The 57,426-nt window shown below is 71.9% G+C and carries 50 protein-coding genes, 1 tRNA gene and 1 other RNA gene (1 of these 52 only partly in view); 21 read left to right on the top strand and 31 right to left on the bottom strand.

What is annotated here, in order from left to right; genetic code table 11:
• Together FREUN1FDRAFT_RS12410 and FREUN1FDRAFT_RS12405 are read left to right on the top strand one after the other, a co-directional pair.
• A protein-coding gene (locus FREUN1FDRAFT_RS12410; protein WP_006540391.1) for an MFS transporter crosses the window boundary here: on the top strand, nt 1-874 show its 3' portion. The gene continues 410 nt to the left of window position 1, outside the view; the window shows 874 of its 1,284 coding nt (coding positions 411-1,284); the start codon falls outside the window, past its left edge; it ends in the stop codon at nt 872-874.
• 409 nt (nt 875-1,283) lie between these two features.
• Nucleotides 1,284-1,979 (top strand): response regulator transcription factor, encoded by a 696-nt coding sequence (locus tag FREUN1FDRAFT_RS12405; protein ID WP_006540390.1) that lies wholly within the window; start codon nt 1,284-1,286, stop codon nt 1,977-1,979.
• 142 nt (nt 1,980-2,121) lie between these two features.
• Here the strand turns inward: FREUN1FDRAFT_RS12405 and FREUN1FDRAFT_RS12400 are convergent, their stop codons facing one another.
• Nucleotides 2,122-4,155 (bottom strand): GAF domain-containing sensor histidine kinase, encoded by a 2,034-nt coding sequence (locus FREUN1FDRAFT_RS12400; protein WP_006540389.1) that lies wholly within the window; start codon nt 4,153-4,155, stop codon nt 2,122-2,124.
• 770 nt (nt 4,156-4,925) lie between these two features.
• Between FREUN1FDRAFT_RS12400 and FREUN1FDRAFT_RS12395 the strand changes: the two genes are divergently transcribed.
• From FREUN1FDRAFT_RS12395 to FREUN1FDRAFT_RS12380, 4 genes are all read left to right on the top strand, one after another.
• Nucleotides 4,926-5,636 carry a cysteine dioxygenase gene (locus FREUN1FDRAFT_RS12395; RefSeq protein WP_006540388.1) on the top strand — a complete coding sequence of 237 codons (711 nt, stop codon included), beginning with the start codon at nt 4,926-4,928 and terminating at the stop codon, nt 5,634-5,636.
• Between the two features lie 50 nt (nt 5,637-5,686).
• Nucleotides 5,687-6,049 carry a rhodanese-like domain-containing protein gene (locus tag FREUN1FDRAFT_RS12390; protein WP_035951390.1) on the top strand — a complete coding sequence of 121 codons (363 nt, stop codon included), beginning with the start codon at nt 5,687-5,689 and terminating at the stop codon, nt 6,047-6,049.
• Nucleotides 6,050-6,744: 695 nt separating this feature from the next.
• Entirely contained in the window at nt 6,745-7,113 is a 369-nt protein-coding gene (locus FREUN1FDRAFT_RS12385) for a WhiB family transcriptional regulator (protein ID WP_006540385.1), read from the top strand.
• A 414-nt stretch (nt 7,114-7,527) separates the two neighbouring features.
• Nucleotides 7,528-8,079, top strand: a complete 552-nt coding sequence (locus tag FREUN1FDRAFT_RS12380; protein WP_006540384.1) for a histidine phosphatase family protein — start codon at nt 7,528-7,530, stop codon at nt 8,077-8,079.
• A 109-nt stretch (nt 8,080-8,188) separates the two neighbouring features.
• Here FREUN1FDRAFT_RS12380 and FREUN1FDRAFT_RS12375 read toward each other — a convergent pair whose 3' ends face one another.
• The 5 genes from FREUN1FDRAFT_RS12375 to FREUN1FDRAFT_RS12355 form a co-directional block, all read right to left on the bottom strand.
• Nucleotides 8,189-8,380 (bottom strand): hypothetical protein, encoded by a 192-nt coding sequence (locus FREUN1FDRAFT_RS12375; RefSeq protein WP_369809790.1) that lies wholly within the window; start codon nt 8,378-8,380, stop codon nt 8,189-8,191.
• Between the two features lie 69 nt (nt 8,381-8,449).
• Nucleotides 8,450-9,970 carry a trehalose-6-phosphate synthase gene (locus FREUN1FDRAFT_RS12370; protein WP_006540382.1) on the bottom strand — a complete coding sequence of 507 codons (1,521 nt, stop codon included), beginning with the start codon at nt 9,968-9,970 and terminating at the stop codon, nt 8,450-8,452.
• A 457-nt stretch (nt 9,971-10,427) separates the two neighbouring features.
• Entirely contained in the window at nt 10,428-10,691 is a 264-nt protein-coding gene (locus FREUN1FDRAFT_RS12365; protein ID WP_006540381.1) for a hypothetical protein, read from the bottom strand.
• Between the two features lie 63 nt (nt 10,692-10,754).
• Entirely contained in the window at nt 10,755-12,035 is a 1,281-nt protein-coding gene (locus FREUN1FDRAFT_RS12360; RefSeq protein ID WP_232295158.1) for a hypothetical protein, read from the bottom strand.
• Nucleotides 12,019-15,057 (bottom strand): FtsK/SpoIIIE domain-containing protein, encoded by a 3,039-nt coding sequence (locus FREUN1FDRAFT_RS12355; protein ID WP_006540379.1) that lies wholly within the window; start codon nt 15,055-15,057, stop codon nt 12,019-12,021. Before FREUN1FDRAFT_RS12355 ends, FREUN1FDRAFT_RS12360 begins: the two co-directional genes overlap by 17 nt.
• 382 nt (nt 15,058-15,439) lie before the next feature.
• Here FREUN1FDRAFT_RS12355 and FREUN1FDRAFT_RS12350 point away from each other — a divergent pair, with 382 nt between their 5' ends.
• Complete coding sequence (locus FREUN1FDRAFT_RS12350) at nt 15,440-15,952, top strand: nucleotidase (protein ID WP_050795840.1); 513 nt, start codon at nt 15,440-15,442, stop codon at nt 15,950-15,952.
• A gap of 60 nt (nt 15,953-16,012) precedes the next feature.
• Here FREUN1FDRAFT_RS12350 and FREUN1FDRAFT_RS12345 read toward each other — a convergent pair whose 3' ends face one another.
• The 13 genes from FREUN1FDRAFT_RS12345 to FREUN1FDRAFT_RS12285 all read right to left on the bottom strand — a co-directional run bounded on the left by FREUN1FDRAFT_RS12345 (nt 16,013) and on the right by FREUN1FDRAFT_RS12285 (nt 28,496).
• Nucleotides 16,013-16,825: an ABC transporter permease gene (locus FREUN1FDRAFT_RS12345; RefSeq protein ID WP_006540377.1), complete on the bottom strand. Its 813-nt coding sequence runs from the start codon at nt 16,823-16,825 to the stop codon at nt 16,013-16,015.
• Nucleotides 16,822-17,874 carry a daunorubicin resistance protein DrrA family ABC transporter ATP-binding protein gene (locus tag FREUN1FDRAFT_RS12340; protein WP_006540376.1) on the bottom strand — a complete coding sequence of 351 codons (1,053 nt, stop codon included), beginning with the start codon at nt 17,872-17,874 and terminating at the stop codon, nt 16,822-16,824. Before FREUN1FDRAFT_RS12340 ends, FREUN1FDRAFT_RS12345 begins: the two co-directional genes overlap by 4 nt.
• Nucleotides 17,875-17,968: 94 nt before the next feature.
• On the bottom strand, nt 17,969-18,595 hold the full coding sequence (locus tag FREUN1FDRAFT_RS12335; RefSeq protein WP_006540375.1) for a MerR family transcriptional regulator: 627 nt from the start codon (nt 18,593-18,595) through the stop codon (nt 17,969-17,971).
• Nucleotides 18,596-18,969: 374 nt separating this feature from the next.
• Nucleotides 18,970-19,455: a bifunctional nuclease family protein gene (locus FREUN1FDRAFT_RS12330; protein ID WP_006540374.1), complete on the bottom strand. Its 486-nt coding sequence runs from the start codon at nt 19,453-19,455 to the stop codon at nt 18,970-18,972.
• A 158-nt stretch (nt 19,456-19,613) separates the two neighbouring features.
• Nucleotides 19,614-20,423 (bottom strand): MerR family transcriptional regulator, encoded by an 810-nt coding sequence (locus tag FREUN1FDRAFT_RS12325; RefSeq protein ID WP_006540373.1) that lies wholly within the window; start codon nt 20,421-20,423, stop codon nt 19,614-19,616.
• 16 nt (nt 20,424-20,439) lie between these two features.
• A complete protein-coding gene (locus FREUN1FDRAFT_RS12320; protein ID WP_006540372.1) occupies nt 20,440-20,985 on the bottom strand; it encodes an FHA domain-containing protein in 546 nt (181 codons plus the stop codon).
• A 503-nt stretch (nt 20,986-21,488) separates the two neighbouring features.
• The gene (gcvH, locus tag FREUN1FDRAFT_RS12315; RefSeq protein WP_035951388.1) at nt 21,489-21,869 is read right to left on the bottom strand and encodes a glycine cleavage system protein GcvH; all 381 of its coding nucleotides are present in this window, start codon (nt 21,867-21,869) and stop codon (nt 21,489-21,491) included.
• A 40-nt stretch (nt 21,870-21,909) separates the two neighbouring features.
• Nucleotides 21,910-22,554 (bottom strand): DUF881 domain-containing protein, encoded by a 645-nt coding sequence (locus tag FREUN1FDRAFT_RS12310; protein WP_006540370.1) that lies wholly within the window; start codon nt 22,552-22,554, stop codon nt 21,910-21,912.
• Between the two features lie 260 nt (nt 22,555-22,814).
• Nucleotides 22,815-23,165, bottom strand: coding sequence for a small basic family protein (locus FREUN1FDRAFT_RS12305; RefSeq protein ID WP_006540369.1), 351 nt, complete (start codon nt 23,163-23,165; stop codon nt 22,815-22,817).
• Nucleotides 23,162-24,028: a DUF881 domain-containing protein gene (locus FREUN1FDRAFT_RS12300; protein WP_006540368.1), complete on the bottom strand. Its 867-nt coding sequence runs from the start codon at nt 24,026-24,028 to the stop codon at nt 23,162-23,164. Before FREUN1FDRAFT_RS12300 ends, FREUN1FDRAFT_RS12305 begins: the two co-directional genes overlap by 4 nt.
• Nucleotides 24,029-24,123: 95 nt before the next feature.
• On the bottom strand, nt 24,124-26,640 hold the full coding sequence (locus FREUN1FDRAFT_RS12295; protein WP_035951381.1) for a mannose-1-phosphate guanyltransferase: 2,517 nt from the start codon (nt 26,638-26,640) through the stop codon (nt 24,124-24,126).
• A gap of 19 nt (nt 26,641-26,659) precedes the next feature.
• On the bottom strand, nt 26,660-27,280 hold the full coding sequence (locus FREUN1FDRAFT_RS12290) for a CDP-alcohol phosphatidyltransferase family protein (protein ID WP_006540366.1): 621 nt from the start codon (nt 27,278-27,280) through the stop codon (nt 26,660-26,662).
• 151 nt (nt 27,281-27,431) lie between these two features.
• Complete coding sequence (locus FREUN1FDRAFT_RS12285; protein WP_006540365.1) at nt 27,432-28,496, bottom strand: C40 family peptidase; 1,065 nt, start codon at nt 28,494-28,496, stop codon at nt 27,432-27,434.
• An 819-nt stretch (nt 28,497-29,315) separates the two neighbouring features.
• Here FREUN1FDRAFT_RS12285 and FREUN1FDRAFT_RS12280 point away from each other — a divergent pair.
• Nucleotides 29,316-29,558 (top strand): hypothetical protein, encoded by a 243-nt coding sequence (locus FREUN1FDRAFT_RS12280; protein WP_006540364.1) that lies wholly within the window; start codon nt 29,316-29,318, stop codon nt 29,556-29,558.
• Between the two features lie 23 nt (nt 29,559-29,581).
• Here the strand turns inward: FREUN1FDRAFT_RS12280 and FREUN1FDRAFT_RS12275 are convergent, their stop codons facing one another.
• A complete protein-coding gene (locus FREUN1FDRAFT_RS12275; RefSeq protein ID WP_006540363.1) occupies nt 29,582-30,376 on the bottom strand; it encodes a hypothetical protein in 795 nt (264 codons plus the stop codon).
• Nucleotides 30,377-30,520: 144 nt separating this feature from the next.
• Between FREUN1FDRAFT_RS12275 and FREUN1FDRAFT_RS12270 the strand changes: the two genes are divergently transcribed.
• A complete protein-coding gene (locus FREUN1FDRAFT_RS12270) occupies nt 30,521-31,180 on the top strand; it encodes a response regulator transcription factor (protein WP_006540362.1) in 660 nt (219 codons plus the stop codon).
• Nucleotides 31,181-31,200: 20 nt separating this feature from the next.
• Nucleotides 31,201-32,550, top strand: coding sequence for a HAMP domain-containing sensor histidine kinase (locus tag FREUN1FDRAFT_RS12265; RefSeq protein WP_006540361.1), 1,350 nt, complete (start codon nt 31,201-31,203; stop codon nt 32,548-32,550).
• 63 nt (nt 32,551-32,613) lie between these two features.
• On the opposite strand, the gene FREUN1FDRAFT_RS12260 is transcribed toward FREUN1FDRAFT_RS12265, so the two are convergent.
• Entirely contained in the window at nt 32,614-33,528 is a 915-nt protein-coding gene (locus tag FREUN1FDRAFT_RS12260; protein ID WP_083828669.1) for a class F sortase, read from the bottom strand.
• 384 nt (nt 33,529-33,912) lie between these two features.
• On the opposite strand from FREUN1FDRAFT_RS12260, the gene FREUN1FDRAFT_RS12255 reads away from it, so the two are divergent.
• The 5 genes from FREUN1FDRAFT_RS12255 (at nt 33,913) to FREUN1FDRAFT_RS46190 (ending at nt 41,016) form a co-directional block, all read left to right on the top strand.
• Nucleotides 33,913-34,449 carry a hypothetical protein gene (locus FREUN1FDRAFT_RS12255; protein ID WP_006540359.1) on the top strand — a complete coding sequence of 179 codons (537 nt, stop codon included), beginning with the start codon at nt 33,913-33,915 and terminating at the stop codon, nt 34,447-34,449.
• A gap of 266 nt (nt 34,450-34,715) precedes the next feature.
• Nucleotides 34,716-34,789, top strand: a tRNA-Pro gene (locus FREUN1FDRAFT_RS12250).
• 311 nt (nt 34,790-35,100) lie between these two features.
• A complete protein-coding gene (locus FREUN1FDRAFT_RS40640; RefSeq protein ID WP_232295155.1) occupies nt 35,101-37,026 on the top strand; it encodes a TIR domain-containing protein in 1,926 nt (641 codons plus the stop codon).
• Nucleotides 37,027-37,105: 79 nt separating this feature from the next.
• Nucleotides 37,106-37,966, top strand: a complete 861-nt coding sequence (locus FREUN1FDRAFT_RS12240) for a MoxR family ATPase (protein ID WP_006540357.1) — start codon at nt 37,106-37,108, stop codon at nt 37,964-37,966.
• Complete coding sequence (locus FREUN1FDRAFT_RS46190; RefSeq protein WP_006540356.1) at nt 37,963-41,016, top strand: SAV_2336 N-terminal domain-related protein; 3,054 nt, start codon at nt 37,963-37,965, stop codon at nt 41,014-41,016. Before FREUN1FDRAFT_RS12240 ends, FREUN1FDRAFT_RS46190 begins: the two co-directional genes overlap by 4 nt.
• 10 nt (nt 41,017-41,026) lie before the next feature.
• On the opposite strand, the gene der is transcribed toward FREUN1FDRAFT_RS46190, so the two are convergent.
• From der to FREUN1FDRAFT_RS12190, 9 genes are all read right to left on the bottom strand, one after another.
• Nucleotides 41,027-42,427, bottom strand: a complete 1,401-nt coding sequence (der, locus tag FREUN1FDRAFT_RS12230; protein ID WP_006540355.1) for a ribosome biogenesis GTPase Der — start codon at nt 42,425-42,427, stop codon at nt 41,027-41,029.
• A gap of 131 nt (nt 42,428-42,558) precedes the next feature.
• Nucleotides 42,559-43,593 carry a 1-acyl-sn-glycerol-3-phosphate acyltransferase gene (locus FREUN1FDRAFT_RS12225; protein ID WP_006540354.1) on the bottom strand — a complete coding sequence of 345 codons (1,035 nt, stop codon included), beginning with the start codon at nt 43,591-43,593 and terminating at the stop codon, nt 42,559-42,561.
• Entirely contained in the window at nt 43,590-44,429 is an 840-nt protein-coding gene (gene cmk / locus FREUN1FDRAFT_RS12220) for a (d)CMP kinase (protein WP_006540353.1), read from the bottom strand. Before cmk ends, FREUN1FDRAFT_RS12225 begins: the two co-directional genes overlap by 4 nt.
• A gap of 159 nt (nt 44,430-44,588) precedes the next feature.
• Nucleotides 44,589-45,758: a prephenate dehydrogenase gene (locus FREUN1FDRAFT_RS12215; protein ID WP_006540352.1), complete on the bottom strand. Its 1,170-nt coding sequence runs from the start codon at nt 45,756-45,758 to the stop codon at nt 44,589-44,591.
• Nucleotides 45,755-46,681, bottom strand: coding sequence for a pseudouridine synthase (locus FREUN1FDRAFT_RS12210; protein ID WP_006540351.1), 927 nt, complete (start codon nt 46,679-46,681; stop codon nt 45,755-45,757). Before FREUN1FDRAFT_RS12210 ends, FREUN1FDRAFT_RS12215 begins: the two co-directional genes overlap by 4 nt.
• The gene (scpB, locus tag FREUN1FDRAFT_RS12205) at nt 46,678-47,289 is read right to left on the bottom strand and encodes an SMC-Scp complex subunit ScpB (RefSeq protein ID WP_006540350.1); all 612 of its coding nucleotides are present in this window, start codon (nt 47,287-47,289) and stop codon (nt 46,678-46,680) included. The genes FREUN1FDRAFT_RS12210 and scpB overlap by 4 nt, the downstream gene beginning before the upstream one ends.
• Complete coding sequence (locus FREUN1FDRAFT_RS12200) at nt 47,286-48,434, bottom strand: ScpA family protein (protein ID WP_063745299.1); 1,149 nt, start codon at nt 48,432-48,434, stop codon at nt 47,286-47,288. The genes scpB and FREUN1FDRAFT_RS12200 overlap by 4 nt, the downstream gene beginning before the upstream one ends.
• A complete protein-coding gene (locus tag FREUN1FDRAFT_RS12195; protein ID WP_006540348.1) occupies nt 48,431-49,120 on the bottom strand; it encodes a hypothetical protein in 690 nt (229 codons plus the stop codon). Before FREUN1FDRAFT_RS12195 ends, FREUN1FDRAFT_RS12200 begins: the two co-directional genes overlap by 4 nt.
• A gap of 234 nt (nt 49,121-49,354) precedes the next feature.
• Complete coding sequence (locus FREUN1FDRAFT_RS12190; protein WP_006540347.1) at nt 49,355-50,341, bottom strand: ParA family protein; 987 nt, start codon at nt 50,339-50,341, stop codon at nt 49,355-49,357.
• Nucleotides 50,342-50,858: 517 nt separating this feature from the next.
• Between FREUN1FDRAFT_RS12190 and FREUN1FDRAFT_RS12185 the strand changes: the two genes are divergently transcribed.
• Nucleotides 50,859-51,959 carry an S-(hydroxymethyl)mycothiol dehydrogenase gene (locus FREUN1FDRAFT_RS12185; RefSeq protein ID WP_006540346.1) on the top strand — a complete coding sequence of 367 codons (1,101 nt, stop codon included), beginning with the start codon at nt 50,859-50,861 and terminating at the stop codon, nt 51,957-51,959.
• Between the two features lie 192 nt (nt 51,960-52,151).
• Nucleotides 52,152-52,799, top strand: coding sequence for an MBL fold metallo-hydrolase (locus tag FREUN1FDRAFT_RS12180; RefSeq protein ID WP_006540345.1), 648 nt, complete (start codon nt 52,152-52,154; stop codon nt 52,797-52,799).
• A 398-nt stretch (nt 52,800-53,197) separates the two neighbouring features.
• Here FREUN1FDRAFT_RS12180 and FREUN1FDRAFT_RS42980 read toward each other — a convergent pair whose 3' ends face one another.
• A complete protein-coding gene (locus FREUN1FDRAFT_RS42980) occupies nt 53,198-53,686 on the bottom strand; it encodes a lipopolysaccharide assembly protein LapA domain-containing protein (RefSeq protein ID WP_006540344.1) in 489 nt (162 codons plus the stop codon).
• A 118-nt stretch (nt 53,687-53,804) separates the two neighbouring features.
• On the opposite strand from FREUN1FDRAFT_RS42980, the gene rnpB reads away from it, so the two are divergent.
• The 4 genes from rnpB to FREUN1FDRAFT_RS12160 all read left to right on the top strand — a co-directional run bounded on the left by rnpB (nt 53,805) and on the right by FREUN1FDRAFT_RS12160 (nt 57,298).
• Nucleotides 53,805-54,217: RNase P RNA component class A (rnpB, locus tag FREUN1FDRAFT_RS39715), an RNA gene on the top strand.
• Between the two features lie 94 nt (nt 54,218-54,311).
• Nucleotides 54,312-55,409 carry a toll/interleukin-1 receptor domain-containing protein gene (locus FREUN1FDRAFT_RS40635; RefSeq protein WP_063745297.1) on the top strand — a complete coding sequence of 366 codons (1,098 nt, stop codon included), beginning with the start codon at nt 54,312-54,314 and terminating at the stop codon, nt 55,407-55,409.
• A 102-nt stretch (nt 55,410-55,511) separates the two neighbouring features.
• On the top strand, nt 55,512-56,171 hold the full coding sequence (locus tag FREUN1FDRAFT_RS12165; RefSeq protein ID WP_006540342.1) for a SigE family RNA polymerase sigma factor: 660 nt from the start codon (nt 55,512-55,514) through the stop codon (nt 56,169-56,171).
• Nucleotides 56,168-57,298, top strand: a complete 1,131-nt coding sequence (locus FREUN1FDRAFT_RS12160) for a hypothetical protein (protein ID WP_006540341.1) — start codon at nt 56,168-56,170, stop codon at nt 57,296-57,298. Before FREUN1FDRAFT_RS12165 ends, FREUN1FDRAFT_RS12160 begins: the two co-directional genes overlap by 4 nt.
• The last annotated feature ends 128 nt before the right edge of the window (nt 57,299-57,426 follow it).

The raw sequence follows: 57,426 nt of genomic DNA, 5'->3' as shown, positions 1-57,426 counted from the left end.
GCTGCTTGGCACCGCCCTCGCGCTGGAGTCCGCGCTCGACGAGCTGGTCTTCGTGCTCGGGCCGGTCCTGGTCACCATGCTCGCCGTGCTCGTCACGCCGGCGGCCGGGCTGATCGCGGCGATGGTCTTTCTCACCGCCGGGACCACGGCGTTGGTGTTCCTGCGGGACACCGACCCGGGACCACGCGATGCAGAGATCACTACAAGGCCACGAATGCTGCACGATCCCGGAACTCGTACTGTGCTCGTGGTCTTCTTCTGTATCGGCATCGCGTTCGGCGGGGTGGACGTGTCGATGGTCGCCTTCGCCCGCGAGGAGGGCCTGGCCGCGGTCGGCGGCCTGCTGGTCGGCCTGTTCGCCGGCGGCTCCGCCCTCTCCGGGCTCGTCTACGGCGCGCGGGCACAGTCCCGACCGCTGCCCGACCGCTTCCTGCGGGCCGCCACCTTCATGGCGTTCGGCATGACGTTGCCACTCGCAGGCGTGACCCTGCCGCTGATGATCCCGCTCGCACTACTGGCCGGGGCCACCTCGTCGCCCACGCTGATCACCGGAAACGCACTGGTCGAGCGGCTGGTGGGCGCCCAGGCCCGGACCGAGGGCTTCACCTGGCTGACCATGGCCGTCGTCAGCGGGCTCGCGGCCGGCACACCCGTCGCGGGCATGCTCGTCGACAGCGGCGGCGCGCATCACGGGCTGCTCGTCACCGCGGTGGCCGGCCTGACCATCGGCATCGCCGCGCTGCTGGGGCGCCGGGCCATCGCCTCGCGACACGGTCCCGCGGCGTCACGGCCGGGCGTCGGAGCCGCCCAGCCCGCCGCCACCGCCCTCGACCGTGGCGGGGCAGCCCCCGCCAGGGCGACCACCGCACTGTGACCACGCCGCGATCGCACGGTGATGGAAGGGCGACCAGCGGCGGTCGGGCAGCCATCAGACATCTCGGAAAAAGCGACGGATAGGCAACCAAAGAGCGACACCGGCCGGCCGCCACCCGTCGAGCCCGCCCTCCATCCGGAGTGGATCGCGGTCGGCGCCGGTCCGGAGCACCGCCCCACAACGACCGAACCCACCGGAGTCCCCGATCGGGAGAGTTATAATCTGCGTGCTGCACGTGACATAAGGCGACGGCCTTCAATGAGCCTTTTCCATCGTCGACTCTGTCCTGTGGCTACGGCCCTGCGGCTACGGCACTCGACAAACGTGAGACGGAAAAGGCTCAACGATGGCGCGTGCCCTCAACGATGATGACGGTCTTCAACGACGGCGGGGTCGGGCGGAGTCAACGGTGGCAGAGCTAACGACGGGCAGTCCCGAAACCGGCGCAGCGCCTGTCAGGTCGTCGCGCCCGGGGTCGATCCGCGTCTTCCTCCTCGACGATCACGAGGTCGTGCGCCGCGGGCTGCGCGACCTGTTGTCCGACGAGGCCGACATCGTCGTGGTCGGCGAGGCGGGGCGCGCGGACGACGCGATCGCAGAGATCATCATGCTCCGGCCGGACGTGGCCGTTCTCGACGCGCGCCTTCAGGAGGGCAGCGGCATCGAGGTGTGCCGGCACGTCCGCTCCCACGCCCCGGAGATCGCGTGCCTGATCCTCACCTCGTTCGACGACGAGGACGCGTTGTTCACCGCCATCATGGCCGGGGCAGCGGGCTACGTACTCAAGCAGATCCGCGGCAACGCCCTCGTCGACGCGGTGCGCCAGGTGGCGGCAGGGCAGTCCCTGCTCGACCCGGCGGTGACCTCACGGGTGCTCTACCGGCTGCGGGAAGGTCCGGTCGAGGACGAGCGGCTCTCCGGCCTCACCGACCAGGAGCGGCGGATCCTGTCCCTCATCGCGGAGGGGCTCACGAACCGCCAGATCGCCGCGCGCATGTTCCTGGCCGAGAAGACCGTCAAGAACTACGTGTCGAGCATGCTCGCCAAGCTCGGTATGGAGAGCCGGACACAGGCGGCGGTGTTCGCCACCAAGCTGTCGACCTGACCCACGCCGTGACCCGACCCGTACGGTCGACCTGACCCACACTGTCGACCTGACCCACGCTGTCGGCCTGGCACACCCACCGGCTCCCGCTGGCACACCCACCGGCTCCCGAGCGCTCGGCCACAGGGCGCCGTCCGGGCGCTCAGAGCGCCCCTGGGGCTCTGTCGCCGTGGCTTCCGGGGTCCACCACGCCGCCCGGGGTCGTGATATTCGGAGGCTGGGCCGTACGGCCCGGCCGGCTCAGCGCCCGCGGCACCGGAACCGGCTGAACCAGTGGGACATGCCACCGCACGGTGGTCCCGATGCCGCCCTCCCCCGGGCCGAACTCCATCCGGCCGCCCAGGTCGAGCGCGCGGCGGCGAAGGTTCGCCAGGCCGCTGCTGCGGGAGGCACCACCAGGGCCACAGCCGTCGTCGCGCACCTGGACCGAGACGTCCGTGTTGGTGACCCGTACGAGCACCTGGATCCGGGTGGCCCGAGCGTGGCGAGCGATGTTCGACAGCGCCTCACGGATGGCTGCCAGCAGATGCGGGTGAATCACCGTGGGTATGCCGCGGTCGACCGGGCCGTCGATGCGCACGGTCGGCCGGATGGCGAGCGCCTGTTCGGCCTGGGCGACGATCGCCGCGATCTCGGCCCGCAGGTCGACCGCCCCGGAGGCCGCCGTCAGCGAGAAGATCGTCTGCCGGATGTCGGCGATCGTCTGATCCAGCTCGCGGACGGCGGAGGTCAGCCGGGCCGCCGCGGGGCCGTCGATCACCCGCGACAGACCCTGGATCTGCAGACCGGTGGCGAACAGCCGCTGGATGACCACGTCGTGCAGATCCCGGGCGATGCGGTCGCGTTCCTCGAACACGGCGAGCCGCTCCCGCTCGCGCTGCACCCGGGCCATCTCCAGTGCGAGGGCCGCATGCCCGGCGAACGCCGCCGCCATCTCCAGGTCGAGGTGCTCGAAGACGGCCACTCCCGGGGGTGCCGCAAGCACCAGAAGCCCCAGCGGCCGCCCCGCCGCCAACAGCGGAACGATCATCACGGCGCCGATCTCGAGCCCGTCGACGACCTCGCCCAGCAGATCGCGGGCCGCGGGGTCCACCCGCTCCGGCGGGATGATCCTGGCCCGGCCGGCCTGCATGACGCCGAGCAGGCCCGTCGACTCGGGCAGGGTCCGCCCCTGCAGGCTCTCCGCGCCCGCCCCGTCGGCCACCGCGATCTCCAGCGGCACCGCGAACCCGTCGCCGGACGCACCCGGCACACCGGACGCACCGGACGCACCGGACGCACCCAGGACACCGGACGGATCGGAGTCGTCCGAGGAACCCGAGGAGCCGTACGCACCGGGCACACCGGGCGCCGCCGCCGGCCGCCACGGGCTGGTCAGGGCCGGCCCGGCGGCGCCCGCGCGGGCCGTGCGCGCCGGCGAGACGATCGCGGCCAGGCGTGCCGAGGTGACCTGCCTGGCCCGCCGCGCGACGAGCCCGAGTGCCTCGACCGGCTCCGCCACCGACAGCAGCGCCGTGGTGATCTCGGCGCTCGCCGTGAGCCACGCCTGACGCCGCCTGGCCGCCTCGTAGAGACGTGCGTTCTCGATGGCGAAGCCCACCGCGGCGGCCAGTGCGCCGACGAGGTCCTCGTCCTCCTGAGTGAACTCCGGGCCGCGTTTGCCGGCGAGGTACAGATTCCCGAACGCCTCGCCGCGCACGGCGATCGGCACCCGCAGGAAGGTCCGGAAGCTGCAGCCGCCGGGCGGGAAGCCGAGGGCCTGGGGCGACACGACAACCGCGCCTGTCACCGCCGCGGCCGGCGCCGGATTCTCCCCGGCGGGCTCGCCGATCAGGCCCCGCCCGCGCGGCATCCGGACGATGCCGGCCGGGACCTCGTCACCGGTCCCACCGCCGCTGATCAGGTCCGTGATCTCACCGTCCGGGCCCAGCACCCCCAGCACGCCCAGCTCGCAGTCCACCAGCGAGCGCGCCGCCTGTGCGATGCGGTGCAGGGTGACGGGGAGGCTCAGCTCACGGGCGACGTCGACGACGGCGTCCAGCAGGCCGCGCATGCGGCTCTGAACCGTGAAGATCTCCCCCGTCGGCGTCGTCGGCGGGCCGTGTGCACTTCCGCTGGAACCAGCGCTGCCCACCGAGGCCACGAGTGCGTCCGGCCCCGAGCCGGTCTGGACCATCTCGCATCTCCCGTCCACAGGCCTCACGTGACGATAACCAGACAGGCGCCGGTCTGGGACACTGCCGGGTGTATCGAACGAACTGCGCCCTGCCACGAGACCGCACCGCGTTGGCGTACAGTTCATGCATGGCCGCCTCTGGCTTTCTTCTGCACAGCGACCGCGTGACCGACCTGAGCAGGGTCGTTGCCGCGGCCTGTATGACCCGGGCCTGACGTTCGCAGGCCGCGGCGTCACGCCGCGCAGCCTGCCCTCAGGTCCGACACGGCGCTGCGCCGCCTCGTCGCCCCCTGGCAGCTCCACGCCGCTGCGGGTTCTTCGTGGCGCCGGGTGCGCCGCCGCGGCCCGCTCGGCGGCGTCCGCGTACCGGGAGCCCTCCTACTTCTCGCCACGGTGACCTGCTGCGGGCAGGGCCCGCCCCACCTGCGGCCAACCCCCGTCGGTGGCTCCGCCAACGGTGGCCCGCAGGCCGTGGACCTGGCGGGGCGAGAGCGACGAGACCGCCCGAGCGCGGCGCAGGCGCTCCAGGGCATGGCTGCGGTGTAGCTGCCGGTTCGCACGTGGCTGCCGAAGCGCCTACACGCGGCACACACTCGCGCCTCATCCCGCTCCGGACAGGCCTGCCCGGGCCGCGGGCCTGCCGTTCGGCGCAACCAGGCCCCGCACCCATGAACGTTCCGGTCGACGCCGTGCCCCCGGCCGATCCGCAGACGCCTCGCGGTGTCCTCCAGTGGTCCGTCGCAGAGGCGACGGTGTTCGAAGGAGCTTCGATGCCCCTGATCCATCCCGCCCTGCTCCAGTCGGTCCAGCCCGCGCCGACAGCGCCTGCCGCCACGCGGGCCGGTGTCCCGTTCGTGCCCGAGCGCTTCCTGGTCGACGAGCCGCGCGAGCTGGAACTGCCCGATCTGCGTGACCTGGTCGCCGGCCTCGCCGCGGCCGAGCACCTCTGGCGGCCACTGGTGCGCCACGATCCGCGCCGGCGCTGGTACACACGCCTGGTCCTGTCCGGCGCCGTCGAGGTGTGGCTCATCGGCTGGTGCCCCGGCCAGCAGACGGACATCCACGACCACGGCGGCGCGCTCGGCGCGTTGGCGGTCGCGGCGGGCGTCCTGGACGAGGACGAGTGCGGTCGGGACTGGAGCATCACCCGGACCCGCCAGCACGGCACCGGTGCGGTGGCCGGCTTCGGGACCGACCATGTGCACCGGATCGTGAACCGCGGCCAGCTGCGGGCGACCACCATCCACGCCTATTCGCCCCCCGAGCTTCCCCTGCGCTACGCGCCTCGCCAGCTCGCCCCTCTCGACCAGCCCGTACCGCTCGACCGGGCGGACGTCTCACAGCGTGCTGCCCAGTCGGCGGTCGTCGCCGCCGGCGCCGGGGCGGCACGGGTCACGACCGCGACCCCGCCGGCGGCGGCCCCGTTCGCGCCGCGGCCCCGTGCGGGCCAGCCCCGCCTGACGTCCGGGATGTCGGTGTGAGCGGCGGCGGCGGTGTGAGCGGCGGCGCGAGTGGCAGCCGCATCGACGCGATGCTGGCGGCCGCGCGGGCCCGCCTGGATCGGCTCACGCCCGACGAGGCCGCGGCGGCCGTCGCCGCCGGCGCCATCCTGATCGACATCCGGCCGGCCGCGCAGCGGGCTGCCGAGGGCGCGATTCCGGCCGCCGTGATCATCGAACGCAACGTGCTGGAATGGCGTCTCGATCCGACCTGCGAGGCTCGGGCGGCCTTCGCCACCGGCGACGACATCAGGCCGATCATCATCTGTTCGGAGGGCTACACCTCCAGCCTCGCCGCGGCGGCGCTGCTGGATCTTCAGCTGACCGCGGCGACCGACGTGATCGGCGGGTTCCACGCCTGGGCCGCGGCGGGCCTGCCGATCAGCCGAGGCTGATCGGCGGACGCCGGACGGCGCCCGTACCCCTGTGTGGTCCTCAGCACATTTCGGCCCCCGCAGGCCGCCGACCTGAACGACGGGACGGCGGCCAGCCCCCCTTTACCTGCCGGCAACCGGAGCCCGACCCGGCGGCGAATCGGGTAGATCAGGCACCCCCATGTGCCACGGCCGTCCCACCCGGCACCCAACAAATGATCTTGCTGGTTACCCAAAAAGCCTGCATGACAGGAACATTCGCAGGCACGAGACCTGCAGCACACGTCGGACCAAAGCAGTTACATGGTTACGAGGGGCTTGAGAGGGTGGGACCCGCGGCCACATCAGCCGGCGGATCATCGACCTCCACAGAGGACCGGACGTGGGCGTTTCGGAACCCTTGCTATCCGCTCGAGAGAAGTCTACGTTCCTCGGTTAACGAGACGAGACGGGCCCGTTTCCGTGCGGGAGACCGGAACCTTCCGGTCGCACCACATGGACGGGCCCGGGGGCTCTCGGCTTGTAGCAGGTAGGCCCCACCACCAGTCCGGCGTGCGGCGCAACGCCGGGTATTGCCTGTCCGCAGCGCACCTGTCCGCCTTTGCAACGTCAGCAGGAGACGGTATGCCCACTCTGCCCGGCATGCTACCGGTCGGTAGCCCCGCCGAACCCATGTCCCCGACGCCGTCCGACTCGGTCCGGACGGAGGTCGCGCGATGAGCGCCGGTGTACCCGTTCTGCCTGGTCGGGATCTGCCGCCGCAGCCGTTCGGCGAGGGCTGGCCGGTCTACTGGCGCCAGGATGCCGCCTGCCGCGACGGCGACCCCGATGCCTTCTTCCCGCCGGACGGGCGTAACACCAAGGCCCGTGCCGCCGCCGAGACCCGCGCCCGCAAGATCTGCTCCGGCTGTCCGGTCCAGCGCGCCTGTCTGGCGACCGCGATCTTCCGCCAGGAGGAGCACGGTGTCTGGGGCGGGCTGACCTCGGACCAGCGCTCGACCCTGATCCCCCGCGGCCGGCTGAACGCCGACGACGCGCTCGCCGCCGCCGACCGCCTGCTGCTGACGATCTCCGTCGCGAGCTGACCCCCCGGCTGGCCGCCCTTCGGCAGGCCAGCCCTCGGCGGGCCGCAGCACCGGCCGGCCGGCCTCCCGCAACATCACACGCCCCGCGACATCACACGGCCCGATCACTTTGGATGGTGATCGGGCCGTGGTCGTCGTCCCGGCAGCTCCACCGCTGTGGGCACCGCAACGGGCACCGCAATTGACGAGGACGTCCGGATGTCGGCAGTCTGCGAGTCGTCGCGGCGAACCTGGCTCGCGCGGGGAGCGTTCGAGCTGTTGACGGACGGGAGGAGCTGACGTGTCCGGTGCCAACGGGGATCACGCAGGGATCACGGGTGGATGGCGTGACCCGGCCGCTGGCGGAAGCACGCCGGCGTCACCGGGGCGGTCAACCCCCCGCACCGGAGCCGCCACGCACGCCGGAGTCGCACGGTGAGACGTTCCCCCCGCCTGTTGCTGCTGCGGCACGCGAAGTCCGATGTGGCGAGCGACCCGACGATGCGCGACCAGGACCGGCCGCTCTCACCGAAGGGACGTACCAGCATCGCGCTGATCGCCGACCACCTGGTCGCCGCGGGGCTGGAACCCGACCTGGTGCTGTGCTCGTCCGCGGTGCGCACCCGGGAGACGGTCGCGCATCTCGCACATGCCCTGCCGAGCAGCGTCCCCGTCCTGGTCGAGGACCAGCTCTACCTCGCCGAGGCAAACGACCTGCTCATGCGCCTTCGCCAGGTCGACGACGGCGTGCCCTCGGTACTCGTCGTCGGCCACAACCCGGGCCTGCACAGCCTCGCGATGGGCCTGCTCAGCCCGCCGGAGCGACACCGGGTGCCGACCTTCCCGACGGCCGCGCTGGCCGTCCATGACCTCACCGTGCCGCGGTGGAGCGAGATCGGACCTGCCTCCACACGGCTGGTCGACTTCGTCACCCCACGCTCGCTGCGGGAGGCCGCCGGCACGCCCGAGCAGGCCACCGACGTCTGATCAGGAGCCCTGGCCGGGAGCAGGCAAGGCACGGCCGGCGCCAGGGTGGAGGCTCACCTCCGGTCTGGCGCCGGCCGGTCTGGCACGACGACGCTTGTGGGCCGGCGTTCTAGTAGCACTGCTCCATGATGTTGGAGACCAGAGCCAGGCCGGCACCGGCGACCAGCGCCACCGCCGTCCCGATCCACAGCGGCACCGAGCCGAGGATCAGCGCGAGGGTGCCCAGGACAAAGCCCGCGATGAGGATGTACACCGCGGCCCAGGACCCCATGTTGGCCTTCACATGACCGGTATCCGACACGTCCACTCCTGTCTCGACCATGGCACACATGCCCGACCTCCCGCCGAGCGTACCCGCGCGCGGCACGACTCAGCCGAATCCGGCCAGGTGACGCAGATCCACCAACTGGTCGTTGAGCCAGCGGCGGACATCGTGGGTGCGCACCTGCTCGGCCGCGGCCGCCAGCCTGCGGTGGCGTTCGTCCATGGGCATGACCAGGGCCTCGTAGAGGGCGTCGGCCATCTGCTGGACGTCGAACGGGTGCAGCGTCACGGCGAACTCGCCCAGCTCCTCGTGCGCGCCTGCCATCTCCGACAGGGCCAGCACGCCGCCGCGCCGGTTGACGATCGCCACCTCCTTGGCCACCAGGTTCATCCCGTCCGCGATCGCGTTCACCATCAGCACGTCGCAGATCGAGTAGGCGCCGACCGCAAGGGTGAAGTCCTCCACCATGCGCAGATCGATCGGCTGGCGCCCCTCCTTGGTGTGCCTCGCGTTGATCTCCGCGACGACGGCGCCGATCAGTGCGATGTAGTCGGCGTACTCCGGGACGTCCGTGCGGCTCGGCTGGAGCAGTGCCAGGAAGCTCACCCGCCCGACCAGCTCCGGATGCTGGTCCAGGAGCGTTCCGAAGGCCAGGAAGCCGCGGACCACGTTCTTGCTGGGGTCGGTGCGGTCGACGCGCAGCACCAGCTGGCGGTCGTCGTCGAGGAAGACATAGCGCAGCATCGCGACGTGCGCGGCGACCTCCTCGCTGGCGAGGGTGGCGTCGAGCGCGGCCGGATCGACCGAGATCGGATAGTAGCGCGCCCGCACCGTCCGGTCGTTGACCTGGACGGTCAGCTCGTCGAGGTTGATGGGCAGCCCGAGCAGCTCGCCGGCGCACAGGACGAAGTTCCGGGCATAGCGGCGGGTGTGAAAGCCGACGACGTCGCTGCCGAGGAGACCACGCAGGAGACGTTCACGGATGTCGCCCGGCAGCACCCGCCACTCGTCCGGGCCCGGCCAGGGGATGTGGACGAAGTGGGTGAGCACGACGTCCGGGCACTGCTCGCGAACGTGCTCGGCGACCAGGTAGAAGTGGTAGTCCTGCAGCAGCACCAGCGCCTTGCCGCCACGTGACTGGACCTCGTCGGCGACCGCGTCGGCGTAGGCGCGGTTGACCGCCGCGTACCCCCGCTCGAACGCGTCGTGCTCGGCGCGGGTGAGCACCGGCGCCAGCGACCGCCCGTACAGACCATGCTGGATGAACCACAGGATCGGGTTCGACCACACGCTGTAGAAGTCGGCGTAGGCAGCCGGGTCGGTCACCACCAGACGCACCCTGATCGACGGGCCGTCCGGGTCTCCCTCCACCGCGTGGGGGAAGGGCTGGGTCTGCACCAGGATCGCGCCGCCATCGTTCTCCGCGGCGACGGCGGCGTCCTCGGCGGTCGCCGCGCCACAGACCCAGACGGCGTCATCCAGATGCTCCGCCAGGCCGGACAGGGCGGATACCAGCCCGCCGGCGCCCCGGTTGACGGTTCGGCCGGACGTATCGCGATCGAAGCTGACAGGACCTCGGTTGGACAACAGAACCAGCGGGAGATCGAGCAGGTCGATATCCGACACGGCAGAAGGAGCCCTCCTGGTCGTCATGGTGCCCGGCTGTCGAACGGCAGGCACTCGGCCGGCAATGCGGACACTGTCGGCCGGAGCCCACCGAAGGGTCGGGCGCACGGGACAACCCGGACTGTAGTGAGCCTGGAAACCGGATGCACCGCGTCGCCGCGTGGCTGGAGAGGTGTTACCCGGAAATTCGTCCGGTCACCATATCCACACTGCCCGTGCAAGGATCGGCATCGGCCGCGCCGCGGCGAGCCCGTTCGGCACAGTACTGCACAACACCTGGTCAGACGTCCGCGGGCGACCCCGCCGAGCCGCCTGCGGGCCGGCGGGACCCGGTGACTGCCCGCAGCCGCGATGTGCCCTACGCCACGATGTGTTCCGCGCCACGTTTTCCGCGTGTTCCGCGTGTTCCGCGGAACGTGTTCCGCGCCGGACGGGATCGCGGCCTACTTTCTCCTGCCTACAGGGTGTCCCGGTAGACCTTGACCTCCTGGACGGCGGACCCGAGCGCCGCGAGCGCGTTCTCCAGGCTGTCCCGGGTCTCGACCAGGGCGCTGGTGAGCTGTTCGACGGCGAGGTGCTCACTGCCGTCGGTCGCCGCGACGACCATCGCCTGCGCCTCCTCGATCATGTTCAGCGCGCCCTCGAGCTGGCCCGTGACCTCCTCGGTTCGCCGGAACGCCTCGTCGAGCTGCGCCTTGACGTCGGCGATCGTCCCTGCCACCGTGCACTCCGTTCCGTCAGCCGATCAACGCCCCGCCAGCCCGGCGACGTCGCCGCCGGCCGCTCAGCTCCGCCTGCTCCGGCCGTCACCCGCCGGACCCGCGCCCGCGCCTGTGCTCGCGCCGGCGCCCACGCCGAGCCCGAAGCGCATCGCGAGCGCCAGGCAGGCCAGGGCACCGATTGTCCCCGCCGGCTCGATCGGCACAAAACGGAAGGTCGCGAGGACCGCCACTCCCGCCGAGCCCGCCGCGAGCACGGCCGAACGCGCGGCGGACACGGCGGACGCGTCCGCGCTGGCGACCACCGCCACGGCACCGAGCCCCCCGGCCGCGACCAGGCAGGGCAGCGCCGGCGCCTCCCCGAACACCCGGGCCACCACCGTGAGCGCACCCGCAAGCACGCAGACCAGCGCCACGATCAGCCCGCTCGACCCGGTGGGGACTCCCTTGGTGACGGCCCGAAGCTCGGCCGAGCGGGACATCACCTCCAGGCACAGGCGGTAGGCCAGTTTCCTGGCCCGCTCCGGGTCGACGAGGTCGTCGGCACCGACGAGCCCGTCGGCGGGTGCCTGCGGGCGGCCGCGGCCACCCTTCCCGCGGCCATCGATCCCACCGCCATCGATCGAGGCCGCCGCGCCGAGCCGCTTCTCACCGGGTAGCGCGACGGCGGCGCGGGCACCACGACCGCCACGACCACCACGACCGCCGCCGAGCCCGTCCAGGTCGCCCGCGTACTGCTGGTAGACGGCCTCAACGTCGGGCTCGGTGCCCTCCCGCGGTCGCAGCTGGTCGAGGCCATCCAGCCCATGCGACTCCAGCGCGCCGCCGACCTGGGACCAGACCACGGCGACCCGGGAACGGATGTCCTCGGCCGCGGCCCGGTGGCGCCGAGCGAGGACGTCGTGGCCCTCCTGCCGTTCGGCCAGCCGTTGCGCGAGCAGGGCCCGCACCGTGTCGGAGGCGCCCATGAGCTCCCGGTAGCGGTTCGCGGCAACCAGGGGATGCTCGACCGACGCCGGTTGCCCGACCGCCGGGGGAACCAGTGCGACCGGGTGGCTGCCCGTCGCCGCGGCGGCGGGCAGCGGCCTGGCGTAGCCGCCGGGCGGCTGGGCGAACTCCATCGCCATCGCGGCCGACGCCGACGCCGAGAACACCGGGGAGGGCACCGGCGAGGGCATGAGGTGCCGGCCCGGCAGCTCGGCGAGGCTGTAGGCGGACGCGTCGTCGGTCACCGCGCCGGGCTCCCCGTCGGTCACCGCGCCGGGGCCCTCGTCGTGTTCACCTCGCACGCCGTCCCTCCACCACTCGTCGTCGACCTCCGCCACTCCGTCAGACCACCGTCCCATTGTCAGCACCGGACCGGGTCTCAAGGGGTGCGAAGGGGACAACCGTGCGTGGTTCGGCCTGGACGTGCCGGTCGAACAGCACGGCCCGGTTCGGGGTCGTACCAGCCGTGACCGGACGGTGCCCGGCCAGTCCGAACAGGTCCCCCCCGGGCAGCCCGGTGGCGACCCAGGCCGCGATGTCGTCCCGGTGCCCGGGCCCCAGGTCGTCGGCGAGCCGGGACGGGGCACGCCACCAGCCCAGCAGATGCACCCCGGCCGCCGGGCCGCGACGCGTCAGGGTCCGCAGATCGTCCAGCCCGGACCGCCGCGAGGCGTCGTCACGCGCCTCCAGGCCGGCCCGGCCCGCGTCCAGGGCGAAGACGACCAGCAGCCGGGTGGTCGACGCGGCACCGCTCTGCCCGGCGAGCGCCGCCTCCTCGCGGGCGCGGATCTCCGCCCCCGCGGACGCGAGGACCCCCCGCAGACCGGTCACGTCCGTCACATAGGTCGGATGGCCCGCGCGGCGCAACGCCGACGCCAGGGTCTCGGCGGCCGACACCGTGGCCGGATCCACCGCGACGATGTCGACGACGAGGCTGCCCGGCGCGCTCTGGGCACCGACGGACACCGCCGCCGCCTGCAGCATCCCGACCGCCTCCCGCCGCAGCGGACCGAGCACCGCCAGATGACGGCCGGGCAGCCGGGCCAGGCGCACGCCCACCGCCGGCGGCGCGAGATCCAAGGGCACCCCGACGAACGCCAACGGATCCCCGGCCGAGCCGTCGACCGAGCCATCCGCCGGGACCAGCGCGGCGCCGGTGCCGGAGCCGTACGCGGCACCGCCCCCGGCGGGATCACCCGAGGCGGGGACCGGCCGGCCGGCCAGTGCCTGGAAGGCCGGGTTGTCCGTGAGGACGGCGGGAGCGTGGCCGACGAACACGCGCGGTGGGCGCATCGCCGGAACCGCCCGGACCACCATCGCGCTCAGCTGCTCTCGCAGCTCGGCCAGCACCGCCGGGTCGGGGTAGGCGACGCGGACGTGCTCGTTGCCGACGGGGTGACCGTTGCGCCGGTTCACGATCGCCTCACCGACCCCGGACAGCGCACCCGCCGCCTCGTTCGCGGTCGACAGCAGCACCCGAGACTCGGAGATGGACGTCCGCAGCGCGACGCGCAGCGCGAACTGGCCGAAGATCGACCCCCGCTTGCCGGCCGTCGCGTCCAGCGCGTCGATACCGGACAGCGTCTGGCTGGCCAGCAGCAGGTGGATGCCGTAGGCCCGGCCCTGCCGCGCGAGCACCTCCAGCAGCGAGACCGCCTCCCGGGCGACCGTGTCGAGCGGAGTGAGCATCACCTGGAACTCGTCGACGACGACCACGACCCGCGGCCAGGGGGAGCTGCGGTCCGCCGCGCGCAGCCCGCGCAGGTCACGGGCGCCCAGCGCGCGCATCGTGACGGACCGCCGCTGCATCTCGTTACGGGCCGCGCGCAGCACCGCGACGCCGAACTCGCGGTCACTCTCGATGCCGACGGTGTCCGCGTGCGGAAGGAAGAACGGGTCGCCCGGCCGCTGCGCGAACTGGGCGAACTCCAGGCCCTCCTTGAAGTCGAGCAGGTGGAATCGCAGCTGGTCGGGACCGTAGCGGGCGGCCAACCCGTAGACCACGTCGAGCAGCAGCGTCGACTTGCCCGCCCCGGCCTGGCCACCGACGAGGCAGTGGACCGTGTCGTCGTCGAAGGTCAGCCCGACCGCTCCGTCGGGGCCGTGCGCGACCGGCACCGACACCCCGGCGGAGCTCTCGTACTCCCACAGCCCCGGCGGAAGCAGGCCGCCCAGGTCCGGCCCGCGGACCACGGCCTGCTCCACCCCGGCGACCACCCGGGTGGTGACCTGGGCGACCACCGACATCGGAGGCGCGTCGTCCAGCGCGCAGCCGAGCAGGCCCGACATCGACGTCCGCCACCCGCCGGGCATGACCGCGCCGACGTCGCCCGGGTCCCCCTGCAGCTCCGCCGCGGTCACCGTCTCGGCCCGGGGCAGGCTCGGCACACCCCGGCCGCCCGGGGCGTCCGCGCCCTCCTCCGCCTCGACGACCGCGATGATGTGCACCCCGCAGGACGGCCCCTGGGCCGCCACCGCCTCCAGCGTGCGAGCGGCCTCGTCGGCCAGCGGCGGCAGGCCCAGCAGGATCAGCAGCCGCCAGGGCTCGCCGCGGGGCACGCCGGCGTCCTCCCGCTCGCGCAGCGAGTCGAACCGGCCGCCGAGGCGGTCGACCGTGATGCGGCCGACCTCGGCGGACAGCTCCGCGAGGGCGGCCTCCAGCCGCGCCCGGGAGGTCAGGGTGGGCCCGACCACTCCGTGGGCGCGCAGCGGCGCGAAGCCCGCGAGCCCCGCGCCGAGCTCGTGCGGGTCGTAGACCGTGACCCGGACCGCGCCCGGCGACGCACTCGCGAGAACGCGGGTGAGCAGACCCCGGACGAGGCCCACGGCCTCACCGCGGCGCTCGCGGGTCGTGGTGATCTGGAGGTTCCCGGCGTCCAGCAGCGGCACCGCCAGCGGCACCTCGACGGGGCGCCCCCCGCGCGCCAGCGGCGGGACGAGAATGCGCCCGAGCCGCCACAGGCCGGGCTGCCCCCCGGGCCCGATCACGGGGCCACCGAGGCCGGCCGGACTGGCCGCTCCCGCGGGGCCGGCCATGCCGCCCGCGGAGCCGGCGGCAGCCGGGCCGGCGACGGGTGCGGCGACGGATGCGCTGTGCCACTCCGGTGCGTCCCAGCCGGCGCCGGCGAACGCGGGCGCGTGGCGCCGCGCGAGCGACGCCGCCTCGCTCAGGGCGAGCCGGACGCCCTCCAGGTTGCCCGCGAGGTCGGCGGCCGCCTCGTTGATCGTCTCCGCGTCCAGCGTCACGGTGGCGGCGGACGGCCCCTCGCCGGCCTCGAGCCGCGCGGCCTGCACGTCGAGCCGGTCCGCGAGCGAAAGGACCACCCCGAGGTTCTCGGAGATCCCGGAGACGAGCAGGCGCGCTCGCCGTGTGCCCGACACGCGACCTCCTCGCGACAGCTGTGTTCCGCGGCCGACAGCCGACGGCCGTCGCCCGGCCGCCGCGCCCGAGACACCACGCTAGCGACCGCTCCGTCACATCGTGCCGTTTCACCACACGCCGGACCACGGTGTCTCTGGCCCGTTCGGCGGGTTCCGCAGCGTGATCGCCGGCGACGAACTGGAACGTACCGGATGCTGGCGGGGAGACCGGCGCATTATCCACCGTGGCGCGGTGTTCAATGGCCCAGCGGAGATGCTGCGACGTGATTGGGCCTTTTCCGTCGTCGACTCGGACTCGCGGCATCCCTGACCGTGTGGACCGGGTGAGATGGAAGAGGCTTGTTGCTGTACAGGAGGCGCAGAAGTGGCGGATCCGGGGCGCATGTCCGACCTGGGCGTGGGCGCTCAGCATGCGGGCGAGCCGCCGCTCGCGGTCATCGACGTGGACGGTGTCGTGGCGGACGTCCGGCATCGCCTGCGGTTCCTGCGGGCACTCCCGGGTGACTGGGAGGCCTTCTTCGCCGCCGCCGACGTCGACCCGCCGCTCGTCGAGGGCGTGGAGCTCGTTCGCACCCTCGCCCGCGACCACGAGGTGATCTGGCTGACGGGCCGCCCCGAGCGCTCCCGCGCCGCCACCGAGCGCTGGTTGCGTGCGCAGGGCCTGCCGGTGGGCGAGCTGCGGATGCGCCCGGACGCGGACCGGCGGCCCGGGCGGATCTTCAAGCGGTCGGAGCTGCGCCGCCTCGGCTCACGCCGCCGGGTCGCCGTCGTGGTCGACGACGACCCGGCGGTGGTGGAGCTGCTGCGCGCCGACGGCTGGCCCGTCCTGCGTGCGGACTGGCTCGCCTACGAGCCCACCCTGGGCAACGCCCAGAACGAGGAGGGGCGCACCTGAGGTGACCGGGCGGTGAGATGACCGGGCCGCGGGGCGGGTGGGTCGTGGGGTGGGCAGGCGTCAGTGGGCGGTGCCCCTGCGGTAGGCGCGGACGGCGAGCGGCCCGGCCACCACGAGGATTCCCGCGCACCAGGCGAGAGCCGCCAGCAGGTCCCCGGCCACCGGGCCCCCGAGGAACAGGGCTCGCACCGCGTCGACGGTGCAGGTGACCGGCTGGTGCTTCGCGAACGCCTGGAGCCAGCCGGGCATGGATTCGACCGGGGCGAACGACGAGCTCGCGAACACGAACGGGAAGATCCAGATCATCCCGCCCGACTGCGCGGCCTCCGCGCTGCCGACCGACATGCCGATGACCGCCGAGAGCCACGAGAACGCGTAGGCGAAGAGCAGCATGAGGCCGAACCCCGCCAGTGCGGCGAGAACCGTCGTGTTCCCGAACCGGAAGCCGACCGCCAGACCCACCAGCAGCATGATCAGGATGATGAACGCGTTGCGGACGAGATCCGCGAGGGTCCGGCCCGTCAGCAGCGCCGAGCGGCTCATCGGCAGCGCGCGGAAGCGGTCGATCAGACCCGCCTCCTTGTCGGTGGCCAGCCCGATGCCGGTCATCATCGACCCGAAGATCACCGTCTGCACGAAGACGCCGGGCATCAGGTAGTCGACGTACTCCACCCCCGGGCCGACGTTGATCGCGCCACCGAAGACATAGGTGAACAGCAGGACGAACAGCACCGGCTGGATCGTCGCGAAGACCAGCAGCTCCGGCACCCGCCAGGTCTGGACGAGGTTGCGCCGGCACATCACCCAGGCGTCCGCGGCCTCCCAGGCGAGCCTGCCACGCCCGGGAACCGGGCTCAGGTCCAGAGTGCTCATGTCGCCACCAGATCCGACTCGTCGTCACCCGACCGCGGGCCGGGCGGCCGCACGGCATCCTTCCCGCCATCGGCGCCATCGGCGCCATCAGAGCCATCAGAGCCACGGGCGGCACCGTGACCCGTCAGGGCCATGAAGACGTCGTCGAGGGATGGCCGGTGCAGGCCGACGTCGACGATCGTGGCGCCGATCTCGTCCAGCGACCGCACCGCCTCGGCGAGCACGGCCGCGCCGGCGACCGGCACGGTCACCCGGCGCTCCTCGGCGGCCACGCCGGCCGGCCCGGTACCCAGCCGGCTGAGCACGGCCGTGGCGGCGTCGAGGTCGTCGCCAGGCGCGATCGTGATCTCCAGCCGGTCGCCGCCGATCTGCCGCTTGAGATCGTCGGAGGTTCCCTCCGCGATCACCCGACCGCCGTCGATGACGGACACCCGGTCCGCCAGCTGGTCGGCCTCCTCCAGGTACTGGGTGGTCAGCAGCACGGTGGTGCCCTCGCGGACCAGATCCGCGATCACGCGCCACATCGCCTGGCGGCTGCGCGGGTCCAGGCCGGTGGTGGGCTCGTCCAGGAACAGCACGGCCGGAGCCATGATGAGGCTCGCCGCGAGGTCGAGACGGCGGCGCATGCCGCCCGAATAGGTCTTGATCTGCCGCCGCGAGGCCTCGGTCAGCTCGAACCGCTCCAGCAGCTCGATCGCGCGGGCCCGCGCCGTGCGGGCCCGCAGGCGGTACAGCCGGCCGAACATCTCCAGGTTCTCCAGGCCGGTCAGCCGCTCGTCCACGGCCGCGTACTGGCCCGTCAGGCCGATGCGTGGCCTGACCCGCTCCGGATGGCGCAGCACGTCGACACCGAGCACCTCGGCCCGGCCGCCGTCGGCCGCCAGCAGCGTCGACAGAATCCGGACGGCGGTCGTCTTGCCGGCCCCGTTCGGGCCCAGGACACCGTGCACACTGCCGACGCTGACGCTCAGGTCAAGCCCGGCCAGGGCCGTATGTCGACCGTAGTTCTTGCGAAGGCCCTCGACGAGGACCGCTGTCTGATCGGTCACAGGGCGAAGGTACGCCAGGGCACCGACAGTTCTCGAGCGAGTTTTCGCTGTGGCGGGCCGCGGACCGCGGCCGGCCGCCGAGGGTCTCGGGCTCTCAGGCCGAGCTGCGCCGCCGTCGCCGGTGGGCCAGCTCATCGCCCGGATGGGCCGCCGCCGGCTGACCAGGGCGCTCACAGGGCAGTTCCGCGAGCTGGCCGCGCATGTCCTCCAGGGCCCGGCCCACCGCGATGGCGAAAACGCCCTGGCCGCCCCGGACGAGATCGATGACCTCGTCGTCCGAGGTGCACTCGTAGACGGTCGAGCCGTCGCTGATCAGCGTCAGATGGGCGAGGTCCGCCACTCCCCTGGTCCGCAGGTGCTCCACCGCCGCCCGGATGTTCTGCAACGACACCCCGGCTTCCAGCAGCTTGCGGACGACCCGCAGCACCAGCACATCCCGGAACGAGTAGAGCCGCTGGCTGCCGGACCCGCTGGCACCCCGCACGCTCGGCGCCACCAGCCCGGTCCGGGCCCAGTAGTCGAGCTGGCGGTAGGTGATACCCGCCGCCGCACAGGCGGTGGGTCCCCGGTAGCCGACATCATCCCCCGGCGGCTGCGGTATCTCGTCGCCGAAGAGCTGCCCCTGCTCGATCATGGTCGCCTGCTCGTCGTCCCCCCAGTGGGGATCCGCATCGTCCGGCGCCACCCGCGCGGCCGCCCCGATCGAGGTGCCACTCTTCACCAGTCCCATCCTCCGGACAGTCCGGGAGCCTCACGGCCCGCCCGCCGACGATGCCGCACACCGTCACCGCCGTCGCGCCGAGGCGCGTCGCGCAGCCCGACGCGCCGCGACATGAGCGCGCGCTCCCCTGCGCGGCGGTGAACCCCGGTGCCCCGCCAACCACTGGCTCGGCAACCGGTTCGCCCGACCGTAGGGGCGGGGCATCGTCCCTTCAATGATCCAAGCCGGCGTGTCCGTCGTCCAGTGGACATGCGGGCGTCAAACAGCGGAGTTCGGGTTTATTTTGGCGAAACATCCGCGATTGGGACACATCGGGCGCCGTGCTCGGCCGTCGCCGTAGCCGCGACCAGCGGGCCGGCCGAACCGACCAGTGATCACGAGCCCGGCGTGTTGAAGTCCTCCGGCGAGATGGTGTCCAGGAACTCCCGGAACTTCTCCAGCTCGCTCTCCTGCTCCTGTTCCTGCTCCTCGGGGACCGTGATGCCGGCCTCCGCCAGCACCGCCTCCACGCCGTACACGGGCGCGCCCATCCGCATGGCCAGGGCGATCGCGTCCGAGGGCCGGGCGGAGACCTCGACCCCGTTACCGAAGACCAGGGTGGCGAAGAACACGCCGTCCTGCAGGTCGGTGATGGTGACCTGGGTCAGCTCCGTCTGCAGGGCGCGCAGGACGTCCCGCATCAGGTCGTGGGTCATCGGGCGGGCCGTCGTGATGCCCTCCTGGGCGAAGGCGATGGCTGTGGCCTCGACCGCTCCGATCCAGATCGGCAGGTACCTCTCGCCCCCCACCTCCTTGAGCAGAACGATCGGCTGCTTCGACGGAAGCTCGACACGCACGCCGACGATGTCCAGCCGATGCACCGATCTACCTCCTAGCGCAGGTGGGGCAGGGTGGGACGCTGTGACCGGAGCCGGAAAACCCCACGAGGAGACAGTATCCCCGCTACCGCCCCGCGTCAGCGCGCCCGCCGGTTCTCACTTTCCGTACGGACTCGCACCATGTGCGTAGTGGGTATGTGCTACCCCGACCGGCTCGAGGCAAGCCGGGTACGCAGCAGCGCGGCATGCATGCGCACCAGCAGCGTCGCAAGCTCGTCGACGGTCTGCGCGGCCCGCCCGTCGGGCTCGCCCAGCCGCCCTGAGCGCAGCGGTGCCACGGCGGCCTCGATGAGACCTGCCTCACGGTCCGCCGCGGCACGGGCGGCACGTAGGTGGCGCACCTGGACTCCGTGCGAGGCGAGCAGGGCCACGGTACGGGCCACCAGCAGTGCGTCGGAGTCGTAGTACCCGCCACCGGCGATGGGCCCGACAAGCCCGTTGCCCTCCAGGTCGGCGAGGACGTCGTCGTCCAGGCCGCTGGCGGCCAGCAGCTCCCGGCGCGACAGGCGGACCCGCTCGGCGCCGATCAGGGCGTCCAGGCCATGCCCGACAGGGCGGTCCGGGACGGCCCGAGGCCCCGGGCGGGGCAGCGCGGTGTCGCCGCGGTCCAGCGCGGCCAGCTCTTCCTTGATCACCCGGAGCGGGAGGTAACGCTCGCGCTGGGCATGCAGAACATGCCGAAGCCGCAGAACGTCGTCCGGCGAGTACTTCCGGTAGTTGGAGCTGGTGCGTGCCGGCTCGACCAGCCCCTCGGACTCCAGGTAGCGGATCTTCGAGAGGGTGATGTCGGGGTACTCGGCTCGCAGCCGGTCCAGGACCTCGCCGATGTTCAGCGTCTTCGCGGCGTCCTCGGCCCGGGCGGACGGACTGCGCCGGGCCACGCCCGGCCTGAACTCCTCCGCACGGCCCGACGGGCGCATCGACTCCGCCGCGGCGCCGCCGCCGCTCACCGCGCCGTACCCCCGCTCACCGGACGCCGACCCCGCCGTAGGTCGCACCGGTCAGGAAGACCAGGCGGAACTTGCCGATCTGGACCTCGTCACCACCGGTCAGCTCGGCGGAGTCGATCCGCTCGCGGTTCAGGTACGTGCCGTTGAGACTGCCGACGTCACGGACGGAGAAACCCTTCGTGTAGGGCGAGCGGTGGAACTCGGCATGCCGGCGGGAAACGGTCACGTCATCCAGAAAGATGTCGCTCTCCGGATGGCGCCCGACGGTGGTGAGGTCCGCATCCAGCAGGAACCGGCTACCCGCGTTCGGCCCCCGCTTGACGACAAGCAGGGCGGAGCCCGGCGGAAGCGCATCGACCGCGGCGACGGCGTCGCGCTCGGTCGAGTCGTCGACATGGTCGCCTTCGATACCGGAGAGGGCCGCGGCAAGGTTCAGGGTCGACGTCTGCTCCGCGGGTCGCTCCGGCGCCACGGGCTCGCCCGGACGTACCAGAGGCGACCCGCACCGCGCGCAGTACAGCGCGTCGGACGGGTTCTGCTGGCCGCACCTCGTGCAGAACACAGTCTCGTCCGCTTCCTGCCGGTCGCCCGCACGCGGGTGGCCGGCCGCTCGGTCCGCCGCCCTCACGGCGGCTGGAGTGGTGCCCGACAGGGGTGGACCCGAAGTACCCGGCGAAACCCGAGGTACCCGAGCCATCACCGCACGCGGACGGTCGAACACGGCAGTGGCCGCACCGATCCCGTCACGGCGCACTCCGAGGCTAGTGCATCAGGAGCACCGTCGTGAAAAGGATGCGCCGGGCGATTGTTCGGCGTGGCGTCACCGGACGCATGCGGCGAGCGCAGGCCGCTTGACAATCCGTCCGAGCCGACATAACGGACAGATAGCCACAGCACCGACGATGGGCGCCACTCCGAGCAGCTATGCACGGCCGGCTCATGACCGGCCTGCCACGATGCGTGTACGGATCGCCTGACTTTTCCGGAAGCCGGTCTACTGAGCCCTCTCCATCTCACGCCTGTCGGGCGCTGTCGCGGCAGGCCGGAGCCGACGGTGGAAAGGACTCACTGCTCCTTGACGTGGTCCCGGTACTGCGCCGCGTCGAGGAGCTCGTCGAGCACCGACGGATCCGCCACCGTGACCTCGACCAGCCAACCGTCGCCGTACGGGTCCGAGTTCACCAGCTCCGGTGCGGAGGACAGCACCTCGTTGCGTGCGGTGACCGTGCCCGAGACGGGCGCGTAGATGTCCGACACGCTCTTGGTCGACTCGACCTCGCCGCACGGCTCACCCTCCGAGACCTCCTCCCCGACCTCGGGTAGCGAGACGAAGACGATGTCACCGAGCGCCTCCTGGGCGTACGCGGTGATACCGACACGCACCCGGTTCCCGTCGGCCCGGGCCCACTCGTGCTCACGGGTGTATTTCAGGTCGTCGGGATACAGCGCAATCGCCTCCTGGGTCGTGGTGTCGCACACCGGCCGATCAGTCCGCCGGACGGGCGAAACGGGGGCTCGGCACGGTGCGCAGGGCCCCGATCTCGATCCGGTCGGAGTTCGTGATCTCGGCCTGCGCGCCATCCCGGGTAGCTACCGTATCGAGCACCCCGCCGGGGATCCGCATCGCCTGGGCAAGTGTGTGCGCCTCCCCGATCACGCGCAGCACGTAGGGCGCGGCGACTGTGGCGCCGTCCACCGTCATCCCCCCGCCAGGGGCGTCGATGATGTAGGTCGAGGCCACGACGCGCACCCCGGACAGCTCGATGGCCTCGGCGCCGGCGTCCCGCAGCTCCTGGAGTGCGTCGACGAGGATCCAGGCGTCGACCTTGCCGCGCGGGTCACTGACCGTGAGCGTCAGGCCCGGCCCGGCAACCGGGGCTGTCCCCGCGAGCACCGCCAGCGTGTCGGCCTCCTGACGGGCCCGGTCGAGCTCGACCTGGGCGCGGCCGTCGTCCGCGAGCGCCGCGCGGGTCTCCTGCAGCCCGCTCGCCTCGACCTGTAGCCGCTGCCCACCGATCGAGAGGCTGTCCAGCCGGCTCGCGAGCTCGTCCGGACGCACCCGGGCGAGATGGTCCGCCGAGTCCGCCGATCGGATCACGACGGTGACCCCGAACCCGAGCAGCGCGAGCATCAGGATCGACGCGAGCCGAACGAGCCGAAGCCGGGAACCACCACTCGGTGTCCCGTTCCCGACAGTCGGGGAGGCGACAGCCGGGGCGGGCGAGGGCGGGACAGGTGCGGGCGGGACAGGTGCGGGCGGGACAGGTGGGGGCGGGACAGGTGCGGGCGGGACAGGTGGGGGCGGGACAGGTGGGGGCGGGACAGGTGGGGGCGGGACAGGTGGGGGCGGGACAGGTGGGGGCGGGGCGGGCCCGACCACACCGTCTGTCGTCACGACTTCAGCACCAGACGGCGGATCGTGCTGGCGTTCGTGAAGATCCTGATCCCGAAGACGACGAGCACCGCGGTCGAGAGCGCACCACCCACCCCCAGCGCGTCACCCAGGGCGACGAGCGCGACCGCCAGCACGACATTCGACAGGAAGGACACGACGAAGACACGGTCGGAGAAGACGCGTTCCAGCGCCGCGCGCAGCCCTCCGACCGCCGCGTCGACCGCGGCCAGGACAGCCACCGGCAGATACGGATCCAGCCACCCGGGCGGTTGTGGTGTGGCCAGCAGCCCGGCGAGGACTCCGACGACGATCGCGACCAGGCCGGTGATCGCGGGCGCACGTGTCATGATCCACTCCCTCGGGCGTATCGGAGGTTGGGGTCCGCGGCCGCCGGCAGCGTCACCGCGCCGAGCCGGGCGATTGTCACCGCGTCCGGTGGCGCGCCGGCCCGGGTACGCAGCCGCACGGTGACCGGCGCGGCCGAGACCCTGGACACGATCGCCGCGGAGTCGCCGATGGCGTCGAGGACGTAGGGAGCCTCGACCGCGCTGAGCCCCACCAGGATCGCGTCACCCGCCGCGCGTATGGCGCTCAGCGCGGTAAGCCGAACACCGTTGACCGCCACCGCCTCGGCGCCCGCGCTCCACAGCAGGTTCACCATGTCGGCCAGGTCGTGGTCGGCGAGCCGGCCGCCCGGCGTCAGCTCCGCCGTCGGCCGCGGGTTTCCCGCGTCCGCGGGCGGGCCGGCCGCCGGGTCGGTGAGGGTCAGGCGCACCCCTGGGCCCCGGGCCGCCGCCAGCCCCGCCGGAGCGGCCAGCGCACCGATCCGTGCGGTGGCGGTGTCCCAGGCATCGTCGGCGGACCGCTGGCGCGCGCGCAGGTCCGCGATGGCAGAACGCAGCTCACGCACGTCGGCGGCCAGATCGTCCCGGTGCACCGAGCGCGTCTCGTACTCGGCGCTCAGCCGCGCCCGCAGCCGCTCCCCCGCCGGCGCGGCCGCCACCCCCTCGCGGATGGTCAGTGCTGTCAGCAGCCCCGTCAGCAGCAGCGCGAGCGGCATGGCGAGCGAATGCCAGCGGTTGCGCCGCGCGCGACGAGACCCCCGCCGACGCCCCGCCCGGCTGGACGACGCCTGCGCGTAGCCCGGATCGAGCGCCGTCGCGGCCACCCGCTCGAGCGCCGTCTGGGTCCGTGCCTGCACATCCGGCATTCTTGCCGATGCCCGAACCGGAGCCGTGACCTCCCCGCCGCGTTCCGCAGCCCGCGCCCCGCGCCGGCGGGCCGCCACAGCTCGCGGCCGACCGGTCAGCGCTGGCCGGTGGTGGCCTCCACGGGGGGCGTGGCCTCCACCACGGCGCTCCAACGGCGGAGAAGCCGCTGCGCGTCGCCCAGGTCCGCGGCCTCGGCCCACAGGTGGGTCACAGCCTCGGACGGGTCCGGCAACACGAGCGCCCACGAACCATCCGGGTTCACGACCCGCACACCGTCCGTCGTGTCCACCTGTGTCTCGGAGTCACTGCCGACCGACTCGACGACGCGGCGCATGACCAGCCCCTTCTCCGCCCACGGCGTGGGCACCGAGGACCGGACCATCGCCACCGGCGGGATCCGCGCGTCGATCGCGCTCAGGGTGAGCCGGGTCCGCGCGACCAGCGCGACCAGCCGGATGAACGCGGCGAGACCGTCGATCACCGGCGCGAACTCGGGAACGACGAACCCGCCCTTGCCGTCGGCCGCGAACACGACCCGTTCGTCCTCGACCATCTTGGACAGCCCCGCGCCCGACATCGGCATCCGCCGCACGGTCAGCCCGTGGAACCGGCTGACCTGGTCGGCGACCCGCGTGGTGGCGACCGGCACCGCGACCGTGGCCCCGCGGTTCTCCGCCGCGACCAGGTCGAGCATGACCAGCAGCGCCCGCTCGTCGCTGATCAGGTCACCGCGCTCGTCGACGATCGTGATCCGCTCACCGATGTGGTCGAACCGGACCCCGAACGCGGCCCGCGAGCTCGCCACCAGCGCACCGAGCCGGTCAAGAGCCCTGCGTTCCTGCGCCGCACCGCGCTCGGGGTACGTCTCGTCCAGCCGGCCGTTGACCGTCAGGACGTCCACGCCGAGCCGGCCGAGCAGCGTCGGCAGCAGCAGCGACGCCGCTCCCCCGGACGGGTCGACGACCACCTTGAGGTCCGCCTCGGCCAGCCCGCTGGTGTCGACCCGGTCCAGCAGGTCCTGGCTGTAGACATCGGCCGTGCGCGCGGGGAAGCGCAGGTCACCGATCTCGCCGGGGAAGGCCCGGCGGAACTCCTGCCGGCTGAAGACCCGGTCGAGCTTGCGCTGCGCGGCCGGCGAGAGGTCGTGGCCGTCCGCGTCGAGGAAGACGATGTCGATACGTTCCGCGTCGCCGGGCTTGGATCGCAGCATGATGCCGCCGGCCGCGTCGGAGGTCCGCACGTCGAACCGCGCGACCGGCAGCGGGGCGACCTCCAGGTCACGGACGTTGATCGCGCCCGCCGTCAGCGCGCTGATCACCGCGCGCTTGAGCGCCCGGGCGGCCCGGGAGCCGTCACGGGCCGTCGTGACGGTGGTCCCCTTCTTCAGGGTCGTCGCGTAGGCGCTGGTCAGCCGGACCACCAGCTCGGGCGTGATCTCCGCGTTGACCAGCCCGGAGACGCCGCGCGGCCCGAACAGCGAGCGCTGCCCGCGCGACTCCCAGATCACGCTGGTGTTGACGACCGCCCCGGCCTCGATCGTCTTGAACGGGTACACCTTGACGTCGTGGGAGACGAACGCCTCCTCCTGGATGACGCACTCGTCCCCGATGACCGCGCCCTCCTCGATACGCGCGGCCCGCAGCACGTCGGTGCTCTTGCCGATCACGCAGCCGCGCAGGTTCGTCCGCGGCCCGATCAGCGCGTTGTCCTGGACGACCGCGCGGTGCAGGAAGGCGCCGCGCTTCACCACCACGTTGCTGCCGAGCACGGTGAACTCGCGCAGTTCCGCGCCGGCCTCGACCTTGCTGTAGTCACCGACCATCAGCGGGCCCTTGAGGACGGCGTCCGGGTGCACGTCCGCGTCCTCGCCGATCCACACGCCCGGGGAGAGCTCGAAACCGCCGATCTCGACGTCCACCTGCCGGTTCAGCACGTCGGCCTGGGCCCGCTGGAAGCTGGCGATGGTGCCCACGTCCTCCCAGTAGCCGCCGGCGACGTAGCCGAAGACCGGGGCGCCGGCCTCGACCAGCCGCGGGAAGACGTCCCCCGACCAGTCGACCGCCTCGCCCGCCGGGACGTACCCGAGCACCTCCGGCTCCATCACGTAGATGCCGGTGTTCACCGTGTCCGAGAACACCTGGCCCCAGGTCGGCTTCTCCAGGAAGCGGGAGATCCGCCCGTCCTCGCCCGCGATGACGATGCCGAACTCCAACGGGTCCGGTACCGACTTGAGCGCGACGGTGACCAGCGCGCCCTGCTCCCGATGAAAGGCGACGAGGTCGGTCAGGTCGATGTCGGTCAGCGCGTCACCGCTGATGACGAGGAACTGCTCGTCCCGCAGCGCGTCCTCGGCGTTCTTGACGCTGCCGGCGGTACCCAGTGGGGTTGTCTCGGTGGCGTAGGACAGGTGCATGCCCAGCTCGTCACCAGACCCGAAGTAGTTCCGGATCATCGCCGCGAGGAACTGGACCGTCACGACGGTCTCGTCGAACCCGTGCCGTTTGAGCAGGCGCAGGACATGTTCCATGATCGGCCGGTTGACGACCGGCAGCAGTGGCTTCGGCAGGTTCGCGGTCAGCGGCCGCAGCCGGGTGCCCTCGCCGCCCGCCATGACGACGGCTCTCACGGCCTTACCTCCCGATCTTCCCGGACGTCGCGGACGCCACCGGCCGTGCGCGTTCGACGGCGAGGCGGCGGGCCTGTTCGAAGTAGAGGAGGCCGGACCACCAGTACAGGGCGACACCCCAGATGGCGAACGCCCACCCGACCGGACGTGCCGCCGTGGCCAGCCACGAATCGCCGGCCGACAGCAACAGCAGCGGGAAGGCGTAGAGCAGGTTGAAGGTCGCGGCCTTGCCCAGGTAGTGGACGGGAAGGGCGGTACCGACACCGAGCTGGCGCAGGATCGGCACCAGCAGCAGCAGTGCGGCGTCCCGGGCGACGAGAAGTACCGCGAACCACAACGGGACGATGTCGCGCAGGGTGAGGGCGACGATCGTGGCGAGGATGTAGAGCCGGTCGGCCAGCGGGTCGAGCATCACCCCGAGCCGGCTGGTCTGGTTCAGGACCCGGGCGAGCTTGCCGTCGAGGTAGTCGCTCACGCCGGCGAAGGCAAGCACCCCGAGTGCCGCGCCGTCCGCCTCCGGCCCGAGCGCGAGCCACAGGAACAGCGGGACGCCCAGCAACCGCAGACCTGACAGCAGGTTCGGAATGGTCCAGATCCGGTCGGAGGCCTGCGTAGCCGCCGTCACGCCGAGTCCCTCCTCCCCGACCCGGCCATGCGCGTGGCGGCACCGACGGTGCCAACGGCCTCGCGCGCCGACCTCGGGACGCGGGTCGTGCCCTGACGCTAGCGGATGTGCGTCGCTGAGGTCATCGAGTGTCGTTCGCGGCGGGCCACCATCACATGATCCGTCCGACCTTGTAGGTGGAGCTGTAGATCGGCCGCAGCGACACCACACCACCGGTCTGCGGCGCGGCCCACATGTAGCCGTTCCCCGCGTAGATACCCACGTGGTAGATGTTGTTCTCGGTACCGTAGAAGATCAGGTCGCCCGGCTGCTTGCCGGACTGCGGGACGTGGGTCGAGGCGTTGTACTGCCCCTGTGCCGTACGCGGCAACGATCGGCCGAGCTGCTTGAAGACGTACTGCACCAACCCTGAGCAGTCGAACGAGTAGGGACCCTCCGCCCCCCACACGTACGGCTTGCCCTTCTGCAGCGAGGCCAGGTAGACCGCTTTCTCCCCGATGGAGCTGCCCGGGATCACCGAGGGGATCGCCTGGCTGACGCTGGAACGCGACGCCGACGACGACGTCGGCGCCTTGATGGTGATCGTGGCCGACGTGGCGACCGACGGCCGCAGCGCGCTCGTGCCGTCGAACACCGCGGTGATCGTGGTCGTGCTGAGCAGCCGTGCGGTGATCTGGGCCTGGCCGTTCGTGTCGGTAGTGAGCGCCCGGGTCGTCTGCCACTTCGGCCCGTTGACCACCACGATGCGGACCTGCTGGTTGCCCAGCGGGGTGCCGCTCGCCTCTCTGGCCCGCACCGTGAGGACCACCGGCGCGTTCGGGGCCACGCTGGCGTTGTCGGTGGTCAGCTCGATGTTGGTGAAGATCGGCTCGGAGGAGGCGATCGCCCCCGCCAACGGCGCGGCGGCGGCCGCGACCGCCGCGGCGGCCTCGTCCTCGGAAGCGCCCTGGCCCTGGCCTGGTAGCACGGACGCCGTCTGGGTCGTGCCCGGCTCAAGGGATGCGGAGGCGTCCGGCGTTGACGGGACGGTCGCGGCGAACGCGGCGGTGGATGCGGCGAGCGTCCCGGTCGTGAAGGCGGCGATCGTCGCGGCGCGCCGGGGCGGCTGGCCACCTCGTCGGGAGCCGGTGCCGGATCGGACGTTCGAGGAGCGCTGCCGCCCCTTGACGAACTGGTCCCAGTCCTCGGGCAGCCAGGCAATTCCGCGACGGGGCAACGCGAGTCCTTCTCTCTCCGGCGCCTGCGACACGCGCTGCCAGGTTCGGCAACGCGCCGTCCCACCGGCCGCGACCGGCCGACGGGAACCAGACCGGTCGACCAGCAGATCGGGCACGGGGGTACCCGCTTGCCGGCAGCCGACATCCCTCGTCCTGCCCCACCTGTCTCGGAGGGGTCGTCAAGCCGGGGGCAGGACGCGGCGCTTCGGCTTGACGCTTTACATACATCGGGCGGTGCTCGGCACTCTCGATTAGATCTGCGCGCAGGTGCCGATGCTGAAGATAGTGGACTTCGACAGTCGGCCGACAATCACCCCCCGCACAACAATCACCCACCACACCCCGCGATCACGATGCGGAAATAGCCGCTTACTTTCTGTCGGAGCGAACCGGCCGCGCGCCCCCCGGATCGACCCGCGCTCCCAGCCCGGGCAATACCCCGCGGAGCCTGCCTGGTATAGGGAATCCGGCGGCACCCGCAGGGGTGGACGGCGGCCCGGACGGCCATCGGCGGCGACCGAAGCCCCACCCCCGGACCGCGGTCTGACACCGCTGGCGAGCGCCTGTGCGTCGCCTCCAGGCAATGCGCTCGAAACACAATGCGAAGGCCGTCCGTAGACCGGATACCACCCTTGGTGGTGCATCACGCGAACACCCCCGTGTACCGCCGGCAGTGCCATCGCCGCCGCACCGCCAAGCAGGCAGCGCCCAGGCAATACACATTGGCCACGCGAATCACACACCGACGTGCCGGAATCGGGCCGCGCCGCCACCCTGCGCATCCCCGGCCCCCCGGAAGACCAGCGCAGGACCACTGAATGGAATCCCGACCGTTGGCGACCCACCGGGAACACCCCGGGCCCCGCTGCCGGGTCGAGTCCGTGACCGAGCCCCGCCACGCGATCGCCATGCTGGTACGACGGGCGATCACCGCCGGGATGCCGTTCGCCTGGGTGACCATGGAGCGGGTCGAAGCCGCGCCAGGCGTGCTCGGTGGTCCGGCAACTGGCCGAACCAGCGACGGGCCGAACCGGCGACGGGCCGAACCGGTGCACACCTGACGCGGCTGGGACTCAGGTTCGGCCTACTCGCGGGCCGCGCTCACGACCACCACCGATGTGGTGGTCCCGTCCGCTGAGCGCGTTTCCAGAGCGAGACCGGGCAGGCCGGCCTCCTGCGCGCACTGAGCGAGCGCGCTGGTGACCTTCGGGTCGGGAGCGTCGGGGAGGTCAGGTGCCGGGCCGTCGCCAGCCCCCGCCTCGCCCACGAACACCGGACCCTCATCTGAATCCGTGTCGCTGTCGCTGTGGAGCACCGGGCCTTCGCCGGAACCCCACTCGCCACGGAGCACCGGGCCGCCGCTGCCCGCCGCGCCGGGCACGCCGGCCGGGCCGGGCACGCCGGCCGGGCCGGAACCCGAACCGGCGACGACCGGCCCGTCCGCCGGCGGAAGGCCCAGTACCTGCGTGGTGCCGGGAGCGGGGAAGGTCACCCCGGCGTCCTGCAGGCACTTCGTGACGGTCGCGTTCTGCTCCGCGGTAAGTGGTTCGATCGAGGGCGGGCCACCGACGGCACCGGGTGCGGGCGCGTACTGCCCGCAGGCTTCCACCGCCTTCGACCCGTGCTCGGAGTCGATCACCAGGCGCACCGTTCGCCGATGGCTTCCCGACGATTCGGTCTGCACCTGGGCGCCGTTCTCCTTGAGGCACCGGGTGTAGTCGTCGTTGCCCGGCGGGAGGGCCGGCGCACCGGACGCTGCGGTACCTGATTCAGGCGTGCCCGCGGGCCCGGCCGCCATCGCTGCGGCGGTGCTGCCAGTGCAGGCCGCCAGCACGAGCGCCGTCCCGAGCAGCACGCGCGCGGACCAGTGTCGTCTCATCAGTCACCTCACCTCGTGGCCGGCGCGGTTTCGCCGGCCACGAACAGATCTATTGACCGAGCGATCCGGGGCCCGTAAGCGTCGCGGCTTACGCTTTCTTTATGGCCCGCGGTCGATGATCGGCGTAGGTGGAGAGGCGGCTGCGTGCGGATCCTGGTGGTCGAGGACGAGGTGATCCTGGCGGAGGCCATCGCCGAAGGCCTGCGCCAGCGGGCCATGGCGGTGGACACCTGCGGGGACGGGGCGAGCGCCCTGGAGCTGGCAGCGCTCCATCCCTACGACGTGATCGTGCTCGACCGGGATCTTCCCGTGGTGCACGGCGACGATGTGTGCCGGGCTGTGGTGGCCGCCGGCGGCGACACCCGGGTCATCATGCTGACTGCCTCGGGGGACGTCGCCGACCGGGTGCACGGGTTCGGGGTGGGGGCCGACGACTATCTGACCAAGCCGTTCGCGTTCGCGGAGCTGGTCGCCCGGGTGCAGGCGCTGGGCCGGCGGGCCCGTGCCGCGGTGCCGCCGGTACTTCGCCGCGCCGGTGTCGAGCTGGACGTGCCGCGGCACCAGGTGTCCCGGGACGGTCGTTTCATCCTGCTGTCCCGCAAGGAGTTCGCCGTCCTGGAGGTTCTCATGCGGGCCGACGGGGCTGTGGTCAGTGCCGAGGAGCTCTTGGAGAAGGCGTGGGATTCCAACGTCGATCCGTTCACCAACGCGGTACGGATGGCGGTGATGACGTTGCGCCGCAAGCTGGGATCGCCGCCGCTGATCGAGACCGTGGCCGGGGTCGGATACCGTCTGGGCAACTGAGGCAGCGCCGGCCGAGGGCGATGTCGGTCAAGGTCCGGCTCGCGCTGATGTGCGGCGGCCTGTTCCTCCTCAGCGGTGTGGTGTTGCTGACCGTCAACTACGTCCTGGTACGCGCCGCGCTGCCGTCGGCGACCATCGCCGCCGGAACCGCCTTCGGCGCAACCGGTTCGACCGGCGCGGCGCCCGGAGCACCGGAGTCCGCATCGCCCGGAGATCTCGCGGCGCCCGGAGATCCAGTGTCGCCGGGAGATTCCGTGTCGCCGGGACTCGGTGTCGGCGTGCCTGGTCCGGGCCCGGATTCCAGCATCCTGACCGTGGTGAGCGCGGTCCGCAGCTATCGCGGGGACGTATTGAACACCCTGCTGGTGCAGTCCGGGGTGGCGATCGGGGCGACGCTGGTCCTCGCACTGCTGCTGGGGTGGGTGGCCGCCGACCGGACTTTGCGGCCCGTGCACGCGGTGGTCTCGACGGCCCGCCGGCTCGGCGCGGACAACCTTGACGCCCGGATCCGGCTGCGCGGGCCGCGCGACGAGCTGACCGAGCTGGCCGACGCCTTCGACGAGATGCTCGATCGGCTGGCTGGGTCCTTCGACGGCCAGCGCCGGTTCGTGGCCAACGCGTCACACGAGCTGCGCACCCCGTTGGCCGCGCAGCGAACCCTTGTCGAGGTCGCGATGGAGCGCCCCGGGGCCGATCCGGCCCTGCACGATCTGGGCACCCGCCTGCTGACCTTGAACGTACGTATCGAGGCGCTCATCGAGGGACTGCTGGTGTTGGCGCGCAGCGACCGTGGGCTCGCCTCCCGGCAGGTGGTGCGCATCGGCGAAGTCGTCTCGGCTGTCGTCGACATGCACCGCCCGGTCGCCACCGCGGCCGGGGTGGACCTGCGATGGGAGCACACGGGCCGAGACCGTGCCGCGGCGCCGGCCTACGCCGTATGGGGCGACCGGCTGCTGCTGGAGCGGATGGTCTCCAACCTGGTGGACAACGCGATCAAGTACAACCGGCCTGGCGGGACGGTGTGGGTACGTGAGGGTGGGGATCCGGTCCTGTCCGTCACCAACACCGGCCCGCCGGTGCGGCTGTCCTCGGCCGCCGACCTGTTCGAGCCGTTCAGCCGGGCAGGGCGGGGATCATGGAGTCCGGAGCGCGGTGCCGGCCTCGGCCTGTCGATCGTCGCCTCGATCGCCCGCGCCCACGGCGGCTCGGTCCGGGCCGTGTCCCGGCCCGAAGGCGGCCTGGAGATGGATGTCTTCCTGCCGGCCCAGCCACCGCCGCTGCCACCGCCACCGGCGAACTCCAAGCTCGCGCCGACCGGCCAGCCAGCCCGTTCCGCTTCCCGACCGGGCTCTGTGACACCGGCCGGGTGAGGCCATCGGGAGGCCATTTGTCCCCAACACAATGCCCCCACCGCCATCGGGACATCCGAGCCGCTATTGCGCACCTGGCACTGCCGAGACCGGCCGGCCCGGAACCACCGGCAGTGATGACTGCGCCGCAGGCCCGCCTGCAGGTGCTGTCGGGTTTGGCAGCACCGCCGGAGCCGGACCGGCTGGAGCCGGCGCCGCGGAGCCGGCCGGAGCGGGACCAACCGGAGCAGGCGCAGGTGACGCCGTCGAGGCGGGTGCCACCGCTGTCCCGCCCGGCGCGGCTGGTCCGACAGCGGTGGAAGGCGCCACGGGAATGCTGTTGGCGTGCGCGTAGACGATCAGGTTGCTGAGGTAGTGCTTGGTCTTCTCGTCAAAGGCACCGGTGCAGGTGATCAGACGCAGCTCCGGACGGGTCACCGGCCCGTAGGCCCGATCGGTCGGGAACGCCTTCTTGGTCACGTCCTCGGTCCGGTCGACGGTGAAGGTCGTCTTCAGGCCGGCCGGAGACGAGACCTCGATCTGGTCACCGGGACGCAGCGCCCGCAGCCGGTAGAACACCGCCGGTCCAGAGGTCGAGTCGTAGTGGCCGACGAGCACTGAGGGCCCCATCGCGCCCGGTGCCGGGCCCTTGTCGTACCAGCCGACCTCTCCCCACTTCTTCGGCACGTCCAGCGAGCTGTCGGCGTTGAGCCCGAGCCGGATGATCGGGGCGTCCACGCCGATCACGGGGATCCGCACCCGGGTCGGATCGGTCACCACGACCGGCGGGAGCGTCGGAAGGGGCGTCACGCTCGCGCCCGGGGCGCCGGAAGCACCCGGAGCGCCCGCTCCGCCGGCGCGACCGACGTCCGTACCTAGGCCGCTCACCGCCACACGCTCCGTGTCCGAAGGAGTATCGGAACCGACATCGGCCAGGCGGAACCCGCTTCCGACGATCAGCACCGCGCCCGCGACGAGCAGGAGGCGTGAAAACGTCATCCGCGTCGGCGACCGCCCCGACTCCGCACGTCCCACAGCGCTCTCCGTCCTCCTGGAGCCTCCCGGGACGATCTCCCGCGACGACCTCCAGGAACTACGTAACGTGATGCTAACGACACGAGGAAGATGCGGACCGTAGTCAGGGGCCGCGTCGCACGAGAGCGCGCACCAGCCGCGGCCACATCGACCAAGCGAGGGCGATGGGCACAGGGAGCGCGGCTCACCTCAAGTCCCGCAATGGAATGCCACACCGTCCGCGACCGAGCCCACGGCCGTTCGAACCTGTCGCACCACGCCGTCTCGCTGCGTCCCATCCGGACCAGTCCTCGCTATGGTGTCACTCGCAGTGATCGGGTAGTCACCATGCGTGAGAGAGGGGACCAAATGAGGAAGGGAATGGGACGGAGCGCCGCGCTTCTCGCCATGTCGAGCGCGGCTTCCGTCATCCTCACCTTCGGGCCGGGCCTGACGGCCGCGCACGCCGACATCTTTGATGACAAGGGCAAGTGCGCCGACCATAAGGACAAGGACGACTGGGACATCTTCGGCGACAAGGACAAGGACCACAAGGACGACAAGGAAGCCCGCGCCGCGGTCGACGACAAGGTCGACGGCAGGGACGGCAAGGACCTTGACAAGGACGACAAGTTCGACGACAAGGACCGGGACAAGGACGACAAGGACGACTGGTTCGCCGACAAGGACCGCGACAAGGACCGGGACTGCGCGGTCGGCGCCGGTGTCATCGCAGGTGGCGCGGTCGGCGTCGGCGTCGGCGGTGCCCCGGCGGGCGGCGTCGGTGCCGGTGGCGGCGGCGCGGCCGGCGGGGACAACTCGCCGCTGCTGCCGATCGCCGGAGCCGGCCTCGGCGCCCTCCTGATCGGCGCAGGGATGCGTCGTCGCGGGCACGGGTCCATCTGAGCCGACCCTCCCCAGAAATGAGGATGGGATCGGCCGGTGTGCGTTCGCCGCACCGGCCGATCCCGGATCTCAGTCGGGCCACGGCACCCGCGCACCCCCCACGGACGCGGCCGATCTCCCATGCGATACGGTTGGGTCAGCCAACCAGCACCGCAGGCAGGCACCACTTCCGATCGTTGGGGGCGGCGTCACACCTCACGACTCGCAGCCGGTCCACCCGGCGCGGTCGGGGCGCCGGTTTTCCGGTAAGGTAACGTTGGTCAGCACGGGACGTGGCGCAGCTTGGTAGCGCACCAGACTGGGGGTCTGGGGGTCGCAGGTTCAAATCCTGTCGTCCCGACAGGTGAAACGCCTCTTCTACCGATCCAGGTGGAAGAGGCTTTCGTTTTTCATGGGGCGCTCCGCCACCTGGGCCGCTCCGCCGCCAGCAGTACGGTGCTGTCGGAATGTGCGGTCGTACCGCACCCTGCCAGCCTCATGACTGTGCGGCCAGCCTCATGACTGTGCGCCGGTGTCTGCCGCGACAGGGGCGCAATCCATTCGCAGGCCGCTGGACGGCGAGCAAAAGAACGGGGGCGATTCGCCCGGCCACGAGCGGGATGCGAATATCGTTCCGTGCACGGGGGTGTGGGGGAACGGCATGACTATTTCGTGTCCTATGCGCCGGCCGACCATGAGTGGGCCGCGTGGATCGCGTGGCAGCTTGAGCACGCCGGTTACAGCGTGCTGGTGGCAGCCTGGGACGTCGTTCCGGGCAGCATCCGGATGGGGACTCTGGATCGGGTACGCGCTTGCGACCAGGTGCTCGCCGTTCTCTCCCCGGACTACCTGACGTCGGTTTACGGGACCGCGGAGTGGCGGCTGGCGTGGACGGACGACCCTGACGGCGACAAACGACGCCTGGTGCCGGTACGGGTACAGAGCTGCGAGCCGCCGAGCGTACTCAGCTTTGTCACGCCGATCGATCTGGTCGGCCTCGATGAGTCCGGCGCCCGCGACCGCCTTCTGGCCGGTATCACGGCCTCGAGGACGGGTCGGGGCAAGCCTACCGGCGAGGTTCCGTTTCCAGGGCCAGAAGGGAAGGGGCGGAAGTCCGCTCCGTATCGAGGCAACGGCACGGAGGCGGCGGCACCACCTTTCCCAAGGCAACAGAACACAGGGTCACAACGGCCGGCACCGGCCGGCGGCCGTGCGTCCACCGGCAGCCTGGAGCGCGCTCCAGCGCCGGCGTCCTGGGCATTACCGGCGACATTGGATGGCTGGGCACTCACCGAGCTCGAGGCCGCTCTTTCCCCCCTGCATGCGACGGTCAGGACGCCGGTGGTCTGGGATGACGAGGCGTTGTCGGCCCTCAAGGCCGACATGGACAGCCGGCTGCCGTCGCTCGAGACCAGCTATGTCGCCTGGGTCGCCGAGAACCTCACCTTCGCACTACGCACGACAACGTTTCTGCGCCAGTGGATACCCGGGCTGACGACGACGGCGCTTCGGCGCGCGTTGAACGCCACCCTGACCGGCGTCGCGGGCACAGAGAGGATGCCTGTCGCACAGACGACACGTGCTCTGGACTATGTCGCCTGGGTCGCGCTGCGGTACCCGGACGCCGCCGGGCCGACCTGCCAGCGCACGCTGGTGGACTTCGTCATTCGGCTGGCATGCGAGACCGGCTCCGATCCGTGGAGTGGTGCGTTCACCGAGTGGGCCGTCTCGATGGAGGACTGGAACGAGGTGAACGAACGGCGCCTCTCGCTCGTCGAGAAATGGGAGAAAGGAAGATGGCGGCTGGTCGTCAGTCTCTACTCACATGAGGGATCCTGGCCAGAACAGATCGAGGGATGGCTTGTGGACGACTCCGGCAACGAAAAACCGCGGTCATACCCAATCTCCCAGGAGCATCTCGTGGAGCCGCCCGGGGAGGAGAGAACGAGTCGGGAGGTCGTGAAGGTGCTCGAATGGGCCCGGTGGGACCAGGACCGCCATGTCCAGCAGGTGGACCTGGCCGTCCCGACAAAGCTCCTCGCCGACGGGCCGAACGGCTGGCGACCCGAGGAGATCGACGTCGGACCGATGCTGGGAACCATGTACCGCGTCACAATCCGGTGGAGCGATCGGCTCCGCCGTGGCCGTGGACTCCTGTCCGCGGACCGGCGCCTCGAAAGCATCAGCAGCTCGGTCGCGGTGCCGCCAGTACACTGGATTGATCCTGCGGATACCGCCGACCCGCACGAGCTACGGCGCCAGCTCAAGAAGGGGCGTTATCCCGAACAGGCCCTGGGTGTGCTCGCCACGCCGTCTACAGATCTGGCCGCCCTGCTCGAGGTTCTTCTGGACTTCTCCCCCATCGTGCTGTGGTCGGACTCCGCTCCGACGACGGTCTGGCCCGACATCAAACACGCGGTCGGCACCCGCTGGGGGGAGCAGTTACCGCACGATCTCATCCGAGCCTATCTGCAACGCCGCCAGTCGACGCCTGGCACGACCGAAGCACCGCCGCTGTCCTTCCTGCGAGCGGTGTGGGAGGACAAAGGCTGGCTGAAGTTCTGCCAGTCGCAGATCAGACGTGGAGCTGAGAAATGACCTGGATGCCGTATTACCGAGGCGACGGGTCGCCTCCCGACAAGCCGGTCACGCTCCCGCCCCGCCCCCGTGGCGGCGTTTGGCCCGCCTCGCCGGCAGTGCCCCCGTCCAGCCGCTCGACTTCCAGCCGCCCGACGGGCTCGTGGAGGCGGTCAATGCCGCCCTGTCGCTGCGCCGGCCGCTGCTGCTGACCGGTGCTCCGGGTTCCGGGAAGTCGACCGTCGCATTGTCGGTCGCCCGGGAGCTCGGGCTTGGTGAGCCGCTGTGGTGGCCGGTCACCTCCCGCAGCACGCTTGAGGATGCGCTGTTCAGGTACGACGCACTGGGCCGTCTCTACGCCAAGCAGCTTGGGGAGCGGGACGAGCTCACGCGTTTCCTTCGGCTGGGCCCGCTCGGCACCGCCCTGGCACCGTCCAAAATCCCGAAGGTGCTGCTCGTGGACGAGCTCGACAAGAGCGACGTCGACCTGCCCGGCGACCTGCTGAACGTCCTCGAGCGGGGCGAGTTCGAGATCGACGTGCTCAAGCGCCACTCCGAGGACACCTTCGACGTCCGCCTGGACGGCGGCCCTGACACCTGCCGGATCAGCGGCGGGGTCGTGCGCTGCCAGGAGTTTCCCGTCATCGTTGCGACCAGCAACGGGGACCGTGAGTTCCCGCCGCCGTTCCTCCGCCGGTGCATTCGTTTCACCATGCCCGATCCTGATCCGGAGTTCCTGGGCCGCATTGTCGACGCCTGTCTGGCCGGCCTGGATCCGGCGACCCGGGCGGGTGTGGATGAGCTGCTCACCAGCTTCGCCGAACGGATCCGCCGACGGGAGACACTCGCCACCGACCAGCTTCTGAACGCGGTCTACCTGGTGACCCGCGACATGCCTCCGGAAGGCGAGCAACGCAGGCGGCTGGAGGAACTGCTCACCAGGGATCTGTCCACGACATGACCTCGGCCGCCGGTCTCGTTCGCAGCCTCCGGGATGTCGGAATACACATCGACCCGGAGGCGCTTGCGGACGCCCTGCTGTTGGCCCTCCGGGCCGGCGGCATACCGCGCGCCGGCGACGGCGATGCCGGCGAGGCAGTCCAGCGCACGTCAGGTCCCGACAGCGCCGAGCACACGCACACCGACGCCGCGGATCCCCCGGGGCCGAAAGGGCTGCGGCTACTCGGGCCCAACCGGCCGGCATCGGGGACGACATCGGCGCGGAGCCCGGTCTTCGACACCCGCGCGAGCGAAGGCACGATCCGCGCGCATGAGGTCTTCGTGCCCCGGGCCCGCGCGCTGCCTCGCCCGCTCGGCCTGGCCCGCGCGGCACGGCCGCTGCGGATGTCCCACCGCAACGGGATCAGACAGACCCTGGACCTGGCGGCGACCGCTGCCGCCTACGCCGACACAGGGAGTTTCCTGCCCATCCTCCGGCCGGTGCCGGAACGGCGGTTCGACCTCGAGCTCATCGTCGACGACACGGCCACCATGGCGGTGTGGCAGGGACTGGCCGTCGAGCTCTTCGCTGTCTTCCAGCAGGCCGGCGTCTTCCGGACCGTCCGCCAGTCATTTCTTGATCTTGATGGTGATCTGGTGCTCTCCGACGCCTCGCACCGCCATGTGCCGTTGTCCCGGCTACGCGGTGCGCAGTCCCGCCGTCTCGTCGTGCTGTTCACGGACTGCATGCATCCAGCCTGGGCCACGGACACGCTGCCGGAGCTGGCCTGGACGCTGGGTTCGGCCGCACCCACGGTCCTGGTCAATCCCCTTCCGTCGCGGCTGTGGGACCAGACCGCACTGGGCGGCGCGGGAACTCGGTGGGCCCACCTGACGAACCGGCAGCCCGGTGCGAACAATCGCCACCTTGCCGTCGCCGCGGCAAGCCCGGAGCGACCGCTTCCGGGATCATCGTGGGCGCCGCTTCCGGTGGTCACGGTTGCGCCCTACTCCCTTGCGGCCTGGGCCGCGCTGCTGGCCGGCCGGGCACAGATCAGTGCCGGTGGCGTCCTGTTCAACCAGGACACCGGGCCGGGCACCGACGACAGCGGGCCTGCTCCTGGCCCAGCCGGTGCCAGCAAGAATCCTCCGCGGGAGATCGACGAGCAGTCGGCGGCCGAACTCGTGCAGGCCTTTCGGCTGTCCGCCCCCGCTGCCGCGTTCCGGCTCGCGGTCCTCGGCGCCACAAATCCGACGCTCTCGCTGTCCGTCTTACAGCTGCTCCGTCAGGAGGTCGTCGTCGACGCCAACGTCAGCGACCTCGCCGAGTTCATCGTCAGCGGGCTGGTTAAGGTCGATCGTGACCGCCACGGCGAGGTGATCCTGACCTACCACCACGAAATGGTGCGCCAGGCACTCCTGCGGTCGATGGCCGCCAGTGACAGGTGGGCCGTCGTGCGGGCTCTCAGCAACTTTGTGCCTCGTCAGGACGGCCGGGCGCCGCGTTTCGCGGCTGCGGCGGCCGGCCCGACCGGTGACGTCCGCGTTCCCCCCGGCCTGGCCCCGTTCGCCACCGCTGACCAGGCCACCCTTCACCGGCTCGGTGTGAGGTCCAGCCCAGCAACGCGGGTCGACCCGATCGCACAGTCCGGCACCCGGGCTGCCGGACCACCTCGCCAGGCCCCATCCACCGGGAGCGCCCAGCCGGCGGGGCCGCGACCGCCGGCCCCGGAGCTGACGAGCGGGCTCCAGGAGTTCCAGGAGCTGCGGGAAAGGAAGGAGATTCGCCGAGCCGAGCCGCTCCCGCAGGCGCCCAGGGATGCGCCGTCATACCGCGGGCCGCTGCGACGTCTGCGCGACGCGGTCCGGTTCCAGCGTCCGGACTTCCAGGGGGTTACCGAAGCCGAGCGGGTTGGAGCCTTCCCGCGGGAGGTGCGTTGCCCGATCTGCCTGTACGTCTTCGATGAATGGCCGGACGCGTACGAGGGCGAGTTCTACGAGTACGACCCCCAACGGGACGTGTACGAGCCCGTCGACGAGGAGGTTCTGCGGCACTTCCGGGAGGACGATCTGGACCCGCGGCGGCTGCGATTCCAGGCCTGGCTGGCGACCAAATACCTCCGGTGCCCGAACCCGTTCAAGGACACGGCGCACTACCTCTTCTATCCCTATGGCTGGTACGGCGACCCGTTCGTCATCGGGATGGTCGGGGCGACCGCGGTCGGCAAGAGCCACCTGCTCGCGGCGATGATCGGCCAGCTGGTGAGCCAGCGCGGCCTCGACGACCTCGGCCTGTCGGTGACGGCGGTCGACCCGCGTCGGCACCGCGAATACGTGCGCACCCAGGTGAACCCGCTGCTGGTCCGGTCGGAGGTACTGCCCGCCACCCTGGCGACGTCGAAGGCGGTGTCCTTCGTGGACGCCGTGATCATCACGAACCTCTGGACGGGACGGAGCCGCCTCGTCACCTTCTACGACATCAGAGGCGAGGATTTCGACGGCAACGGGCGTTCCGCCGACTTCGTGAACGCCGCCGGAGGCCTGGTCTTCGTCGTCGACCCGCATCACAGCGGGCTCGTGGGCCGGACGAGAAGAACCGAGGACAAGGCGTTCAACGCGGTACTCGCGAAGCTCAGGCTCGCCGGCCGGATGGATCCCCATACCGGCCTGTACGACGTCGACGCCGCGGTCGTCGTCAACAAATCGGACCTCTTGCGGTTCCAGCCCCCCGTCCAGGACTGGTACCACCGGAAAAGCCCGCGGGACGTCGTCGATCTTGATCTCTTCCTGGAGGAGAGCCGCGACGCGTACGCCCTCCTGCACAGCCAGAACGCGGCCGCCTGGCTCGCGCCGGTACATGAATGCCGGCGGGCGACCCTCCACTTCGCCTCGGCGACCGGCGTCGACGTCATTCCCGCGCAAGGCGGCCAGGGGCCCCGGTTCTACGACCGAGTGCAGCCGAACCGGGTGCTGGAACCGCTGGTGGCGCTTTTGACGAACGCCGGCATCATCGACCCCACGGTCCTCTACAGCCAGGATCCGAACAGCCGGGCCGAAAAAGCGGGCATCTGAACGGGGCGGATCAGGCGCGGCGGTCGGCGCGTTCGCGGACCCGGATCGAGATCTCGATCGGGGTGCCGGCGAAGCCGAAGTCCTCCCGCAGCTTGCGCTCCAGGAACCGCCGGTACGCCGACTCCAGGAAGCCGGTGGTGAACACGACGAAGCGGGGCGGGCGCACCCCGGCCTGGGTCGCGAACAGCACGCGGGGGATCTTGCCGCCCCGTGACGGCGGCGGCGTCGCGGCGACGATCTCGGTGAGCCAGGCGTTGAGACGCCCCGTCGGGATGCGGGTGCCCCAGGACTCCAGCGAGGTGCGCAGGGCCGGCGCGAGCTTGTCCGTGGCACGGCCGGTGCGGGCGGAGATGTTCACCCGAGGCGCCCAGGCGACGCGGCCCAGGTCCCGGACGATCTCCTGCTCCAGGTCGAGCCGGCGCTCGGTGTCGAGCAGGTCCCACTTGTTGAACGCCAGCACGAGGGCCCGCCCGGCTTCGGTGACCATGCTGATGATCCGCTGGTCCTGCTCGGTGATGGGCTCGTCGGCGGCGAGCAGCACGATCGCGACCTCGGCGGCCTCCAGAGCGGACGCCGTCCGCAGCGAGGAGTAGTACTCCGCGCCGGACGCCTCCTTCACCCGCCGCCGCAGCCCGGCCGTGTCGATGAACATCCAGGTCTCGCCGCCGACGGTGACGAGCTCGTCCACCGGGTCGCGGGTGGTGCCGGCGACGTCGTGCACCAGCGAGCGCTCGGCACCCACGATCTTGTTGAGCAGGCTGGACTTGCCGACGTTCGGCCGGCCGATCAGCGCCACCCGCCGCGGGCCGTCCTCCTCGACGAAGCGTTCCCTGGGCGCCTCGGGCAGCACCGCGAGGACCGCGTCGAGCAGGTCACCGCTGCCGCGGCCGTGCAGCGCGGAGACGGGGTAGGGCTCGCCCAGGCCCAGGCTCCACAGCGCGGCCGCGTCGGCCTCGGTCCGCGCGTCGTCGACCTTGTTCGCCGCGAGGATGACCGGCCGGCCCGACCGGTGCAGGACCCGGGCGACGGCCTCGTCCGCGTCGGTCGCGCCGACCGTGGTGTCGATGACGAACAGCACACCGTCGGCCGTGTCGAGGGCGGCCCGGGCCTGCTCGGCCACCCTGGCGGCGAGGCCGCGGGCGTCCGGCTCCCAGCCGCCGGTGTCGACGACGGTGAACCGACGGCCGTTCCAGACCGCGTCGTAGGCGACGCGGTCGCGGGTGACGCCGGGAGTGTCCTCGACGACCGCGGCGCGGCGGCCGAGGATGCGGTTGACCAGCGTCGACTTGCCGACGTTGGGCCGCCCGACGACGGCGAGCACCGGCTGCCCGCCGGCGGCCGGCCCCGACGCCGAGGAGCTCCGGCCCGCGAGGTCGTCGTGGGTCTCGGCGGCGAGGTCTTCGATGTTCATGACTGCTGCACTCCGGCTCGGGCTGGACATCCGGCTCGGGCTGGACATCTCGGTGGGTGGTTGACGAGCTGCCCTTCCGTGGACGGCGGGCCCGTCCGACGCACCCGGAACAAACAGCGATCCGGTAGAACTTACTCCGCCGACGCGGATTCCCCGGACGCACCGGCACGCACGGTCGTCAGATGGTCGGCCAGACGCACCCGGATGTCCTCCGCGACGGCGGCGAGCGCCCGCCGGGACCGGGGGTTCGCCGGCACCTCCACCGCGAACGGCTCCCCGAACACCACCCGGCACTTCACCGAACGCCGTGGCCAGCGCGCGCCCTTCGGCAGTGCGTCCCCGGTGTTGATGCAGGCCACCGGCAGCACCCGGCACCGCCCGTGCACCGCGAGGTAGGCGATGCCGTGCTGGACGGCGGCCATCTCGCCGCTGCCGCGGGTTCCCTCGGGGAAGACGCCGATGGCCCCGCCGCGGCTGAGCTCGTCCAGCGCGGTGTGCAGCGCGGCCCGGTCCGGGCGCCCGCGGTCCACCGGGATCTGGCCGACGAACGTCAGCCACCAGCCCACGATGCCCTTGTACATCTCGGACTTCACCAGGCACCGCACGGTGCGCGGCGCCTCGATGACGACCAGCGGGCCGTCCATCCAGCTGCTGTGGTTGCCGGCGAAGATCAGGGGCTCGTCGCGGGGAATGTTCTCCCAGCCCTCGTGGGTGACGCTCATCACGAGGTGGTTGAGCACCCAGCGCACCGGCGGCTTGAGCACGCGGTGCGTGATGTCGTTGAACGGCTTGGACGCCGCACCGCGGTGCGCCGGCGCCGCGCCTCGGGCCCCGGCCCGGCTCGCTGCCGTGGACGCGGCGGCCGTGGCGGCCGGGGACGCGGCGGCGGCCGGGGACGTGACCGAGGACGAGGCGGTGGGCTGGGCGGCCAGCTCGGCCGGTCGCGCCAGCGCCACCTGCGCCGCGGGCGCCCCCGCGGCCTCCTCAGCCGCGCTCACCGTGTCGACGGCGCCCGCCCCTTTGGCGCCGACGGCGGCGGCATCATCCACCGCCGGTGCGCCACTCTGGCCGGCCGGGCCCGCCGGACTGACCGGTCCGTCCGAGCTGGTAACGGCGTCCGGACTGGTAACGGCGTCCGGACTGGTAACGGCGTCCGGACTGGTCATGGTGTCGGCGCCAGGAGGTGCTCGCTGCGGCGCATGACCTCGTCCACCACCTCGCTGACCGACAGCGCGCTGGAGTCCAGCACGATGGCGCCCTCCGGGATGGACAGCGGGTCGACCGTCCGGGAGCTGTCGAGCGCGTCCCGCCGGTCGAGCTCGGCGAGGGTGCGGGCCACGTCGTCGACGCCCTTCTCCCCCAGCTGGCGGGACCGCCGCAGCGCGCGCACCTCGGTCGACGCGGTGAGGAAGACCTTCACGGGGGCGTCCGGGGCGACGACCGAGCCGATGTCGCGGCCCTCGACCACGATGCCGCCGGCGGCGAGCGACTCGGCGATGATCTCTCGCTGCTGGGCGACGAGTCGCGCCCGCACCGCGGGAACGGCCGCGATCGCGCTCACCGCGTTGGTGACGGCCCGGGTGCGGATCTGCTCGTCGAGGTTGACGCCGTCGACGTGGATCGTCGACTGGTCCGGGTCGGTGCCGATCGTGAGCACGGTGCGCTCGGCGACCTCCGCGACCGCGACCGGGTCCTCGATGTCGATGCGCCGGTCCAGAGCGACCTGGGTGATCGCCCGGTACATGGCACCCGTGTCCAGGTACCGCAGCCGCAGCTGACGTGCGATCTGCCTGGAAACGGTGCTCTTCCCGGAGCCGCCGGGCCCGTCCACCGCGACCACGAGGCCGCCGGCGGCGGACCGGGCGGGGTCGGGCGCGGGAGCGGCTCCCGCCTGCGACGAGGACGAAGACCGCGTGGTCTCCTGGTCCTCCGTCACGAAAACATCGTCGTGGCTGCCGGTGGTCGCAACCCCCGGCGCAGCGGACCCGTCGTCGGGGCTCACCCGTCTCCTCCGTCCGGACGCGTGTCTGTCGACCCGCATGTTTCTGTGCAACCGGCCGGCGGCGCCGAACCCACGCACCGAGGTCCCCGGGGCATGGGCCGTTGGTCCCTGCGGGCACCTGCCGGGCGGCCGACCCGGATCAGGCTACTCGCTGCTCCGTCAGGAGCGCCGGTATGCCGTCCATCCGGCCTCGGTCAGCCGCTCGACCAGGCCATCGGCGCCCGCCGGGTCGACGGCGATCTCCACGATCCCGGCCGGAGCGTCGAGGCTGTGTTCGAACGGCCCGACATCCTCGATGTTGACCTCCCACTCGCCGATGACGGCGAACAGGGCCGCCAGCTGGCCTGGCCGGTCGTCGAGAACGACGCCGACCCACCCCCACGGGAGTGCCTTCGCGCCGGCCTTGCGGGGCAGCAGCGCCCGGCCCCGGTGGCCGCGGCCCATCGCCCCCGAGACGGCGGCGACGACCTCCTCCCGGGTGCCTTCGGCGAGCACGTCGGCGAGGTGGGTGAACTCCCGCCCGAGCAGGCGCACCCGCTCCGCGATCGGGCCACGGTTGCCGTCGATGATCGACGCCCACAGGGCCGCGTCGCTGTCGGCGAGACGAGTGGTGTCCCGGAAGCCCTGGCCGACGAACGGCAGGTCGTGGGAGTCCAGCCCGAGCAGGCTCCCGGCGAGGACGCTGGCCACGAGCTGCGGCACATGGGAGAGCACCGCCATCGTCGCGTCGTGGCGCTCTGGCGTCGTCCGCACCGGGATGGCGCCGCAGGTGAGGGCCAGCGCCGCGGTCGCGGCGACGGCGTCGGCACCGGTGTGCGGGACCGGGCAGATCGCCCAGACCCGCTCGGCGAACAGGTCCGCACGGGCCGACACGGCACCGTGCCGCTCCCGCCCGGCGATCGGGTGCGCCGGGCACCAGCTGCCGAGATCACAGCCGAGCTGGACGGCTTCCACCAGCGGACGTGCCTTCACACTGCCGGCGTCGCTGACGGTGGCGGCCAGGCCGCCCCGCTGCAGCTCCCGCAGCTGGGCGGCGACGGTCGGCAGCGGGGTCGCGATCACCGCGTGGTCGACCCGCTCCCCCTGCCACGGCCGGCCGGCGCCCATCGCCTCGGCCAGCTTGACCTGCGCCTCGTCGGTGTCCCGCAGGAACACCTCGATCCCGTGCGCGGACAGTGCCAGCCCGATGCTCGTACCGATCAGCCCGGAGCCGACGACGGCCACCCGCCGCAGCTCGGGCAGGTTCCGGTCGTCCCAGGCCGGGGGATCGGCCGCCGCCGTGTCGACCCCGGGCCGCACATACGGCGCGGCGAACCTGTTGGACGTCACAGCCCGGCTGCCTTGTAGAGGGCACCGACCTCGTGCCGGGTGAGGTGCCGCGCCCGGCCGGCCCGCAGGGTACCCAGCGCGACCGGGCCGAACGAGACGCGGACGAGTCGGTGCACCGGATGGCCCACGCTCTCCATCACCCGGCGCACGACGTGGTTGCGACCCTCGTGCAGGACGATCTCCATCATCACCCGGGACGCGGCCATGTCGATGATCCTGGCGGAGTCGACCTTCACCGGGCCGTCCTCCAGCTCCACCCCCGAGCGCAGCCGGCGGGGCAGGTCCTTGCGGACGGGGCCGGTGATCTCAACCAGATAGGTCTTCTGCACACCGTAGGAGGGGTGCATCAGACGGTGCGCGAGGTCACCGTCGTTGGTCACCAGCAGCAGGCCCTCGCTGTCGGCGTCCAGCCGGCCGACGTGGAACAGCCTGGTCCCGAACTCGGTGAGCAGGTCGGCGATCGTCGGCCGGCCACGGTCGTCGGCCATCGTCGACAGCACGCCGCGGGGCTTGTGCAGCGCCAGGTGCACCAGCCCCGTCCGGGTGACGACACGCTCGCCGTCGACCTCGATGACCGCCCGCTCCGGGTCGACCCGGCGGCCCTGCTCGCGCACGACCTCACCGTCGACCCGGACCCGCCCGGCGTCGATCAGCTCCTCGCTGGCTCGGCGGGACCCGATGCCGGCCGCGGCCAGCACCTTCTGCAGCCGGATGCCCTCGGCCTCCGGCCCCCCCTTCTGGCCCGGCCGGCCGGAGCCACCGGAGGCGGAGCCCGCACGGGAGGAGCCCGCACGGGAGGAGGCCGTGGCGCGGGCCGAGCCGGCGAGGAGGTCGGAGCCAGCGAGGTCGGAACCAGGGAGGCTGGAACCAGCGAGGTCGGAGGTGTCGTTCGGGTCGTTCGGGTCGGAGACGGTGCCGTTCATGACGCCACGATGTCATCGATATCCGCGACGCCGGGCAGCAGGGGTGCGAGCGGGGGCAGCTCGTCAAGGTCGCGCAGGCCCATCCGCTCCAGGAAGTAGTCGGTGGTCCGGTAGAGGATGGCCCCCGACTCGTGGTCATGGCCACATTCCTCGACCAGGTTGCGCGCGGTGAGGGTGCGGATGACCCCGTCGGCCGAGACGCCGCGCACCGCCGAGATCCGCCCGCGGCTGACCGGCTGCTGGTAGGCGACGATCGCGAGCGTCTCCAGCGCGGCCTGCGACAGGCGCGCCGACTGCCCCGCGAGCACGAAACGCTCCACCCACGGCGCGCACTCGTCCGCGGTGTACAGCCGCCACCCCTTGCCGACATGGCGCAGCCGGAAGCCGCGCTCCTCCCGCGCGTATGCCTCGGCCAGCTCGACGAGCAGCTGCTCGACCCGGCGGGCGGGGATGTCGAGTGCGGTGGCGAACTCGGCGACGCCCACCGGCCGTTCCGCCACCGTCAGGACCGCCTCCACCAGCGCGATGTCCGAGGGGCGGCTCGCCTCGTCGACCGCTGTCGCGCCTGTTGCCCCCGCCTCCCCCGCGGGGGTGGGATCGCCGCTCACTCCGTGGTTCTCCTCGCTCCTCGAGGCCTCCTCGGCCTGCTCCGACGGCCGGCCAGGTCGTCGTCACCGCCCCAGTCTCCGCCGTCGTCGCCGGCCGCGGAGCCGGCTCCGGCTGGCGCCGCGGCCGTCAGATCCGGCAGGCCCGGATCGAAGGCGGGCCCGTCCTGCCCTGCCTCGCCAGGGTAGAGCGAGGCTCCGACAGGACGGTCCTCATCCTCGGTACGGGCCACCCAGCGGACGATGAGCTCACCCAGCGGCCGTTCCTGCTCGAAGGTGATGCGTCCCTCACGGAACAGCTCCAGCAGCGCCAGGAAACGCGCGACGACCTCGATCGTCTCCAGCAGCCCGACGCAGAGCACGCCGAAGGAGGCCACACCGAGTTCACGCAGCATCCCGATGACGGCGATCATGTGCTCGCGGACGCTGACCCTGGGCAGGTGCACGTGGTCGGTAGCCACCTGCGGCGGAAGTGGCGGCTCCCGCAGCCGGGCGGCGAGCGCCGCGAGCTCGGTGGGGCCGATGCTGATCTGGACCTCGGGCAGCGCGGCGGCGTACCTCGGCTCCAGCGGCACCGCCCGGGCGACGAACCTGGCCTCCAGCGCCATCATCGCGCTGAAGATCGAGGCCGCCTCCTTGTAGGCCTTGTACTGCAGCAGCCGCGCGAACAGCAGGTCGCGCGCCTCCAGCAGGGCGAGGTCCTCGGCCTCGTCGTCGGAGATCGCGCCGGGAAGCAGGCGGGCGGCCTTCAGGTCGAGCAGGGTCGCGGCGATCACCAGGAACTCGGTGGCCTGCCCCAGGTCGAACCGGTCGCCGAGGCGCCGGATGTGCGCGACGAACTCGTCGGTCACCTTCGACAGCGCCACCTCGGTGACGTCCATCCGGTGCTTGGCGATGAGCGAGAGCAACAGGTCGAACGGTCCCGAGAAGTTGTCCAGCTCGACCACGAACGGCTCGGTGCGGCCCCCTCGCGCGCTGGCCGCCGAGGCCGCGGAGACGTCCGCTGCCCCGGTCGCCGCAGTCGTTGGTCGCGCCGTGGTCTTTGGTGGCGCCGTGGTCTTTGGTGGCGCCGTGGTCTTTGGTGGCGCCGTGCCTGCGGCCGTTGCCGTCGCCTCAGCCCGGTCCGCGGAGCTCTCGTCCTCGCTCAGAGCAGATCGAGCCCGATCAGCGAGCCCAGGCCGCGCAGCAGCGGCAGGGTGAGCTGGCCGAGCACGGACGGGAAGCCCGCGAAGAGCACCGGCAGGAGGACCACCGCGAGCAGCAGCGCCACGCCGATGTTGCGCTCGGTGAGCTGGTAATGCGCCTTGCGCCAGCCCTCGGTCTGCGGCCCGAGCAGGAACAGGATGCGCCCCCCGTCGGCCGGCGGGACGGGGACCAGGCTGAGGATGCACATCGAGGCGAACGTGTACGCCATCCACATCAGCAGCTCGATTGCGAAGCTGGCGCCGAAGATCTCGGCCACCCGGTCACCCTGGACCATCAGCACAAGCTCGGTGAGCCCACGGGTGCCGCCCAGCGCCGCGAGGGCCAGCAGCGCGTAGGCGAGCGGGCCGGCGAGCAGCGCGGCGGTCACATGGAACCGGCGCCGGCGCCAGACGTCGTTCATCCGGATCGGTTCGGTCCAACCGGCGCCGCCGAGCAGCACACCGACCCAGCTGAACGGGCTGACCCGCTGGGTTCCCAGCCGTGCGGTCAGCCGCCCCGACCGCGCGGGCATCGGGTCCCGGGCGAGGCGGGCGGCGAAGATCTGCGCGGCGTCGTGCACGAAGACGCCGATGACGAAGGCAAGCAGGATCCCGAGCAGCGCCGCTGGCTCGGCGAGCTGAAACAGCACAGCGTTTCTTCCGTCCCCGATCGGTTGTCCCTGTCGCAGGACCCGCCGACCGGGCCCCGTCTCCCCGCGACCGCGCCGCCTACCACCCGGCCCGCTCACCACCCGACCCGACCGACGGCGACATCACCTGGGCCGGCCACCCGGGCAGCGGCCCGAACAGCCGGCCCAGGTGACGCGGCAGCCGGTCCTGCGGTACGGCGCCCGGCCCAGCGGGCCGGTCACCGACCGATCGGATCACCCGACGGCTGGCGGCGTCGCGTAGCGGGCCATCAGTTCTCGGGCCAGTCGACGGTATCCGGCCGCGCCGACCGATGTGGGGGCATAGGTGGTGATTGGCTCACCCGCAACGGTCGTCTCCGGAAAACGCACCGTACGGTTGATCACGGTGTGAAAGACCTCGTCGGGAAAGCGCTCCACAACCCGGGCCAGGACCTCCCGGGCGTGCAGCGTTCGGGCGTCGTACATGGTCGCCAGAATCCCGGCGAGCTCAAGCCGCGAGTTGAGGCGCTCCCGCACCTTGTCGATGGTCTGCAGAAGCAGCGCCACGCCGCGGAGCGCGAAGTACTCACACTCCAGCGGGACGATGACGGCGTCGGCGGCGGTGAGCGCGTTCACGGTGAGCAGGCCCAGCGAGGGCTGGCAGTCGATCAGGATGACGTCGTACACATCCATGATCGGGGCGAGGGTGCGGGCCAGGCTGTGCTCCCGGCCGACCTCGGTGACCAGCAGCACCTCGGCGGCCGACAGGTCGATGTTGCTGGGCAGCAGATCGAGGTTCTCCACCTGGGTCTCGACGATCGTGTCCTGGATGTCGACGTCGCCACCCAGCAGGAGGTCGTGCACCGTGACCTCGAACTGCATCGGGTTGATGCCCAGGCCCACCGAGAGCGCGCCCTGAGGGTCGAAGTCGACCAGCAGGACCCGCCGGCCGTACTCGGCCAGCGCCGCGCCGAGATTGATCGTGCTGGTGGTCTTGCCCACGCCGCCCTTCTGGTTACACATCGCGACGACCCATGCGGGGCCATGCGAGGTCAGTGCGTCCGGCACCGGGAAGACGGGCATGGGGCGCCCGGTGGGGCCCGGCTTGCCGGTACCGTCGTCGGCGATATCCTCGCCAACCTCCAGGCGGCCGTCCTCGGACAGGCGAGGTTCGCCGACCGTCACCTCGCCGTAGTAGCGGCGGCCCGGCGGACCGGTGACCGCGGAGTCGGAACGGACCACGAAGTACCTGCTCCTCACGACAGCTCGGACAGTCCCTGCGCCACTCGTTCGGGTGGGTCACTGCATCGGGGCGTCACTAGGTTCGGGGTGTAACTAGGTTCGGGGTGTCACTCGTTCGGGGCGGTTCGTCACTGCTTCGGGGCTGTCACTGCTTCCGGGCTTGCTGTGTGTCGCCTGTTACTGCGTCTTCGGCGGAGATCTCCTCCTGTGACGAGCAGAAACGGACCGGTTGGAGCGTACCGACCCGGACCCGGTATCGGCCGTCTCGGGGCCCGCCAGTCGGCGTGTCGCGCTCAATCTCGCATGCATGACTCGAACTTCGGTGCCCACCCGGCGCGTTTCGCGGTGATTTAGTCGCCGCTTCACCCGCCGTCTCCACTCGGTCGTGTCCACGGGCTTCCACGTTGGCGCACATTGCGGTACGGCGACGGTCGGGTGTTGGCTGAGTTCGCCGGCTGATGCCTGCGCCGCCGCATCGGTGCGGCGGAATCACCGGCGCGGACGGAAAGGGAGTGCCATGGCCGAGGGCCCACAGGCAGTGACGGTTGAGGCGGTCGTCGCCGGAGGAAAGGGTGAGCCGGTAGGCCTGACGAAGATCGTCGTGCCGGCTCCCGGGCCCGGCGAGGCCCGGGTGCGGGTACAGGCCTGCGGCGTGTGTCACACCGACCTGCACTACCGGGAAGGCGCGATCAACGACGACTATCCGTTCCTGCTCGGGCACGAGGCCGCCGGGACGGTCGAGGCCGTCGGCGAAGGCGTCACCTCGGTCGCACCCGGTGACTACGTCGTGCTCGCCTGGCGGGCCCCCTGCGGGGTCTGCCGGTCCTGTCTGCGCGGCGCGCCCTGGTACTGCTTCGACTCCCGCAACGCGGTCAACCCGATGACCCTGCAGGACGGCACGCCGCTCACGCCGGCCCTGGGCATCGGCGCCTTCGCCCCGCTGACGCTGGTGGCGGCCGGGCAGTGCGTCAAGGTCGACCCGGCCGTCCCGCCGCAGGCCGCGGGCCTGATCGGCTGCGGTGTGATGGCCGGCTTCGGCGCCGCGGTGAACACCGGGCGGGTCGGCCGCGGCGAGACCGTCGCCGTGTTCGGGTGCGGCGGGGTCGGCAACGCGGCCATCGCCGGCGCCTCGGTGGCGGGCGCCCGCCGGATCATCGCGATCGATCTGAGCGACCGCAAGCTGGAATGGGCCCGGAAGTTCGGTGCCACCGACGTCGTGAACTCCAGCGCACAGGACCCGGTCGAGGCCGTGCGCGCGCTGACCGACGGCAACGGGGCGGACGTCGTCATCGAGGCGGTCGGACGCCCCGAGACGTACCGGCAGGCCTTCTTCTCCCGCGACCTCGCCGGCCGCCTCGTGCTCGTCGGTGTGCCGGACCCGTCGATGACCCTCGAGCTGCCACTCATCGAGGTGTTCAGCCGCGGCGGGTCGCTGTCCTCGTCCTGGTACGGGGACTGCCTGCCGACACGGGACTTCCCCATCATCATCGACATGCACCGCCGCGGCCGGCTCGACCTGTCCGCGTTCATCACCGAGACCATCGGCATCGGCGATGTGGAGGCCGCGTTCGAGCGCATGCACCGCGGCGAGGTACTGCGCAGCGTCGTCCTGATCTGACCCGCCCCGCCGGCGGCCCGCCCCGCCTGCGACCCGTGACTTGCGCCCCGTCCGACCTTGGGCGTCATGCCCGGTTCCGGTGAAGCCGGACGGGTGTGGCCGGCCGGCGGGACGTCGCGCCGACGATCGGACGGGTACGGTCGGTCGGGGTCTGCCGGTACCGGACGGGGGCCGGCGCCGAGAGGAGTCAACGTGACGGTCAACGGCGTCCAGCGCGTCGACAGAGTCATCACCCGAGGGGATTTCACCCTCGACGGGCAGTCGTTCACCGTCGACAACAACGTGTGGCTCGTCGGCGACGACCGCACCGTGATCATCATTGACGCGGCGCACGACCCGGCCGTCATCGAGGCGGCTGTCGACGGGCGCAAGGTGTCGCTGATCGTCGCGACGCACGGTCACAACGACCACATCAACGCGGCCGCGGAGCTGTCGGACCGGGTGCGCGCGCCGATCGCCCTGCATCCGGACGACACGGAGCTGTGGAGCCAGATCTACCCGGAGCGCCCGGCCGACCAGTCGCTGCGGGACGGCCAGGCCATCCCGATCGCGGGCGGCACGCTGCGCGTGCTGCACACTCCCGGTCACTCCCCCGGCGGGATCTGCCTGTTCGGTGAGCTGGGCGGCGACCCGGTGCTGTTCAGCGGCGACACGTTGTTCCGCGGCGGACCGGGCGCGACCGGGCGGTCGTTCTCCGACTTCCCGACGATTCTCTCCTCCATCCGCGGAAAGCTGCTCACCCTTCCCTCCGAAACCATCGTGCACACCGGCCACGGCGATGACACGACGATCGGCGAGGAAGCCGTCGACTACGACGACTGGGTACGCCGCGGCCACTGAACCTTTTCCGTCGTCGACTCCGATCTGTGGCTACAGCGCTCGACAACCGCGAGACGGAAAAGGATCACTGAATCCTTCGAATTCAATTCAACGGAGCACCGGTGGCCGGTGCGCCGGTCACGGACTGGCGCCGGGGATTTCTGATGCTCGCTGCGTGTCGGGGCTGAGGTTGTCGCAAAATCCCGAGGAGCGGCGGATCCGGGCCCCGATGGCCGCGACCGGCATTGCCACCTGACAAGAGTGAAGGATTTTGGTCGCCAGAACAACCAAAATCCTTCGTTCTTCGAACGGCAGCGCAGGGCCGACCGCACCGAGGCGGGATCTCGCGAGACAACCCGCGCCGATCCCCGTGGCGGAGCCATCGGCGCCGCCACGGGAACACGCGGCAGTGTCGCCGGTCAGCTGGTGCGGTTGTCCCGGCGCAGCTGACGTAGCTGACGGCGCAGCCTGATCTGCGGGATCACCCCGATCAGCAGTCCCACCACCAGCCCCGCCGCCGCGGCCGCGGCCAGCGCGCCGGCGACGGACATGACCTGCGTGGAGCCGAAGATCCAGATGCTCATCTGCTGGTCGTTCTTCACCACGAACAGGATCACCGCGATCGCGATCAGCAGCACCAGCACCGTGATCGCATAGGTCGAGTAGGCGACCCCACGCCGGGCCGACCGCGCACCCCCGCCAGGCCCGGTACCCGGCGCACCCGGTGCCGGCGGCGCACCCGGCGTGCCCGGCGTGCCCGACGCACCCGGAGCGCCCGGTGTGCCGGCGGGACCCGACGCGCCGGGCTGCGGCTGGGCCGGCAGGGCCCCGGTCGCTGGCGGGAGCTGCCTCGGAGCCGCCGTCAGCGACTTGTCCAGGCCGCCACCCGGCTGTTGTGGTGCCGTCATCGCCCGCCCCCTGCGGATGCGTCCAACCAGCCCAGGCCGGCAGGAGTTCGTCATTCCGGGCACTGATACCCGTGGACGCAGTGTAGGACGGCCGGTGCCATATGCTGAGCCCCGCGGACGAGTTGGCCGGGCGGTCGCGTCGGCAGCGGGGCACCGACCCCGGTGCCGCCGAGGAACGTCCGGGCTCCACAGGGCGAGGTGGTGGGTAACGCCCACCCGGGGTGACCCGCGGGACAGTGCCACAGAAAACAGACCGCCGGCACCGCACGGAGCCGGTAAGGGTGAAACGGTGCGGTAAGAGCGCACCAGCGCCCGGGGTGACCCGGGCGGCTAGGTAAACCCCACCTGGAGCAAGGCCAAGAGGCCCCGGCCGGTTCGGTCAGGGCTGCGCAGGCGTTCGAGGGCTGCCCGCCCGAGCCTGCGGGTAGGCCGCTGGAGGCCGCCGGCAACGGCGGTCCTAGATGGATGACCGTCACCGGCAAGCCGTGAGGCGACCCGGCACAGAACCCGGCGTACAGGCCAACTCGTCCGCCCCGCGTCCACTGACCTGCAGCGGGGTTCAGCCGCCCACGCTGCGCGCATGCACACGCGCTCCGCTGTCAGACAGGACTGCAATACTGCCGGCATGACCCACTCGGACACCGCGGAGAGAGCCGGCGCGAGCCCGGACTTCTTCATCTCCTACACCGGTGCCGACGAGGACTGGGCCGAGTGGGTCGCCTGGGTTCTGGAGGAGGCGAACTACAGCGTCGTCATCCAGAAATGGGACTTCCAGCCAGGCAACAACTTCATCCAGAAAATGGACGAGGGCCTCCAACAGGCCGCACGCACGGTCGTGATCCTCTCGGCCCGTTATATGAAGTCGTCCTTCGCGACGGCGGAGATGCGCACCGCCTGGCAGCGCGACCCGTTGGGACGTCGCCGGGGCCTGTTGGTCTTCCGGGTCGAGGACTGCAGGCGGCCGGGGCTGCTTTCCACCGTGATCTCCGTCGACCTGTTCGGGGTGAGCAAGGAGGAGTCGCAGCGCCGGATTATCGCCGCCGCACTCGGGGAGCGGGGCAAGCCACCCGCACAGCCGCGGTTCCCCGTGGTCATCGCCGCCGGGCCGCGTCCGCTGTTCCCGCCCGAGCGCCGCGTGCAGGCCCGCCGTGCGGCACGCCAGATCTGGTCTGCGGCCGTCGCGATCGTCACGGTCGCGATCCTGGTCGTCGTCGTGGTCAATGCCGCGCCGGCGGTCCGGCGCGGCATTGACCACGCACGGGCCGGGCTGAGGTCGTCCGCCTCGCCCACCGTCGCGACGCCGACGCCGGGCCCGACCATCGTGAACGCCGACGGTCCCGGGCCGTGGACCGTGCAGGCCATCGGCTACACCTACGAGGTCACCGGGGTGAGCCGAACGACCGCGGCGCCGTTTCCGCGCTGGTGGGATCCGCCCGTTCCGGCGATCTCGGTGCGGGGCACCGTCCTGCGCGCGGAAGCGAACTCGCACACCTCGATGGGGTGGGAACTGCGGGACCAGAACGGCCACAAGCTGACGGCCCCGACCGGTACCTCACCCGATCCGCCGGGCGAGTGGGAGAACACGCCCACCCTCGGCCAGACGGTTCGGTTCGAGCTGGTCGTCTATGACACCAGCCCCGCCGTCACCTCCCTCACCCTCACCATCACCGACTTCCACCGCAGCGACTACCCGCTGGTCATCAGCAACATCCCGGTCGCCTGATCCTCCCGCCCGACTCAGCCCCACCGCGCCGCTTCGGACGAATTCGGAAAGCCGGGCAACCCGGAGACAGCCCGCCGGCCTCTGTAGGGCAAGGAGGTCGGGTTGGATACAGACGGGGGCGACAGCGGCGGGTTCACGGCGTATTTCGCGCCGCGGGCCGCCGGGCTGCTGCGGTTCGCCTATCTGCTGACCGGTGACGCCGGGGAGGCGGAGGATCTGACGCAGACGACGCTGGTGCGCATGTTCGTCGTCTGGCCGCGGGTCCGTGGCCATGACCGGCCCGACGCCTACGCCCGCCGGGTGATGGTCAACGCGAACGCCCGCCGGTTTCGCCATCGGCGGGTCCGCCAGGTTCTCGTCGACGTCCCACCGGAGCGGGCGGAGCCGTCGTCGCAGCTCGCCGCCGTGGAGGACCGGGTGGGGCTGGCCGCGGCGCTTGCCGCGCTGCCGCCGCGGCAGCGTGCCGTCGTCGTGCTGCGCTACTGCGAGGACCGGCCCGAGGCGGAGGTCGCCGCGCTGCTGCGCTGCTCGACGGGAACGGTGAAAAGCCAGGCCGCGAAAGGCCTCGCCAAACTGCGCGCCCATCCTGCGGTCACCGGCCTCGGCCCCGCCCCAGGCTCCGGCCCTGACGCTGACTCTGCCTCTGGCCCCGGCCCCAGCCCCACCGGCCTCGCCAACCCCGCCGGCCTCGCTGGCCGCGCCGGCCCGCCGAACCCGTCCCGGGTCGCACGCCCCGTCATCGGGCGGGAGGAGCTTCCATGAACGAGACCTCGCCACCCAGGTCCGACGACGCGGTCGCCGGCTGGCTGCACACGGCGGCCGACCAGCTGGAGGTCCGCCTGCCCGCCGGGCTGGTGCCGGCCGCGGTGGCCGCAGGGCCTGCCGCCCGGCGGCGGCGCCGTCGCCTCACCGTCGCCGTCCCGGCCGGCGCCGCGGTCCTCGCGGCCGTCCTGGTCGGGGTGGGTGTCCTCACCGGTGGCCACCCGGAGGGCCGGACGAGGATCCGGCCCGCGGACGGGTCCCCCGGAGTCGTCCGCACCTCGCCGCCGGGCCGTTTCCTGCCGCCGGGCCGTTCCTCGACGCCGGTCCGCACTTCGCCGCCGGTCCATCCCGCCGCGCCGGCCGGCGCGCCCACCGAGGTACCTGCCGCCGCGGGCGGGCCGCCGGTCCAGCTGCGCTACGTGGACACCCCGCGGCTGCTGACCCTCACCGACACCCAGCGGGGCATCATCGACTCCCACTGCGCCACGCCGTACGAAGCCCAGCTGCCGCCGAACGCGCCGCGCCAGATGGTGGCCGTCGCCGGCCGGTGGGGCCTGCAGGTCCTGATCGTTGACGCCGGTGGCGGCGGGATGTGCCGCGCCTACACCGAGACCGGGGCGGAGAACGACGTCGCCCCCGACTTCGCCGGCCTGAACGGCCCTCTTCTGTGGTCACCCGGCCAGCACGACCTAAGCCGGCCGCCGGCGAACCCCGTCGAGGTGTTCAGCTCCGGTGAGGACGGGTCCGGCAGGCTGGGCGAGTGGAACGCGCGACGGTGGGCCGTCGGGCAGGTTGCCCCGGAGGTCGCCCTGCTCGTCGCAGCGCTCCCGACCGGGGAGGCCGTGATCGTCCCCTTCGAGCCCTCGACCGGCGCGTTCATCACCCACATCCAGGTCACGACCCCGGATGTCGCCCAGTACCACGCAGTGAACCAGATGCCGCTGACCTTGTACGCCTACGACTCCGCCGGGACACTCGTCGCCCAGACCACGGCCGCCATGTGCGCCCAGTACCCGGCGTGCAACGGGCCGGAGGCCGCCAAGACCATCCGTCCCTCGCCCCTGACGTCCGCTCCGATGACGAACACGGGCATACCTACGGCTCGCCGGACACCCACCGCCAGCTAGGTCACGGAGGAGCCTTCACACAATCGCCGCGATCTGGTTGCGGGTCCGGGAAGCGACGGCTGCAGGGCCACCGATACTGGCCTGGCGGTCCGTGCCCACCCACCGCCTGGCGACCCACCGGGGATCTC

The sequence above is a fragment of the Parafrankia sp. EUN1f genome, from assembly GCF_000177675.1.
Taxonomy (GTDB): Bacteria; Actinomycetota; Actinomycetes; order Frankiales; family Frankiaceae; genus Parafrankia.
The sequence above is the reverse complement of the archived record's forward strand: the minus strand, read 5'-3'. Positions and strand labels throughout refer to the sequence as shown.

What these genes read in the sequence shown, in the direction of transcription:
- FREUN1FDRAFT_RS12360 (WP_232295158.1), bottom strand. Translation starts at nt 12,035, where the DNA reads ATGGGACGGTGGTCTGACGGAGTGGCGGAGGTCGACGACGAGTGGTGG.
- FREUN1FDRAFT_RS12210 (WP_006540351.1), bottom strand. Translation starts at nt 46,681, where the DNA reads ATGAACGGCACCGTCTCCGACCCGAACGACCCGAACGACACCTCCGAC.
- FREUN1FDRAFT_RS12305 (WP_006540369.1), bottom strand. Translation starts at nt 23,165, where the DNA reads ATGACACGTGCGCCCGCGATCACCGGCCTGGTCGCGATCGTCGTCGGA.
- FREUN1FDRAFT_RS40635 (WP_063745297.1), top strand. Translation starts at nt 54,312, where the DNA reads ATGACCCACTCGGACACCGCGGAGAGAGCCGGCGCGAGCCCGGACTTC.
- FREUN1FDRAFT_RS12160 (WP_006540341.1), top strand. Translation starts at nt 56,168, where the DNA reads ATGAACGAGACCTCGCCACCCAGGTCCGACGACGCGGTCGCCGGCTGG.
- FREUN1FDRAFT_RS12395 (WP_006540388.1), top strand. Translation starts at nt 4,926, where the DNA reads ATGCCCCTGATCCATCCCGCCCTGCTCCAGTCGGTCCAGCCCGCGCCG.
- FREUN1FDRAFT_RS12345 (WP_006540377.1), bottom strand. Translation starts at nt 16,825, where the DNA reads ATGAGCACTCTGGACCTGAGCCCGGTTCCCGGGCGTGGCAGGCTCGCC.
- der (WP_006540355.1), bottom strand. Translation starts at nt 42,427, where the DNA reads ATGAACATCGAAGACCTCGCCGCCGAGACCCACGACGACCTCGCGGGC.
- FREUN1FDRAFT_RS12310 (WP_006540370.1), bottom strand. Translation starts at nt 22,554, where the DNA reads ATGCTCGCGCTGCTCGGGTTCGGGGTCACCGTCGTGATCCGATCGGCG.
- FREUN1FDRAFT_RS12275 (WP_006540363.1), bottom strand. Translation starts at nt 30,376, where the DNA reads ATGAGACGACACTGGTCCGCGCGCGTGCTGCTCGGGACGGCGCTCGTG.
- FREUN1FDRAFT_RS12265 (WP_006540361.1), top strand. Translation starts at nt 31,201, where the DNA reads ATGTCGGTCAAGGTCCGGCTCGCGCTGATGTGCGGCGGCCTGTTCCTC.
- FREUN1FDRAFT_RS12390 (WP_035951390.1), top strand. Translation starts at nt 5,687, where the DNA reads ATGCTGGCGGCCGCGCGGGCCCGCCTGGATCGGCTCACGCCCGACGAG.
- FREUN1FDRAFT_RS12400 (WP_006540389.1), bottom strand. Translation starts at nt 4,155, where the DNA reads ATGGTCCAGACCGGCTCGGGGCCGGACGCACTCGTGGCCTCGGTGGGC.
- FREUN1FDRAFT_RS12295 (WP_035951381.1), bottom strand. Translation starts at nt 26,640, where the DNA reads ATGGCGGGCGGCGAGGGCACCCGGCTGCGGCCGCTGACCGCGAACCTG.
- FREUN1FDRAFT_RS12280 (WP_006540364.1), top strand. Translation starts at nt 29,316, where the DNA reads ATGGAATCCCGACCGTTGGCGACCCACCGGGAACACCCCGGGCCCCGC.
- FREUN1FDRAFT_RS12300 (WP_006540368.1), bottom strand. Translation starts at nt 24,028, where the DNA reads ATGCCGGATGTGCAGGCACGGACCCAGACGGCGCTCGAGCGGGTGGCC.
- FREUN1FDRAFT_RS12260 (WP_083828669.1), bottom strand. Translation starts at nt 33,528, where the DNA reads ATGACGTTTTCACGCCTCCTGCTCGTCGCGGGCGCGGTGCTGATCGTC.
- FREUN1FDRAFT_RS42980 (WP_006540344.1), bottom strand. Translation starts at nt 53,686, where the DNA reads ATGACGGCACCACAACAGCCGGGTGGCGGCCTGGACAAGTCGCTGACG.
- FREUN1FDRAFT_RS12255 (WP_006540359.1), top strand. Translation starts at nt 33,913, where the DNA reads ATGAGGAAGGGAATGGGACGGAGCGCCGCGCTTCTCGCCATGTCGAGC.
- FREUN1FDRAFT_RS12225 (WP_006540354.1), bottom strand. Translation starts at nt 43,593, where the DNA reads ATGACCAGTCCGGACGCCGTTACCAGTCCGGACGCCGTTACCAGTCCG.
- FREUN1FDRAFT_RS12350 (WP_050795840.1), top strand. Translation starts at nt 15,440, where the DNA reads ATGTCCGACCTGGGCGTGGGCGCTCAGCATGCGGGCGAGCCGCCGCTC.
- FREUN1FDRAFT_RS46190 (WP_006540356.1), top strand. Translation starts at nt 37,963, where the DNA reads ATGACCTCGGCCGCCGGTCTCGTTCGCAGCCTCCGGGATGTCGGAATA.
- FREUN1FDRAFT_RS12385 (WP_006540385.1), top strand. Translation starts at nt 6,745, where the DNA reads ATGAGCGCCGGTGTACCCGTTCTGCCTGGTCGGGATCTGCCGCCGCAG.
- FREUN1FDRAFT_RS12185 (WP_006540346.1), top strand. Translation starts at nt 50,859, where the DNA reads ATGGCCGAGGGCCCACAGGCAGTGACGGTTGAGGCGGTCGTCGCCGGA.